At 70.3% G+C, this 56645-nt stretch carries 55 protein-coding genes, 4 tRNA genes and 1 pseudogene (1 of these 60 running past the window's edge); 16 read left to right on the top strand and 44 right to left on the bottom strand.

Translation table 11 applies throughout. The features are described 5' to 3' along the window. The 29 genes from rplX to ACIP64_RS38870 all read right to left on the bottom strand — a co-directional run. A protein-coding gene (rplX, locus tag ACIP64_RS39010; protein WP_360902495.1) for a 50S ribosomal protein L24 crosses the window boundary here: on the bottom strand, positions 1 to 146 show its 5' portion. 178 nt of this gene lie to the left of the window's left edge; 146 of the gene's 324 nt are visible here — the first part of the coding sequence; the start codon lies at positions 144 to 146; its stop codon lies beyond the left edge, outside the window. Between the two features lie 3 nt (positions 147 to 149). Beyond that, positions 150 to 518 carry a 50S ribosomal protein L14 gene (rplN, locus tag ACIP64_RS39005; RefSeq protein ID WP_360902498.1) on the bottom strand — a complete coding sequence of 123 codons (369 nt, stop codon included), beginning with the start codon at positions 516 to 518 and terminating at the stop codon, positions 150 to 152. A gap of 157 nt (positions 519 to 675) precedes the next feature. Continuing rightward, positions 676 to 960, bottom strand: coding sequence for a 30S ribosomal protein S17 (gene rpsQ / locus ACIP64_RS39000; RefSeq protein WP_401596917.1), 285 nt, complete (start codon positions 958 to 960; stop codon positions 676 to 678). Beyond that, the gene (rpmC, locus tag ACIP64_RS38995; protein ID WP_319658486.1) at positions 960 to 1184 is read right to left on the bottom strand and encodes a 50S ribosomal protein L29; all 225 of its coding nucleotides are present in this window, start codon (positions 1182 to 1184) and stop codon (positions 960 to 962) included. The genes rpsQ and rpmC overlap by 1 nt, the downstream gene beginning before the upstream one ends. Then, entirely contained in the window at positions 1184 to 1603 is a 420-nt protein-coding gene (rplP, locus tag ACIP64_RS38990; RefSeq protein WP_360902502.1) for a 50S ribosomal protein L16, read from the bottom strand. The genes rpmC and rplP overlap by 1 nt, the downstream gene beginning before the upstream one ends. 5 nt (positions 1604 to 1608) lie before the next feature. Next, entirely contained in the window at positions 1609 to 2448 is an 840-nt protein-coding gene (gene rpsC, locus ACIP64_RS38985) for a 30S ribosomal protein S3 (protein ID WP_401596912.1), read from the bottom strand. After that, the gene (gene rplV, locus ACIP64_RS38980) at positions 2448 to 2795 is read right to left on the bottom strand and encodes a 50S ribosomal protein L22 (RefSeq protein ID WP_018558874.1); all 348 of its coding nucleotides are present in this window, start codon (positions 2793 to 2795) and stop codon (positions 2448 to 2450) included. Before rplV ends, rpsC begins: the two co-directional genes overlap by 1 nt. Positions 2796 to 2844: 49 nt before the next feature. Then, the gene (gene rpsS / locus ACIP64_RS38975; RefSeq protein WP_018558873.1) at positions 2845 to 3126 is read right to left on the bottom strand and encodes a 30S ribosomal protein S19; all 282 of its coding nucleotides are present in this window, start codon (positions 3124 to 3126) and stop codon (positions 2845 to 2847) included. A gap of 12 nt (positions 3127 to 3138) precedes the next feature. Next, positions 3139 to 3975 carry a 50S ribosomal protein L2 gene (gene rplB, locus ACIP64_RS38970; protein WP_360902510.1) on the bottom strand — a complete coding sequence of 279 codons (837 nt, stop codon included), beginning with the start codon at positions 3973 to 3975 and terminating at the stop codon, positions 3139 to 3141. A gap of 47 nt (positions 3976 to 4022) precedes the next feature. Next, positions 4023 to 4349, bottom strand: a complete 327-nt coding sequence (rplW, locus tag ACIP64_RS38965; protein ID WP_319139009.1) for a 50S ribosomal protein L23 — start codon at positions 4347 to 4349, stop codon at positions 4023 to 4025. Further along, entirely contained in the window at positions 4349 to 4999 is a 651-nt protein-coding gene (gene rplD / locus ACIP64_RS38960; protein WP_401596906.1) for a 50S ribosomal protein L4, read from the bottom strand. The genes rplW and rplD overlap by 1 nt, the downstream gene beginning before the upstream one ends. Before the next feature lie 4 nt (positions 5000 to 5003). Then, a complete protein-coding gene (gene rplC, locus ACIP64_RS38955; RefSeq protein WP_401596904.1) occupies positions 5004 to 5648 on the bottom strand; it encodes a 50S ribosomal protein L3 in 645 nt (214 codons plus the stop codon). Positions 5649 to 5662: 14 nt separating this feature from the next. After that, positions 5663 to 5971, bottom strand: coding sequence for a 30S ribosomal protein S10 (rpsJ, locus tag ACIP64_RS38950; protein ID WP_014144312.1), 309 nt, complete (start codon positions 5969 to 5971; stop codon positions 5663 to 5665). 402 nt (positions 5972 to 6373) lie between these two features. Further along, a complete protein-coding gene (locus ACIP64_RS38945; RefSeq protein WP_401596901.1) occupies positions 6374 to 7558 on the bottom strand; it encodes a S8 family peptidase in 1185 nt (394 codons plus the stop codon). A gap of 210 nt (positions 7559 to 7768) precedes the next feature. Then, complete coding sequence (tuf, locus tag ACIP64_RS38940) at positions 7769 to 8962, bottom strand: elongation factor Tu (RefSeq protein WP_319658478.1); 1194 nt, start codon at positions 8960 to 8962, stop codon at positions 7769 to 7771. A 171-nt stretch (positions 8963 to 9133) separates the two neighbouring features. Further along, a complete protein-coding gene (gene fusA, locus ACIP64_RS38935; protein WP_401596898.1) occupies positions 9134 to 11260 on the bottom strand; it encodes an elongation factor G in 2127 nt (708 codons plus the stop codon). 39 nt (positions 11261 to 11299) lie between these two features. Then, the gene (gene rpsG / locus ACIP64_RS38930; protein WP_018558864.1) at positions 11300 to 11770 is read right to left on the bottom strand and encodes a 30S ribosomal protein S7; all 471 of its coding nucleotides are present in this window, start codon (positions 11768 to 11770) and stop codon (positions 11300 to 11302) included. Between the two features lie 2 nt (positions 11771 to 11772). Further along, positions 11773 to 12144, bottom strand: a complete 372-nt coding sequence (gene rpsL, locus ACIP64_RS38925; protein WP_014144289.1) for a 30S ribosomal protein S12 — start codon at positions 12142 to 12144, stop codon at positions 11773 to 11775. Between the two features lie 279 nt (positions 12145 to 12423). Further along, positions 12424 to 12867 (bottom strand): DUF1707 and DUF4190 domain-containing protein, encoded by a 444-nt coding sequence (locus ACIP64_RS38920; RefSeq protein WP_401596896.1) that lies wholly within the window; start codon positions 12865 to 12867, stop codon positions 12424 to 12426. Positions 12868 to 12985: 118 nt separating this feature from the next. Beyond that, entirely contained in the window at positions 12986 to 16885 is a 3900-nt protein-coding gene (locus ACIP64_RS38915; RefSeq protein WP_401596894.1) for a DNA-directed RNA polymerase subunit beta', read from the bottom strand. 98 nt (positions 16886 to 16983) lie between these two features. Continuing rightward, complete coding sequence (rpoB, locus tag ACIP64_RS38910) at positions 16984 to 20472, bottom strand: DNA-directed RNA polymerase subunit beta (protein WP_401596891.1); 3489 nt, start codon at positions 20470 to 20472, stop codon at positions 16984 to 16986. A gap of 575 nt (positions 20473 to 21047) precedes the next feature. Then, a complete protein-coding gene (rplL, locus tag ACIP64_RS38905) occupies positions 21048 to 21431 on the bottom strand; it encodes a 50S ribosomal protein L7/L12 (RefSeq protein ID WP_401596888.1) in 384 nt (127 codons plus the stop codon). Positions 21432 to 21515: 84 nt separating this feature from the next. Continuing rightward, entirely contained in the window at positions 21516 to 22073 is a 558-nt protein-coding gene (gene rplJ, locus ACIP64_RS38900; RefSeq protein ID WP_401596885.1) for a 50S ribosomal protein L10, read from the bottom strand. A 276-nt stretch (positions 22074 to 22349) separates the two neighbouring features. Beyond that, positions 22350 to 23264, bottom strand: coding sequence for a hypothetical protein (locus ACIP64_RS38895; protein WP_401596882.1), 915 nt, complete (start codon positions 23262 to 23264; stop codon positions 22350 to 22352). Positions 23265 to 23413: 149 nt separating this feature from the next. Further along, positions 23414 to 24139: a 50S ribosomal protein L1 gene (rplA, locus tag ACIP64_RS38890; protein WP_401596879.1), complete on the bottom strand. Its 726-nt coding sequence runs from the start codon at positions 24137 to 24139 to the stop codon at positions 23414 to 23416. A 92-nt stretch (positions 24140 to 24231) separates the two neighbouring features. Further along, entirely contained in the window at positions 24232 to 24666 is a 435-nt protein-coding gene (rplK, locus tag ACIP64_RS38885; protein ID WP_360902549.1) for a 50S ribosomal protein L11, read from the bottom strand. A 236-nt stretch (positions 24667 to 24902) separates the two neighbouring features. After that, on the bottom strand, positions 24903 to 25739 hold the full coding sequence (gene nusG, locus ACIP64_RS38880) for a transcription termination/antitermination protein NusG (RefSeq protein WP_401596874.1): 837 nt from the start codon (positions 25737 to 25739) through the stop codon (positions 24903 to 24905). A gap of 69 nt (positions 25740 to 25808) precedes the next feature. After that, positions 25809 to 26108: a preprotein translocase subunit SecE gene (secE, locus tag ACIP64_RS38875; RefSeq protein ID WP_319658468.1), complete on the bottom strand. Its 300-nt coding sequence runs from the start codon at positions 26106 to 26108 to the stop codon at positions 25809 to 25811. Between the two features lie 78 nt (positions 26109 to 26186). After that, positions 26187 to 26259: transfer RNA gene (locus ACIP64_RS38870), tRNA-Trp, on the bottom strand. A 203-nt stretch (positions 26260 to 26462) separates the two neighbouring features. On the opposite strand from ACIP64_RS38870, the gene ACIP64_RS38865 reads away from it, so the two are divergent. From ACIP64_RS38865 to ACIP64_RS38855, 3 genes are all read left to right on the top strand, one after another. Next, on the top strand, positions 26463 to 27680 hold the full coding sequence (locus ACIP64_RS38865) for a pyridoxal phosphate-dependent aminotransferase (protein WP_401596870.1): 1218 nt from the start codon (positions 26463 to 26465) through the stop codon (positions 27678 to 27680). Positions 27681 to 27835: 155 nt separating this feature from the next. Continuing rightward, positions 27836 to 28849 carry an adenosine deaminase gene (locus ACIP64_RS38860; protein ID WP_401596867.1) on the top strand — a complete coding sequence of 338 codons (1014 nt, stop codon included), beginning with the start codon at positions 27836 to 27838 and terminating at the stop codon, positions 28847 to 28849. A gap of 135 nt (positions 28850 to 28984) precedes the next feature. After that, positions 28985 to 29458: a GNAT family N-acetyltransferase gene (locus tag ACIP64_RS38855; protein WP_401596864.1), complete on the top strand. Its 474-nt coding sequence runs from the start codon at positions 28985 to 28987 to the stop codon at positions 29456 to 29458. A 21-nt stretch (positions 29459 to 29479) separates the two neighbouring features. Here the strand turns inward: ACIP64_RS38855 and ACIP64_RS38850 are convergent, their stop codons facing one another. Then, positions 29480 to 30535, bottom strand: coding sequence for a UDP-N-acetylmuramate dehydrogenase (locus ACIP64_RS38850; protein WP_401596861.1), 1056 nt, complete (start codon positions 30533 to 30535; stop codon positions 29480 to 29482). 68 nt (positions 30536 to 30603) lie between these two features. After that, positions 30604 to 31773 carry a thiolase family protein gene (locus ACIP64_RS38845; RefSeq protein ID WP_401596858.1) on the bottom strand — a complete coding sequence of 390 codons (1170 nt, stop codon included), beginning with the start codon at positions 31771 to 31773 and terminating at the stop codon, positions 30604 to 30606. Between the two features lie 122 nt (positions 31774 to 31895). Between ACIP64_RS38845 and ACIP64_RS38840 the strand changes: the two genes are divergently transcribed. After that, complete coding sequence (locus ACIP64_RS38840; RefSeq protein WP_401596855.1) at positions 31896 to 32369, top strand: winged helix-turn-helix transcriptional regulator; 474 nt, start codon at positions 31896 to 31898, stop codon at positions 32367 to 32369. A gap of 73 nt (positions 32370 to 32442) precedes the next feature. On the opposite strand, the gene ACIP64_RS38835 is transcribed toward ACIP64_RS38840, so the two are convergent. The 7 genes from ACIP64_RS38835 to ACIP64_RS38805 all read right to left on the bottom strand — a co-directional run bounded on the left by ACIP64_RS38835 (position 32443) and on the right by ACIP64_RS38805 (position 36119). Continuing rightward, positions 32443 to 33912 carry a DHA2 family efflux MFS transporter permease subunit gene (locus ACIP64_RS38835; protein ID WP_401596852.1) on the bottom strand — a complete coding sequence of 490 codons (1470 nt, stop codon included), beginning with the start codon at positions 33910 to 33912 and terminating at the stop codon, positions 32443 to 32445. A gap of 102 nt (positions 33913 to 34014) precedes the next feature. After that, on the bottom strand, positions 34015 to 34593 hold the full coding sequence (locus ACIP64_RS38830; protein ID WP_401596849.1) for a TetR/AcrR family transcriptional regulator: 579 nt from the start codon (positions 34591 to 34593) through the stop codon (positions 34015 to 34017). Between the two features lie 90 nt (positions 34594 to 34683). Next, positions 34684 to 35118 (bottom strand): MaoC family dehydratase, encoded by a 435-nt coding sequence (locus ACIP64_RS38825; RefSeq protein WP_401596846.1) that lies wholly within the window; start codon positions 35116 to 35118, stop codon positions 34684 to 34686. 4 nt (positions 35119 to 35122) lie between these two features. Next, on the bottom strand, positions 35123 to 35575 hold the full coding sequence (locus tag ACIP64_RS38820; protein WP_360902584.1) for a MaoC family dehydratase N-terminal domain-containing protein: 453 nt from the start codon (positions 35573 to 35575) through the stop codon (positions 35123 to 35125). A gap of 98 nt (positions 35576 to 35673) precedes the next feature. Further along, complete coding sequence (gene rpmG / locus ACIP64_RS38815; RefSeq protein WP_004571794.1) at positions 35674 to 35838, bottom strand: 50S ribosomal protein L33; 165 nt, start codon at positions 35836 to 35838, stop codon at positions 35674 to 35676. A gap of 89 nt (positions 35839 to 35927) precedes the next feature. After that, positions 35928 to 36000, bottom strand: a tRNA-Met gene (locus tag ACIP64_RS38810). 46 nt (positions 36001 to 36046) lie between these two features. Then, a tRNA-Thr gene (locus ACIP64_RS38805) sits at positions 36047 to 36119 on the bottom strand. A gap of 215 nt (positions 36120 to 36334) precedes the next feature. Between ACIP64_RS38805 and ACIP64_RS38800 the strand changes: the two genes are divergently transcribed. The 5 genes and pseudogenes from ACIP64_RS38800 to ACIP64_RS38780 all read left to right on the top strand — a co-directional run. Continuing rightward, the gene (locus ACIP64_RS38800) at positions 36335 to 37588 is read left to right on the top strand and encodes an amidohydrolase family protein (protein WP_401596842.1); all 1254 of its coding nucleotides are present in this window, start codon (positions 36335 to 36337) and stop codon (positions 37586 to 37588) included. Between the two features lie 28 nt (positions 37589 to 37616). Then, entirely contained in the window at positions 37617 to 38279 is a 663-nt protein-coding gene (locus tag ACIP64_RS38795) for an NAD(P)H-binding protein (RefSeq protein WP_401596839.1), read from the top strand. A gap of 122 nt (positions 38280 to 38401) precedes the next feature. After that, positions 38402 to 39610 carry a Kelch repeat-containing protein gene (locus tag ACIP64_RS38790; RefSeq protein WP_401596836.1) on the top strand — a complete coding sequence of 403 codons (1209 nt, stop codon included), beginning with the start codon at positions 38402 to 38404 and terminating at the stop codon, positions 39608 to 39610. A gap of 115 nt (positions 39611 to 39725) precedes the next feature. Next, positions 39726 to 41120, top strand: coding sequence for a Kelch repeat-containing protein (locus ACIP64_RS38785; protein ID WP_401596833.1), 1395 nt, complete (start codon positions 39726 to 39728; stop codon positions 41118 to 41120). Positions 41121 to 41242: 122 nt separating this feature from the next. Next, a pseudogene (locus tag ACIP64_RS38780) lies at positions 41243 to 41668 on the top strand (MarR family winged helix-turn-helix transcriptional regulator); the annotation flags it as partial. Positions 41669 to 42135: 467 nt separating this feature from the next. Here ACIP64_RS38780 and ACIP64_RS38775 read toward each other — a convergent pair. Next, complete coding sequence (locus ACIP64_RS38775) at positions 42136 to 43044, bottom strand: aldo/keto reductase (protein ID WP_401596830.1); 909 nt, start codon at positions 43042 to 43044, stop codon at positions 42136 to 42138. Positions 43045 to 43190: 146 nt separating this feature from the next. On the opposite strand from ACIP64_RS38775, the gene ACIP64_RS38770 reads away from it, so the two are divergent. The 6 genes from ACIP64_RS38770 to ACIP64_RS38745 all read left to right on the top strand — a co-directional run bounded on the left by ACIP64_RS38770 (position 43191) and on the right by ACIP64_RS38745 (position 48552). Then, complete coding sequence (locus tag ACIP64_RS38770; RefSeq protein WP_401596827.1) at positions 43191 to 44087, top strand: helix-turn-helix transcriptional regulator; 897 nt, start codon at positions 43191 to 43193, stop codon at positions 44085 to 44087. Between the two features lie 151 nt (positions 44088 to 44238). Beyond that, complete coding sequence (locus ACIP64_RS38765; RefSeq protein ID WP_401596824.1) at positions 44239 to 45228, top strand: ABC transporter permease; 990 nt, start codon at positions 44239 to 44241, stop codon at positions 45226 to 45228. A gap of 438 nt (positions 45229 to 45666) precedes the next feature. Beyond that, positions 45667 to 46212, top strand: a complete 546-nt coding sequence (locus ACIP64_RS38760) for a hypothetical protein (RefSeq protein WP_401596821.1) — start codon at positions 45667 to 45669, stop codon at positions 46210 to 46212. 271 nt (positions 46213 to 46483) lie between these two features. Continuing rightward, the gene (locus tag ACIP64_RS38755) at positions 46484 to 47170 is read left to right on the top strand and encodes a hypothetical protein (RefSeq protein WP_401596818.1); all 687 of its coding nucleotides are present in this window, start codon (positions 46484 to 46486) and stop codon (positions 47168 to 47170) included. A 33-nt stretch (positions 47171 to 47203) separates the two neighbouring features. Next, positions 47204 to 47767 (top strand): SigE family RNA polymerase sigma factor, encoded by a 564-nt coding sequence (locus ACIP64_RS38750; protein WP_401596816.1) that lies wholly within the window; start codon positions 47204 to 47206, stop codon positions 47765 to 47767. Next, positions 47764 to 48552 carry a hypothetical protein gene (locus ACIP64_RS38745; protein WP_401596813.1) on the top strand — a complete coding sequence of 263 codons (789 nt, stop codon included), beginning with the start codon at positions 47764 to 47766 and terminating at the stop codon, positions 48550 to 48552. The genes ACIP64_RS38750 and ACIP64_RS38745 overlap by 4 nt, the downstream gene beginning before the upstream one ends. A gap of 33 nt (positions 48553 to 48585) precedes the next feature. Here ACIP64_RS38745 and ACIP64_RS38740 read toward each other — a convergent pair whose 3' ends face one another. The 5 genes from ACIP64_RS38740 to ACIP64_RS38720 form a co-directional block, all read right to left on the bottom strand. Beyond that, entirely contained in the window at positions 48586 to 50559 is a 1974-nt protein-coding gene (locus tag ACIP64_RS38740) for a S9 family peptidase (protein ID WP_401596811.1), read from the bottom strand. Positions 50560 to 50629: 70 nt separating this feature from the next. Then, on the bottom strand, positions 50630 to 51556 hold the full coding sequence (locus ACIP64_RS38735) for a hypothetical protein (RefSeq protein WP_401596808.1): 927 nt from the start codon (positions 51554 to 51556) through the stop codon (positions 50630 to 50632). Between the two features lie 178 nt (positions 51557 to 51734). Further along, on the bottom strand, positions 51735 to 52289 hold the full coding sequence (locus tag ACIP64_RS38730; RefSeq protein WP_401596806.1) for a hypothetical protein: 555 nt from the start codon (positions 52287 to 52289) through the stop codon (positions 51735 to 51737). Between the two features lie 212 nt (positions 52290 to 52501). Next, a tRNA-OTHER gene (locus ACIP64_RS38725) sits at positions 52502 to 52598 on the bottom strand. A gap of 77 nt (positions 52599 to 52675) precedes the next feature. Next, a complete protein-coding gene (locus tag ACIP64_RS38720) occupies positions 52676 to 53914 on the bottom strand; it encodes an IS256 family transposase (RefSeq protein WP_401596803.1) in 1239 nt (412 codons plus the stop codon). A 533-nt stretch (positions 53915 to 54447) separates the two neighbouring features. On the opposite strand from ACIP64_RS38720, the gene ACIP64_RS38715 reads away from it, so the two are divergent. Further along, on the top strand, positions 54448 to 56490 hold the full coding sequence (locus tag ACIP64_RS38715; RefSeq protein WP_401596939.1) for a PA14 domain-containing protein: 2043 nt from the start codon (positions 54448 to 54450) through the stop codon (positions 56488 to 56490). Positions 56491 to 56645: the final 155 nt, after the last annotated feature.

Below are 56645 nucleotides of genomic sequence, written 5' to 3'. Positions count from 1 at the left end.
TGGCCGGCCTTCGTGTGCTTCTTGACCCGGTTGACACCTTCGACCAGGACACGGTCCTCAGTGGGGTAGGCCGCGATGACCTTGCCCTGCTTGCCCTTGTCCTTGCCGGTGATGACCTGGACCAGGTCGCCCTTCTTGATCTTCATCGGTTACAGCACCTCCGGCGCGAGCGAGATGATCTTCATGAACTTCTTCTCGCGCAGCTCCCGGCCCACGGGGCCGAAGATGCGGGTGCCGCGGGGGTCACCGTCGTTCTTGAGGATGACGGCCGCGTTCTCGTCGAAGCGGATGTACGAGCCGTCGGCACGGCGGCGCTCCTTGACGGTGCGCACGACGACCGCCTTGACGACGTCGCCCTTCTTCACGTTGCCACCGGGGATCGCGTCCTTGACGGTGGCGACGATGACATCACCGATTCCCGCGTAGCGGCGACCTGAGCCGCCGAGCACACGGATGCAAAGGATTTCCTTCGCACCAGTGTTGTCGGCGATGCGGAGTCGCGACTCCTGCTGGATCACGTCTATCTCCTGATCGTCTGCCGGTTCCCGCAGGATCCTTGCGGATCACTCTGCGAGCCTGGCGGAACCGTCCTGCGGGATGTTCCCCGCAGGAATTGCTGACCGGCTCCGGACCGGCCGCGTGCGAACACGCGGCCGATCCGGCTGCCGGCGGGTGTTACTTGGCCTTCTCGAGGATCTCGACGACGCGCCAGCGCTTGCTCGCGGACAGCGGCCGGGTCTCCATGAGGAGGACACGGTCGCCGATGCCCGCGGCGTTCTGCTCGTCGTGCGCCTTGAGCTTGTTGGTGCGGCGGATGACCTTGCCGTAGAGGGCGTGCTTCACACGGTCCTCGACGGCGACCACGACGGTCTTGTCCATCTTGTCGCTCACCACGAGACCCTCACGGGTCTTGCGGTCGCCGCGCTGCTCGCTGCTCTCAGTCACATTCTTCTCGCTCATCAGGCGTTCTCCACCGTCTCGATGCCGAGCTCACGCTCACGCATGAGGGTGTAGATCCGGGCGATGTCCTTGCGGACGATCTTCAGCCGGGAGTTGTTCTCGAGCTGTCCGGTGGCCGCCTGGAAGCGGAGGTTGAACAGCTCCTCCTTGGCCTCACGCAGCTTGCCGACGAGTTCCTCGTCGCCCAGCTGACGCAGCTCGGTCGCCTTGGTACCGGCCGCCATCACAGCTCACCTGCCTCGCGCCGGACGATCCGGCACTTCATCGGAAGCTTGTGGGCAGCTCGGGTGAGCGCCTCACGCGCAACCTTCTCGTTCGGGAAGGACAGCTCGAACATCACCCGACCGGGCTTGACGTTCGCGATCCACCACTCAGGGGAGCCCTTACCGGAACCCATGCGGGTTTCGGCCGGCTTCTTCGTGAGGGGACGGTCCGGGTAGATGTTGATCCAGACCTTGCCGCCACGGCGGATGTGACGGGTGATGGCGATACGAGCGGACTCGATCTGCCGGTTCGTCACGTAGGCCGGGGTCAGGGCCTGGATGCCGTACTCACCGAACGCCAGCTCGGTGCCACCCTTGGCCATGCCATCGCGGTTGGGGTGGTGCTGCTTACGGTGCTTGACCCGACGGGGGATCAGCATGGGGGTCAGGCCTCCGTTCCAGTGGTCTCCGCGGCCGGAGCCTCAGCGGTGGTCGCCTCGGCCTTGGGGGCCTGGGCGTCACCCTGAGGACGACGGCCGCGGCCGCCGCGCTCGCCACCGCGGCGCTGCGGGCGCTCGTTGCCGCCACCGCCGCCGGCGCCGCCGCGGGCCGGGCGGTTGCCGGCACGGGCAGCGGCGTTGTCCGCGCGGACCTCGGCGATGTTCTTGACATTGCCCTTGTAGATCCAGACCTTCACGCCGATACGGCCGAAGGTCGTCTTGGCCTCGAAGAAGCCGTAGTCGACGTTGGCGCGCAGCGTGTGCAGCGGAACGCGACCCTCGCGGTAGAACTCCGAGCGGGACATCTCGGCGCCGCCGAGACGGCCACCGCACTGGATCTTGATGCCCTTGGCGCCGGCCTTCATCGTGCTCTGCATGCTCTTGCGCATGGCACGACGGAAGGAGACGCGGGAGGACAGCTGCTCGGCGACGGCCTGGGCCACCAGCTGAGCGTCCGTCTCCGGGTTCTTGACCTCGAGGATGTTCAGCTGGACCTGCTTGCCGGTCAGCTTCTCCAGGTCGCCGCGGATGCGGTCGGCCTCCGCGCCGCGACGGCCGATGACGATGCCCGGCCGGGCGGTGTGGATGTCGACGCGGACGCGGTCACGGGTGCGCTCGATCTCCACCTTGGAGATGCCGGCCCGCTCCATGCCCTGCGTCATCATCCGGCGGATGGCGACGTCTTCCTTGACGTAGTCCTTGTACAGCTTGTCGGCGTACCACCGGGACTTGAAGTCCGTGGTGATGCCGAGGCGGAACCCGTACGGGTTAACCTTCTGGCCCATTACCGGGTTCCTTCCTTGCTGCTGACGACCACGGTGATGTGGCTGGTCCGCTTACGGATCCGGTAGGCACGACCCTGCGCACGCGGACGGAACCGCTTCAGGGTCGGGCCCTCGTCCACGAACGCCTCGCTGATGTACAGCGACTGGGCGTCGGTGTGGTCGTAGTTGTGCGCGGCGTTGGCAATGGCGCTGTCGAGCACCTTGCCCACCGGCACGCTCGCGGCCTGCGGGGCGAAACGCAGGACCGCCTGAGCCTCCGTGGCACTCATGCCACGGATGAGGTCCACCACGCGGCGGGCCTTCATGGGCGTGACGCGGATGTACCGCGCCTGGGCCCTGGCTTCCATGGTTGTCCCTTCGGTGTCTGTCTTTGTCGTCACTTTTCCGCTCCGCAGGTCAGCGACGACGCGACTTGCGGTCGTCCTTCTCGTGGCCGCGGAAGGTGCGGGTCGGCGCGAACTCGCCGAGCTTGTGGCCGACCATCGACTCGGTGACAAACACCGGGACGTGCTTACGGCCGTCGTGCACCGCGATCGTGTGGCCCAGCATCGCCGGGATGATCATCGAGCGGCGGGACCAGGTCTTGATGACGTTGTGGGTACCGGCCTCGTTCTGAACGTCCACCTTCTTGATCAGGTGGTCGTCGACGAAGGGCCCCTTCTTGAGACTGCGCGGCATCTAAACCCGCTCCTAGCGCTTCTTGTTCGTCTTGCGGCGGCGGACGATGTACTTGCTGCTGGCCTTCTTCGGCGAGCGAGTACGACCTTCCTTCTGACCCCACGGGCTGACCGGGTGGCGACCACCGGAGGTCTTGCCCTCACCACCACCGTGCGGGTGGTCGACGGGGTTCATGGCCACACCGCGGACGGTCGGGCGGACGCCCTTCCAGCGCATACGGCCGGCCTTGCCCCAGTTGATGTTCGACTGCTCGGCGTTGCCGACCTCACCGATGGTGGCGCGGCAGCGGACGTCGACCAGGCGGACTTCACCGGACGGCATGCGAAGGGTGGCCATGGAGCCCTCCTTCGCCAGCAGCTGCACCGAAGAGCCCGCGGAACGGGAGATCTTCGCGCCGCCGCCGGGACGCAGCTCGATGGCGTGCACCGTCGTACCGACCGGGATGTAGCGCAGCGGCAGGTTGTTGCCCGGCTTGATGTCGGCCCCGGGGCCGTTCTCGATCCGGTCACCCTGGCTCAGCTTGGCCGGGGCCAGGATGTAGCGCTTCTCGCCGTCCGCGTAGTGCAGGAGCGCGATGCGCGCGGTGCGGTTGGGGTCGTACTCGATGTGCGCGACCTTGGCCGGCACGCCGTCCTTGTCGTGACGACGGAAGTCGATCACGCGGTAGGCGCGCTTGTGGCCACCACCCTGGTGGCGAACGGTCACACGACCGGCGTTGTTACGGCCGCCCTTGCTGTGCAGGGGGCGGACCAGCGACTTCTCCGGCGTGGACCGCGTGACCTCGACAAAGTCGGCGACGCTGGAGCCACGACGGCCCGGGGTCGTCGGCTTGTACTTGCGGATACCCATTTCTCAGTCCTCGGAATATTCCGGACTTCGACACGTACCGGTCCCCGTTAGGAGACCGGGCCGCCGAAGATGTCGATGCGGTCGCCCTCGGCGAGGGTCACGATGGCGCGCTTGGTGTCCTTGCGCTTGCCGAAACCGGTCTTGGTGCGCTTGCGCTTGCCCTGACGGTTGATCGTGTTGACCCCGGTGACCTTGACCGAGAAGACCGCCTCGACGGCCTGCTTGATCTGGGTCTTGTTCGCGCGCGGGTCGACGACGAACGTGTACTTGTTCTCGTCCAGCAGCGCGTAGCTCTTCTCGGAGACCACCGGCTTGACCAGGATGTCACGGTGGTCCGTGAAGGTCCGGCTGGTGATCGCGGTCTGCTCGGCCATCAGGCGTCGCTCCCTTCGGTCTCGGCGGCGCCGTTACCGATGAAGCGGTCGAAGGCGGCCTTGGTGAAGACCACGTCGTCGGAGACGAGCACGTCGTACGTGTTCAGCTGGCCGGCCTCCAGGATGTGCACCTGGGGCAGGTTGCGCGCGGACAGCCACGCGGCCTCTTCGGCGCGGTCGGCGACGAGCAGCACGTTCTTGCGGTCGCTGATCTTGCCCAGCAGCACCTTGGCGGCCTTCGTCGACGGGGACTCGCCCTCGATGACGCCGGTCACGACGTGGATGCGGTTGTGACGCGCCCGGTCGGTGAGGGCACCGCGCAGGGCGGCGGCCTTCATCTTCTTCGGGGTCCGCTGCGAGTAGTCACGCGGCACGGGACCGTGCACGACGCCACCACCGGCGAACTGCGGGGCGCGGGTCGAACCCTGACGGGCGCGGCCGGTGCCCTTCTGGCGGTACGGCTTCTTGCCGCCACCGCGGACCTCGCCACGCGTCTTGACCTTGTGCGTGCCCTGACGGGCGGCGGCCAGCTGCGCCACGACGACCTGGTGGATCAGCGGGATGCTGACCTTCGCGTCGAAGATCTCGCCCGGGAGCTCAAGGGTCCCGGTCTTGTCGCCGGCGGGCGACAGAATGTCAATGGTGCTCATGTCCTCAGGCCCCCTTGGCCGCGGTGCGGACCAGGACGAGGCCGCCGTTCGGGCCGGGAACCGCGCCCTTGATGAGCAGCAGGCCCTTCTCCGCGTCAACGGCGTGAATGGTCAGGTTCTGGGTGGTGACCCGCTCGTTGCCCATGCGGCCCGCCATGCGCATCCCCTTGAACACACGGCCCGGGGTGGCGCAGCCACCGATGGAACCGGGAGAGCGGTGCTTGCGCTGGGTGCCGTGACCGGCGCCGAGGCCCTTGAAGTTGTGACGCTTCATGACACCGGCGAAGCCCTTGCCCTTGCTCTTGCCGGTGACGTCCACCTTCACGCCGGCCTCGAAGAGCTCGGCGGTGATCTCCTGGCCGAGGCTGTACTCGGCGGCGTCGGAGGTGCGGAGCTCCACCAGGTGGCGGCGGGGGGTCACGTCGGCCTTGGCGAAGTGGCCCTTGAGGGGCTTGTTCACCTTGCGCGGGTCGATCTCGCCGAAGGCGATCTGGACCGACTCGTAACCGTCGACCTCGTTCGTACGGACCTGGGTCACGACGTTCGGACCGGCCTTGACCACGGTCACCGGGACGACACGGTTGTTCTCGTCCCAGACCTGGGTCATGCCGAGCTTCTCGCCCAGGATGCCCTTGATCTGCTTAGCCATCTGTTCCGCGCCTCTCAGAGCTTGATCTCGATGTCAACGCCGGCCGGAAGGTCCAGGCGCATCAGCGAGTCAACGGTCTTGGGCGTCGGGTCGAGGATGTCGATCAGGCGCTTGTGCGTGCGCATCTCGAAGTGCTCGCGCGAGTCCTTGTACTTGTGCGGCGACTTGATGACGCAGTACACGTTCTTCTCAGTGGGCAGCGGCACCGGGCCCGCGACCTGCGCACCAGTACGCGTCACCGTCTCGACGATCTTCTTCGCCGAAGAGTCGATGACCTCGTGGTCGTAGGCCTTGAGCCGGATGCGGATCTTCTGTCCCGCCATGGCTACTTCGTAGTCCTGTCTAGTAGTAACGCTCTGGAACTCGGTGGTTCGACCGTCTTCTCCGACCCACGCGGTCGGGCGTGTCGCGCCCCTTCTTGTAAATCTCCGCATGGCGGAGACCCTCAGGGAGGGGATACGTGGGAGAAGACACCCACCGAGCGCCTGGTGAGCACCCCGCTGACACTTCCCGGAAGATTCCCGTACGTCCGCCACCCCGCCTGGGGCGGAGAGTGACGACGAGTACTGTGGGACTCGCTTCCGGTCCTCCCGACGGGAGGCGCGCAACATCGGCGCTCGACCGAGCAACCCGGCTAGTCTGCCATACCGGACGTGCCGGACGCCAATCGGGCCGGGTAGCTTACCCCGCCCGCGCCGGACTCCAAACCCGCCCCCGGGCCCGGGTCACAGGCCCCCGGTGTACAGCAGCAGCCGCGGTGTCCCGGCGGGCAGCTGCGCGGGCACGTCCGGCGTGGCGTTCGCGGTCAGCCAGGCTGCCAGGGCGGCCGTCGGCACGTCGCCGTGGGTGTCCTTGTAGAGCGCGGCGACGCCGGTGACATGGGGCGCCGCCATGGACGTGCCGCTCATCCTCGTGAAACCGTCGCCCCGGGCGGCCGAGGTGATGTTCGTGCCCGGCGCGTTGATGTCCACGCACGGGCCCCAGTTGCTGAACTCCGCCTTGCGGTCGGACTCGTCGACGGCGGCGACGGTGTACGCGTCCGGGGCCCCCGCCGGCGAGGTACCGCAGGCGTCGGTGTCGCCGTTGCCCGCCGCGACGACCGGGAAGACCCCGGCCGCGGCCAGCCCCTCGACCGCCCGCTCCGAGGCCTCCGTGTGCGGCCCGCCGACGGACAGGTTGGCGACGGCCGGCTTCACGGCGTGCTCCGCCACCCAGTTGACGCCCGCCACGACCGAGGCGATCGAACCGCTCCCGTCGCAGCCCAGCACCCGCACCGACACCAGGCGGGTGCCGCGGGCCACGCCCGAGTGCGCGCCGCCGACCGTCCCGGCGACATGGGTGCCGTGGCCGTTGCAGTCCACGCCGTCCCGGCCGTCCCCCACGACGTCGTAGCCGGACACCGCCCGCCCGCCGAACTCCTCGTGCCCGAAGTCGATACCGGTGTCGATGATGTACGAGGTGACCTTGGCGCCGGTCGCGCGCACCGAGAAGCCGGTCGCGCCCGCCTCCCGGTGGTTGATCCGGGCCAGGCCCCACGAGACGTCGTCGGCGAAGGTCGTCACCGCCCGCGGCCGGGGCACCGTCACCACCGCGTCCTGCTCCACCGCCCGCACACCGGGCACCGTGCGCAGCTCCGTGACCTGCCGGTCGGTCAGCCTGGCCGCGAAGCCCAACAGGGCGCTGGTGTACGTGAACATGGGCGCCGCGCCCACCTCCCGCACAACCGACCGCGGGTCCGTGCCGGCCGCCAGGGTCACCAGGTACTGCCCCGCGATACCGCCCTCCGCGGCCATCCTGAGCGGCGCCGGGGCCGGGGGCGGCGCCACCGCCCCGGAGGTGCCTGCCGGGACGGCGAGAGAGGCCGTGAGGGCTGCGGCGACGGCCGCGAGCCGGCGCGGGGATATGCGCATGCGGGGGGCTCCAGGACTCGTACGGGTGTGCACCGAACGCAATCATTCGTAACACCCGGTCACCGGACCCCGCCCGCCCGGAGCGCCATTGGTGGTACCCGGCCGCCGCCTGCCGCCGGCACAACACCGAGGGCCCCGGCCCACCGCTCACGCGGTGGGCCGGGGCCCTCGTACAGCTCGCCTACGGCAAGCGGCAGATCGCCGGGATCCTTACTTCAGGATCTTGGTGACCTGGCCGGCGCCGACGGTCCGGCCACCCTCGCGGATGGCGAACTTCAGGCCCTCCTCCATGGCGATCGGCTGGATCAGCGCGACCGTCATGGCGGTGTTGTCGCCCGGCATGACCATCTCGGTGCCCTCGGGGAGGGTCACGACGCCGGTCACGTCCGTGGTACGGAAGTAGAACTGCGGGCGGTAGTTGTTGAAGAACGGGGTGTGACGGCCACCCTCGTCCTTCGACAGGATGTAGGCCTGGGCCTCGAAGTCGGTGTGCGGCGTGACCGAACCCGGCTTGATGATGACCTGGCCGCGCTCGACGTCCTCGCGCTTGATGCCGCGGAGCAGCAGACCGACGTTCTCACCGGCCTGGCCCTCGTCGAGCAGCTTGCGGAACATCTCGATGCCGGTGACCGTGGTGGTGGTCTTCTCGGTCTTGATGCCGATGATGTCGACGGTCTCGTTGACCTTGAGCACACCACGCTCGATGCGGCCGGTGACGACGGTGCCACGACCGGTGATCGTGAAGACGTCCTCGATCGGCATCAGGAACGGCTTGTCGACGTCGCGCTCGGGGGTGGGGATGGCCTCGTCCACGGCGGACATGAGGCCGAGGAGCTTCTCGCCCCACTCCTTGTCGCCCTCGAGGGCCTTGAGCGCGGAGACGCGCACGACCGGCAGGTCGTCGCCCGGGAACTCGTACTCGGAGAGCAGCTCGCGGACCTCGAGCTCGACGAGCTCCAGGATCTCCTCGTCGTCCACCATGTCGGCCTTGTTCAGGGCGACGACGATGTAGGGAACGCCGACCTGGCGGGCCAGGAGCACGTGCTCCTTGGTCTGCGGCATCGGGCCGTCGGTGGCGGCGACCACGAGGATGGCGCCGTCCATCTGCGCGGCACCGGTGATCATGTTCTTGATGTAGTCCGCGTGACCCGGGCAGTCGACGTGGGCGTAGTGACGCGCCTCGGTCTGGTACTCGACGTGCGCGATGGAGATGGTGATACCGCGCTGGCGCTCCTCGGGAGCCTTGTCGATCTGGTCGAAGGCCGAGGCCTCGTTCAGGTCCGGGTACGCGTCGTGCAGCACCTTGGTAATGGCGGCCGTGAGGGTCGTCTTACCGTGGTCGATGTGACCGATGGTGCCGATGTTGACGTGCGGCTTAGTCCGCTCGAACTTCGCCTTCGCCACTGGGGTCCTCCTGTGAAGTGGTTCTGGTACGCCTTACTTCATCGGCGCCAGGTGATCTTTGCTGGGTTGCGGGCGGCCGGGGTACCCGACGCTCCCCTTGCGGTTTGCGGCGGAATACCCCGAAGCCTCCCGGTCAAGCCTACGGCGTGTGCGCAGCGTGAAGAACTGCGGTTACTCGCCCTTGGCCTTCGCGATGATCTCCTCGGCGACGTTCTTGGGAACCTCGGCGTAGGAGTCGAACTGCATCGAGTAGCTTGCGCGACCCGACGTCTTGCTGCGGAGGTCGCCGACGTAGCCGAACATCTCCGACAGCGGGACCAGGGCCTTGACGACGCGGGCGCCGGCGCGCTCCTCCATGGCCTGGATCTGGCCACGGCGGGAGTTGATGTCGCCGATGACGTCGCCCATGGACTCCTCGGGCGTGGTGACCTCGACGGCCATCATCGGCTCGAGCAGCACGGGGCTCGCCTTGCGCGCGCCCTCCTTGAAGGCCTGCGAACCGGCGATCTTGAACGCCAGCTCGGAGGAGTCGACCTCGTGGTAGGCACCGTCGAGAAGGATGATGCGGACGCCCACCATTTCGTAGCCGGCCAGGATGCCGAACTTCATGGCCTCCTGCGCACCCGCGTCCACCGACGGGATGTACTCGCGGGGGATGCGGCCACCGGTGACCTGGTTGACGAACTCGTAGTTGGCGTCGCCACCCTCGAGAGGCTCGATGGCGATCTGGACCTTCGCGAACTGGCCCGTACCACCGGTCTGCTTCTTGTGGGTGTAGTCGATCCGCTCGACCTTCTTGCGAATGGTCTCGCGGTACGCCACCTGCGGCTTGCCGACGTTGGCCTCGACCTTGAACTCACGGCGCATGCGGTCGACCAGCACCTCGAGGTGCAGTTCGCCCATACCGCCGATGATGGTCTGGCCGGTCTCCTCGTCCGAGTGGACCTGGAAGGAGGGGTCCTCCTCCGCGAGACGCTGGATGGCGACACCCAGCTTCTCCTGGTCGCCCTTGGACTTGGGCTCGATCGCGACCTGGATGACCGGCGCCGGGAAGTCCATGGACTCCAGGATCACCGGGTGCTTCTCGTCGCTCAGCGTCTCACCGGTGGTGGTCTGCTTCAGGCCCATGACGGCGACGATGTCGCCGGCGCCCACCGACTCGATCTCCTCACGCTTGTTCGCGTGCATGCGGTAGATCTTGCCGATGCGCTCCTTGCGGCCCTTCACGGAGTTCAGCACGGCGGTGCCGGACTCCAGACGGCCGGAGTACACGCGGACGAAGGTGAGCTTGCCGAGGTGCGGGTCGCTCATGATCTTGAACGCCAGCGCCGACAGCGGCTCCTCGTCGGACGGCTTGCGCTTGACGACCTCCTCCGCGTTGCCGACCGCGTGGCCCTCGATGGCCTCGACGTCCAGCGGGGAGGGGAGGTAGCGCACGACCGCGTCGAGCAGGGGCTGCACGCCCTTGTTCTTGAAGGCGGTGCCGCAGAAGACCGGGGTGACGGTGACGCCGTCGCCCTTGCCGGAGTTGATGGTGACGCGGCGGATGGCCGCGTACAGCTGCTCCTCGGTGGGCTCAGTGCCCTCCAGGTACAGCTCCATCATCTCTTCGTCGTTCTCGGCGACGGCCTCGAGCATCTTGCCGCGCCACTCGTCGGCCGCCTCGGTGTGCGTGGCCGGGATGTCGACGACGTCGTACATCTCGCCCTTGGTCGCTTCCGCGGACCAGACCAGGGCCTTCATGCGGACCAGGTCCACAACGCCCTTGAAGTCGGCCTCGGCACCGATCGGCAGCTGCATGACGATCGCCGTCGCGCCCAGCCGGTCCTTGATCATGTCGACGCAGCGGTGGAACTCCGCGCCGGTACGGTCAAGCTTGTTGACGAAGCAGATACGCGGCACGCCGTAGCGGTCCGCCTGACGCCACACGGTCTCGGACTGCGGCTCGACACCGGCGACACCGTCGAACACCGTCACGGCACCGTCGAGCACGCGCAGCGAACGCTCCACCTCGACGGTGAAGTCGACGTGGCCCGGCGTGTCGATGATGTTGATCGTGTGGTCGACGTTGTCCATCGGCCAGTGACAGGTGGTCGCGGCAGACGTGATCGTGATGCCGCGCTCCTGCTCCTGCTCCATCCAGTCCATCGTGGCAGCGCCGTCGTGGACCTCACCGATCTTGTACGAGACACCGGTGTAGAACAGGATCCGCTCGGTGGTCGTCGTCTTGCCCGCGTCGATGTGGGCCATGATCCCGATATTGCGGACCCTGGCCAGGTCAAGTGAAGTGGTAGCCATAAGGCTTCAGTCTTCTCTCGGTTCTCGATGGGGTAGCGACTACCAGCGGTAGTGCGCGAAGGCCTTGTTGGACTCGGCCATCTTGTGGGTGTCCTCGCGGCGCTTGACCGCGGCACCCAGACCGTTGCTGGCGTCCATCAGCTCGTTCATCAGACGCTCGGTCATGGTCTTCTCGCGGCGCGCGCGGGAGTAACCCACGAGCCAGCGCAGCGCCAGGGTGTTGGCACGACCGGGGCGGACCTCGATCGGGACCTGGTAGGTCGCACCACCGACACGGCGGGACTTGACCTCCAGGGAGGGCTTGACGTTCTCCAGGGCGCGCTTGAGCGTGATGACCGGGTCCTGGCCGGTCTTCTCGCGCAGGCCCTCGAGGGCGCCGTACACGATGCGCTCGGCGGTGGAGCGCTTCCCGTGCAGGAGGATCTTGTTGACGAGCGACGTCACCAGAGGAGAACCGTAGACCGGGTCGATGATGACCGGGCGCTTCGGGGCGGGGCCCTTACGAGGCATTCTTACTTCTCCTTCTTGGCGCCGTAGCGGCTGCGGGCCTGCTTGCGGTTCTTGACACCCTGGGTGTCAAGAGAACCGCGGATGATCTTGTAGCGAACACCCGGCAGGTCCTTCACACGGCCACCACGCACGAGCACGATGGAGTGCTCCTGCAGGTTGTGACCCTCACCCGGGATGTAAGCGGTGACCTCGATGCCGCTGGTCAGTCGCACACGGGCGACCTTGCGCAGGGCAGAGTTCGGCTTCTTCGGGGTGGTCGTGTAGACGCGCGTGCAGACGCCGCGGCGCTGCGGGGAACCCTTCAGCGCGGGCGTCTTGTTCTTCTCGACCTTGTCCTGCCGGCCCTTTCGGACCAGCTGCTGGATCGTAGGCACCGTTTCTCCGGTTTCTGTGTGCCGATCTCGATACTTCTAACCTGGGGTTTCCCCGACCCACGCGGTCGGGTGTGTCGCGAGCCCCATACGCTTCCCACCGAAACGGAAAGTGCGTATTGTCGGCGTGTCGCGGCGTTCGGCCTCGGAATCCCGCACGGACAAGTGCACGCGCAGGAACCCGGGCACACCCCAGGCACAAGGTCAGAGCGTACCCAGCGCACCCGCTCCGGTCAAAACAAATGGGATTTCGCTCCGTCGCGCCCGGTATGTCCCCATCTGTCAAGGGCCGCTGGGTGACGTGACCTCGTTGGCCACCACGGACACGAGCACCACCACGAGCACCGTCACGAGCAGCAGCAGCGCCGTCACGACATAGCCCAGCACCAGGCCGCCCAGCGCCAGCCCGTCTCCCTGCTCACCCGTACGGCGGATCTCCCGGCGCGCCAGGTGACCCAGCACGATCGCCGGCAGCGCGGTGAGCCCCAGGAACACTCCGCCTATGCCGCAGATCAGCGCGGCGAGGGCCTTGGCGTTGACGCCGGGCGGCGGCACCGGCCGCGGCCGCGGGATGTCCAGCACCAGGACGTCCAGTTCACCGTAAGTACGCGACTCGTACGCGCGCCCGATGCGCTCCTCGTACTCCTGGAGCGTCAGCCGTCCCTCGGTGTACGCGTCCTTGAGCACTTCCACCGTCCGCTCGCGAGCGGCATCACCGGCAAGCACCGTCGCACCACCTCCCCGATCCGCTCCGTCCTCCCATAGTGCCCGAAGACGGGCGCGGACGGCCGAAGGGCGGCCACCCCCGTGAGGGTGACCGCCCTTCGGCGTGATGACGTGGACGTCAGCCGTTGTACGGGCCGTAGTCGTAGTCCTCCAGCGGAACGGCCTGGCCGGAGCCGGTGCCGAACGGGCTGTAGTCGATGTCGTCGTAGCCGACGGCCGAGTACATCGCGGCCTTGGCCTCCTCGGTCGGCTCGACCCGGATGTTGCGGTAACGGGACAGACCCGTACCGGCCGGGATGAGCTTACCGATGATGACGTTCTCCTTCAGGCCGAGCAGGGAGTCGGACTTGGCGTGGATCGCCGCGTCCGTCAGAACCCTGGTCGTCTCCTGGAAGGAGGCGGCCGACAGCCAGGACTCGGTCGCCAGCGAGGCCTTGGTGATACCCATCAGCTGCGGACGGCCGGAGGCCGGGTGGCCACCCTCCGCCACGACCCGACGGTTCTCGGTCTCGAAGCGGCCGCGCTCGACCAGCTCGCCCGGCAGCAGCTCCGCGTCGCCGGACTCGATGATCGTCACCCGGCGGAGCATCTGCCGGATGATGATCTCGATGTGCTTGTCGTGGATCGACACGCCCTGCGAGTTGTAGACCTTCTGGACTTCCCCGACCAGGTGGACCTGCACGGCCCGCTGACCCAGGATGCGCAGCACGTCGTGCGGGTTGGTGGCACCCACGGTCAGCTTCTCGCCGACCTCGACGTGGTCGCCCTCGCCGACCATCAGACGGGCACGCTTGGAGATCGGGTAGGCGATCTCCTCGGAGCCGTCGTCCGGGGTGATGACGATCTTCTTGGTCTTCTCGGTCTCCTCGATGCGGATGCGGCCGGCCGCCTCCGAGATCGGGGCGACACCCTTGGGCGTACGGGCCTCGAAGAGCTCGACGACACGCGGCAGACCCTGGGTGATGTCGTCACCGGCCACACCACCGGTGTGGAAGGTACGCATCGTCAGCTGGGTGCCGGGCTCACCGATGGACTGGGCGGCGATGATGCCGACCGCCTCGCCGATGTCCACCAGCTTGCCGGTCGCGAGCGAACGGCCGTAGCACATCGCGCAGGTGCCCACCGCGGACTCGCAGGTCAGGACCGAGCGGGTCTTGACCTCGGAGACACCGTTGTGGATGAGCTGCTCGATGAGCACATCGCCCAGGTCGGTGCCGGCGGTGGCCAGGACACGCCCGTCCACCACGACGTCCTCGGCGAGGCAGCGCGCGTACACGCTGGTCTCGACGTCGTCCGTCTTGCGCAGCGAGCCGTCCTCGGAGCGCTCGGCGATCGCCAGCTTGAGGCCGCGGTCGGTGCCGCAGTCCTCCTCGCGGATGATGACGTCCTGGGAGACGTCCACCAGACGACGGGTCAGGTAACCCGAGTCGGCGGTGCGCAGAGCGGTGTCGGCCAGACCCTTACGGGCACCGTGGGTGGAGATGAAGTACTCCAGCACGGTCAGGCCCTCACGGAACGAGGCCTTGATGGGACGCGGGATGGTCTCGTTCTTGGCGTTGGACACCAGGCCACGCATACCCGCGATCTGACGCATCTGCATCATGTTTCCACGGGCACCCGAGTCGACCATCATGAAGATCGGGTTGGTCTTCGGGAAGTTCTCGCGCATGGCCTCGGCGACGTCGTTGGTCGCCTTCGTCCAGATCGCGATGAGCTCCTGCGTGCGCTCGTCCTTGGTGATCAGACCACGCTCGTACTGCTTCTGGACCTTCTCGTCCTGAGCCTCGAAGCCGGCGATGATCCCCTTCTTCGCCTCGGGAACGACGATGTCGGAGATGGCCACGGTGACGCCGGAACGGGTCGCCCAGTGGAAGCCCGCCGCCTTCAGGTTGTCGAGCGTCGCCGCCACGATGACCTTCGGGTAGCGCTCGGCGAGATCGTTGACGATCTCGGAGAGCTGCTTCTTGCCCACCGGGTAGTCCACGAACGGGTAGTCCTCGGGCAGCAGCTCGTTGAAGAGCGCACGCCCCAGGGTCGTGTTCAGCCGGAAGGAGTCGCCGATCTGCCAGGGCTCCTCGCCCTCCACGTCCGCCGGCGGGGTCCAGCCACGCGGCGGGACGGTGCCGATCGGGAAGCGGATGTCGATCCGCGACTGCAGCGACAGCTCGCGGGCGTCGAAGGCCATGATCGCCTCGGCGGACGAGCCGAACGCCCGGCCCTCACCCTTGAGCTCGCGCTCCTCCGCGTCCGTGGTGAGGAAGAACAGACCCAGGACCATGTCCTGCGTCGGCATCGTCACCGGACGGCCGTCGGCGGGCTTGAGGATGTTGTTCGAGGACAGCATCAGGATGCGGGCCTCGGCCTGCGCCTCCGCGGACAGCGGCAGGTGCACGGCCATCTGGTCGCCGTCGAAGTCCGCGTTGAACGCGGTGCAGACGAGCGGGTGGATCTGGATGGCCTTGCCCTCGACCAGCTGCGGCTCGAAGGCCTGGATGCCCAGGCGGTGCAGGGTCGGCGCACGGTTCAGCAGCACCGGGTGCTCGGCGATGACCTCTTCGAGCACGTCGTACACGACCGTGCGGCCGCGCTCGACCATGCGCTTGGCCGACTTGATGTTCTGCGCGTGGTTGAGGTCCACCAGGCGCTTCATCACGAACGGCTTGAAGAGCTCCAGCGCCATGGCCTTCGGCAGACCGCACTGGTGCAGCTTGAGCTGCGGGCCGACGACGATGACCGAACGGGCCGAGTAGTCGACGCGCTTGCCGAGCAGGTTCTGACGGAACCGGCCCTGCTTGCCCTTGAGCATGTCGGACAGCGACTTCAGCGGACGGTTGCCGGGGCCCGTGACCGGGCGGCCGCGGCGGCCGTTGTCGAAGAGCGCGTCGACGGCCTCCTGGAGCATGCGCTTCTCGTTGTTCACGATGATCTCGGGGGCACCGAGGTCGAGGAGGCGCTTGAGGCGGTTGTTGCGGTTGATGACGCGGCGGTACAGGTCGTTCAGGTCGGAGGTCGCGAAGCGGCCACCGTCCAGCTGCACCATCGGACGCAGGTCCGGCGGGATCACCGGGACGCAGTCCAGCACCATGCCCTGCGGCTTGTTGGTGGTCTGCAGGAAGGCGGAGACGACCTTGAGGCGCTTGAGCGCACGGGTCTTCTTCTGGCCCTTGCCGGTACGGATGATCTCGCGGAGCTTGGCGGCCTCCTCGTCCAGGTCGAAGGACTCCAGGCGCTTCTGCAGCGCCGCGGCACCCATCGAACCCTGGAAGTAGGTGCCGAAGCGCTCCCGCAGCTCGCGGTAGAGCAGCTCGTCACCCTCCAGGTCCTGGACCTTGAGGTTCTTGAAGCGGGACCACACCTCGTCGAGCCGGTCCAGCTCGCGCTGGGCGCGGTCGCGCAGCTGCTTCATCTCACGCTCGGCGCCCTCGCGCACCTTGCGGCGCACGTCGGACTTGGCGCCCTCGGCCTCCAGCTCGCCGAGGTCGGCCTCGAGCTTCTTCTGCCGGGACTCGATGTCCGCGTCACGGCGCTGCTCGACCTGCTGGCGCTCGACGGAGACCTGGGCCTCCAGCGAGGGCAGGTCGCGGGTGCGCCGCTCCTCGTCCACCCACGTGATCATGTAGGCGGCGAAGTAGATGACCTTCTCCAGGTCCTTCGGGGCGAGGTCGAGCAGGTAACCCAGCCGCGACGGAACGCCCTTGAAGTACCAGATGTGGGTCACGGGAGCGGCCAGCTCGATGTGGCCCATCCGCTCACGACGCACCTTGGCGCGAGTGACCTCGACGCCGCAGCGCTCGCAGATGATGCCCTTGAAGCGGACACGCTTGTACTTGCCGCAGTAGCACTCCCAGTCCCGGGTGGGGCCGAAGATCTTCTCGCAGAAGAGCCCGTCCTTTTCCGGCTTCAGGGTGCGGTAGTTGATGGTCTCCGGCTTCTTGACCTCGCCGTGAGACCACTGCCTGATGTCGTCCGCGGTCGCAAGGCCGATCCGCAGCTCGTCGAAGAAGTTGACGTCGAGCACTTTGTCGTCAATCCCTCTTTCGGGGTCGAAAGTCAAACATGTCTGAACGGTCCGGGGGAGGTGGGGAGCCGCCTCGGGGCGGCTCCCCTACCGGCCCGTCAGACCTCTTCGACGCTGCTCGGCTCGCGCCGGGACAGGTCGATTCCGAGCTCCTCCGCAGCGCGGAAGACGTCCTCGTCGGTGTCGCGCATCTCGATCGACATGCCGTCCGAGGACAGCACCTCCACGTTGAGGCAGAGCGACTGCATTTCCTTGATGAGCACCTTGAAGGACTCGGGAATGCCCGGCTCGGGGATGTTCTCGCCCTTGACGATGGCCTCGTAGACCTTCACGCGGCCGAGGACGTCGTCGGACTTGATGGTGAGGAGCTCCTGCAGCGCGTAGGCCGCACCGTATGCCTCAAGGGCCCACACCTCCATCTCACCGAAGCGCTGACCACCGAACTGCGCCTTACCACCCAGCGGCTGCTGGGTGATCATCGAGTACGGGCCGGTGGAGCGGGCGTGCAGCTTGTCGTCCACCAGGTGGTGCAGCTTGAGGATGTACATGTAGCCGATCGAGATCGGGTCCGGGAACGGCTCGCCGGAGCGGCCGTCGAAGAGCCGGGCCTTACCCGAGGGCAGCACCAGGCGCTGGCCGTCGCGGTTCGGGATCGTGGCCTCGAAGAGGCCGGTGATCTCGTCCTCGCGGGCACCGTCGAACACCGGGGTGGCGACGTTGGTGCCGGCGGCGACCTGGTCGGCGCCGATCGCCGTGAGGCGGCGCGCCCATTCGTCGCTGAGGCCGGAGACGTCCCAACCCTGTGCTGCGAGCCAGCCCAGGTGGATCTCCAGGACCTGTCCCGGGTTCATTCGGGACGGGACACCCAGCGGGTTGAGGATGATGTCGACCGGGGAGCCGTCCTCCAGGAACGGCATGTCCTCGATCGGCAGGATCTTGGAGATGACGCCCTTGTTGCCGTGGCGGCCGGCGAGCTTGTCACCGTCGGTGATCTTGCGCTTCTGCGCGACGTAGACGCGCACCAGCTGGTTCACACCGGGGGGAAGCTCGTCGCCCTCCTCGCGGTCGAAGACGCGCACGCCGATGACCTTGCCGGTCTCGCCGTGCGGCACCTTCAGCGAGGTGTCGCGGACCTCACGGGCCTTCTCGCCGAAGATCGCGCGCAGCAGGCGCTCCTCCGGGGTCAGCTCGGTCTCGCCCTTCGGGGTGACCTTGCCGACCAGGATGTCGCCGGCGACGACCTCGGCACCGATGCGGATGATGCCGCGCTCGTCCAGGTCCGCCAGGACCTCCTCGGAGACGTTCGGGATGTCCCGGGTGATCTCCTCGGGGCCGAGCTTGGTGTCACGGGCGTCGACCTCGTGCTCCTCGATGTGGATCGAGGACAGGACGTCGTCCTGCACGAGGCGCTGCGACAGGATGATCGCGTCCTCGTAGTTGTGGCCCTCCCACGGCATGAACGCGACCAGCAGGTTCTTGCCGAGCGCCATCTCGCCCTGCTCGGTGGACGGACCGTCCGCGAGCACCTGGCCGGCGATCACGCGGGCGCCCTCGTCGACGACGACCTTCTGGTTGAAGGACGTGCCCTGGTTCGAGCGGGAGAACTTGGCGACACGGTAGGTGTTGTACGTGCCGTCGTCGTTGGCGACGGTGACGTAGTCCGCGGAGACCTCCTGGACCACGCCGTCCTTGTCGGCCTTGATGACGTCACCGGCGTCGACCGCGCAGCGGTACTCCATGCCGGTGCCGACCAGCGGGGCCTGCGCCTTCAGCAGCGGCACGGCCTGGCGCATCATGTTGGAGCCCATGAGCGCGCGGTTGGCGTCGTCGTGCTCGAGGAACGGGATCATGGCGGTCGCGACCGACACCATCTGGCGCGGCGAGACGTCCATGTAGTCCACGTCCTCACCGGGGACGTAGTCGATCTCGCCGCCGCGGCGGCGCACCAGGACGCGGGACTCCGCGAAGCGGTTGTCCTCCGTCAGCGGCGCGTTCGCCTGGGCGATGACGAAGCGGTCCTCCTCGTCGGCGGTGAGGAAGTTGACCTCGTCGGTCACGACACCGGTCTCGTCGACCTTGCGGTACGGGGTCTCGACGAAGCCGAAGGCGTTGACCCGGCCGTAGGAGGCCAGCGAGCCGATCAGACCGATGTTCGGGCCTTCGGGGGTCTCGATCGGGCACATGCGTCCGTAGTGGGACGGGTGCACGTCACGGACCTCGAAGCCGGCCCGCTCACGGGACAGACCACCGGGGCCCAGCGCGGACAGACGGCGCTTGTGGGTCAGGCCCGACAGCGGGTTCGTCTGGTCCATGAACTGGGACAGCTGGCTGGTGCCGAAGAACTCCTTGATGGAGGCGACGACCGGCCGGATGTTGATCAGGGTCTGCGGCGTGATCGCCTCGACGTCCTGGGTGGTCATCCGCTCGCGGACGACGCGCTCCATACGGGCCAGACCCGTGCGGACCTGGTTCTGGATGAGCTCGCCGACGTTGCGCAGACGACGGTTGCCGAAGTGGTCGATGTCGTCGACCTCGACGACCACGGAGGAACCGTTGTCGCCGGTGGTCTCGGTCTCGCCCGCGTGCAGCTTGACCAGGTACTTGATCGCCGAGATGACGTCCTCGACGGTCAGCACGCCGGCGTCCAGCGGCGCGTCGGCACCCAGCTTCTTGTTGATCTTGTAGCGGCCGACCTTGGCCAGGTCGTAGCGCTTGGGGTTGAAGTAGAGGTTCTCCAGCAGCGTCTGCGCGGCCTCACGGGTCGGCGGCTCGCCCGGGCGCAGCTTGCGGTAGATGTCGAGCAGCGCGTCGTCCTGGCCCTGTGTGTGGTCCTTCTCCAGGGTGGCGCGCATGGACTCGTACTCGCCGAACTCCTCGAGGATCTGCTCGGTGGTCCAGCCGAGCGCCTTCAGGAGGACGGTGACGGACTGCTTGCGCTTGCGGTCGATGCGGACACCGACCATGTCGCGCTTGTCGATCTCCATCTCCAGCCAGGCACCGCGGGAGGGGATGACCTTGGCGGAGTAGATGTCCTTGTCGGACGTCTTGTCGATCTGGCTGTCGAAGTAGACACCCGGCGAGCGGACCAGCTGGGACACCACGACACGCTCGGTGCCGTTGATGACGAAGGTGCCCTTGTTCGTCATGAGCGGGAAGTCGCCCATGAAGACGGTCTGGGACTTGATCTCACCGGTCTCGTTGTTGGTGAACTCGGCCGTGACGAAGAGCGGGGCCGCGTACGTGAAGTCGCGCTCCTTGCACTCGTCGATCGAGTTCTTCGGCGGTTCGAAACGGTGGTCGCGGAAGGTCAGCGACATCGACCCGGAGAAGTCCTCGATCGGCGAGATCTCCTCGAAGATCTCCTCCAGACCGGACTTGGTGGGGACGTCCTGACCACTGTCCAGGGCCGCCTCGACGCGAGACTTCCACGCGGCGTTGCCGAGGAGCCAGTCAAAGCTCTCGGTCTGCAGCGCGAGGAGGTTCGGGACCTCGAGGGGCTCCTTGATCTTCGCGAAAGAAATGCGCAGCGGGGCGGTGCTTGCGCCGTTGTTCGAATTGGCAGTCGAGGCGTTGCGCGAGGCGGCCAAGAGGGGGTCCTTCCGAGGGCTCGGACTCACTACGCGCGTACCGGCTTCCGCCCCCGGGCGCAGACAAGGATGTCCTGGTCAGGACGGTTCCTCATGTGTGCTCAGGCTTGGGCTGGTCCCTGGTGACGGGCCAGGCGACAGCTAACAGGCAGCGCAAAGGGTCAGTGTAGCCACTTGGCACACTGATGTCCAGTGCAGAGTTTCGGAGACCGGTGCTGCACCAATCTCGTCCTCCGTAGGGGTCGGTAGGAGCCCCTTGTTGTGAGCCGTCATGCCCCTCGTTCACGCTTGCCACGCTAGGCATTCCCGCATCGCCCTCGATCCATGCCTCGGTACATGGCCGATGTGGCGACGCGTCCTGAGAATCGCGCGCTGCGTGCGGTTCGTCAAGGCCCCCGCCCCGCGGAGATCGTCACAGGGGGTGGTACGCGACGAGCGGCGACGTCAGCGGAACGACGATGATCACCTTACCCGGGGATGCCGACAGCCCGGGTGAAGGCCCACGCAAACGACCGAGGGCGGCCACCCGAAAGGGTGGCCGCCCTGCGGCTGATCAGCCCCGGTAGGGGCATGGATCACTTGACCTCGACAGACGCGCCCGCGCCCTTGAGGGACTCGGCGGCCTTCTCCGCGGCCTCCTTGTTGACCTTCTCGAGGACCGGCTTCGGAGCGCCGTCCACGAGGTCCTTGGCCTCCTTCAGGCCCAGGGAGGTGAGCTCGCGCACGACCTTGATGACCTGGATCTTCTTGTCGCCGGCACCGGTGAGGATGACGTCGAACTCGTCCTTCTCCTCCTCGGCCTCGGCGGGGACACCCGGGCCCGCGACGCCGGCCACGGCGACCGGGGCGGCGGCGGTGACGTCGAACTTCTCCTCGAAGGCCTTCACGAACTCGGAGAGCTCGATGAGGGTCATCTCCTCGAACTGGGCGAGCAGGTCGTCCTGGCTGAGCTTCGCCATGATGGCGGTCCTTCCACTAATTCGGCTGGTGCCGTGTGTACATTGCGGCGGGCGTACGGGCCCGCTAGAGAACAGCGGGAGTGGTTACTCCGCGTCCTCGGCGGGAGCCGGCTCGCCGGCACCGCCCTGCTCGGCCTGCTTGGCACGGAGCGCGTCCACGGTGCGGACGAGCTTCGAGGGCAGCGCCTGGAAGACCGCGGCAGCCTGGGAGGGCTTGGCCTTCATGGCACCCGCCAGCTTGGCGAGCAGCACCTCGCGGGACTCGAGGTCCGCGAGCTTCTTGATCTCATCGGCGGTCAGCGCCTTGCCGTCAAGGACACCGCCCTTGATGATGAGGTTCGGGTTGTCCTTGGCGAAGTCACGAAGACCCTTCGCCGACTCCACCGGGTCACCGGTGACGAAGGCGACAGCCGTCGGACCCGCGAACAGGTCGTCCAGCTGGCTGATCCCGGCCTCGTTGGCCGCGATCTTGGTCAGCGTGTTCTTCACCACGGCGTACGTGGCGTTCTCACCGAGCGAACGGCGCAGCGTCTTGAGCTGCGCCACGGTGAGACCGCGGTACTCGGTCAGCACAGCGGCGTTGGAGCTGCGGAACTTGTCCGTCAGCTCGGCAACCGCGGCGCCCTTCTCGGGCTTCGCCATAGAGCCTCGGCCTCCTTCCGGGTGATTCGGACCGCACGGGAAGGGGCCGGGAAAAACGAACGCCCCGGCGCAGGCGCACGGGGCGTGACTCGACCGGGAGCGCGAGAGCGTTCCCAGGAGTGCATCCACAGTCACCTGCGCGGGTCGTCCGCAGTAAACGGATCCTTCGGCCGCCGCACCCCGTAGGGGCACGGCAACGACCAGCGGTCTTTGGCTTCCGTGGAAGGGTACGCGAACCGATCGGCGGCAAGCAAATCGGGCGTCAGGGGCCTCGCGTCAGCCGTTCGCGTCGGAGGGCTTCATGCTCCCCAGCATCCCGAACAGGTCCACGGTGTCCTTGGCGGGCGGCGCCTTGACGGTGGCCGCGGCACCGTAGTCGGAGTAGTCGGCGCGCACCTTCACCGTGCCCCCGGCCATCCGCATCCCGACGGTCATCCGCACCGGGTAGTGGTCGGAGTTGACCCAGAACTCGGTGTCGTAGCCCTTGATCCCCATCTTCTTGGTGCTTGCGAGCACGTCCGCGCGCTGCTTCCCGGACAGGGCGGAGGCGGACTTGCCGGCGTCCAGCATCTCCTCGAAGGTGAGCGTGCCCTTGTAGTGCTCGGCCTGGACGCCGCCGATCTTCTCCGAGCCGAGGTGCTTGAGGTTCGGCGACTCCAGCAGCAGGGCCAGCTGCTCGGACGGGTCCTGGTTCATGTTCTCCAGGCCGGCCGCCATCTGCTTCTGCATCTCCGCGTTGCCGCTCGCGGCGGCTGCCTTGAAGTCCAGCTTCATCCAGTGCTTGCCGCCCATGGTGGCGGCCTGCCCGGGGCCCAGGTCCGTGTACAGGGCGCCGTCCACGAGCACCATGTGCACCTGGGAGGGGACCTCGGCGGCATCGCCCGTGAGGGCGGAGCCCTTGGCCACCATGTCCATCACCGCGGGGTCCCAGCCCTGGACGCCGGAGAGCTGCGCGGTGCCGCCGCCCGGCATGCCGGACGGCGTCGTGACCGTCATCCGGACCTTGGCCGACTTGGCCTCGGAGGTCTTGGTGAAGGCGGCACGGATGAACTGGACCGCCTCGCTCCGCGTCTGGAGGGCCCCTGCCTTCCCCCCGGTGCCCGTGTCGCCGCTCTGGCAGCCGGCGAGGCCCACCACGACGGCCGCTGCCGCCAGACCGGCGCTCGCGCGCTTCCCTGCGGACATGCTCATCAGTTCCCACCCCTGTGTCTCGTCGGCCGGCCCCGGAGGCCTCCCCGGCGGCCGGTGGCACGCTAGCGCACCGCGCGGACACCGTCGTACGAAAAAAACCGGCCCCCGCGCCTTGAGGCGCGGGGGCCGGTTCACAGCACACGACCCGGTCAGAGAGCGGCCGGGTCCTCCTCGGTGAGGAGGTTGCGGGTGCGGTTGGAGTCCAGCGGGATGCCGGGGCCCATCGTGGTGCTGATGGCGGCCTTCTTGATGTAGCGGCCCTTGGCGGCGGACGGCTTCAGACGCATGATCTCGTCCAGCGCGGCGCCGTAGTTCTCGACCAGCTGCTGCTCACCGAACGAGGTCTTGCCGATGATGAAGTGCAGGTTCGAGTGCTTGTCGACGCGGAACTCGATCTTGCCGCCCTTGATGTCCGTGACGGCCTTGGCGACGTCGGGGGTGACGGTGCCGGTCTTCGGGTTCGGCATCAGACCACGGGGGCCGAGGACGCGGCCGAGGCGGCCGACCTTGCCCATGAGGTCCGGGGTGGCGACGACGGCGTCGAAGTCCAGACGGCCCTTCGCCACCTCGTCGATCAGTTCGTCGGCGCCGACGATGTCGGCGCCCGCGGCACGCGCGGCCTCGGCACGGTCACCGGTCGCGAAGACCAGGACCCGGGCGGTCTTGCCGGTGCCGTGCGGGAGGTTCACGGTGCCACGGACCATCTGGTCGGCCTTGCGCGGGTCGACGCCCAGACGGAAGGCCACCTCGACGGTGCTGTCGAACTTGGTGGTGGAGGTCTCCTTGGCGAGACGGACCGCCTCGAGGGGGGCGTACACACGCTCCCGGTCGATCTTGCTGTCCGCAGCGCGGAGAGACTTGCTGCGCTTGCTCACTGCTGCTCCTGTGTGTCCTGAGGAGTCGTGGTGCGGGCCGAGCCGGCCCTGCCACGTTCTTGCGGGTGGGGAAGAGGTGCTCGGGGGCTGTGTCAGCCCTCGACCGTGATGCCCATGGAACGCGCGGTGCCGGCGATGATCTTCTCGGCGGCGTCCAGGTCGTTCGCGTTCAGGTCGGGCAGCTTGGTCGTGGCGATCTCGCGGACCTGGTCGCGCGTCAGCTTCGCGACCTTGGTCTTGTGCGGCTCGCCGGAGCCCTTGTCCACACCCGCGGCCTTGAGGATCATGCGGGAGGCCGGCGGCGTCTTGGTGATGAAGGTGAAGGAACGGTCCTCGTAGACCGTGATCTCCACCGGGATCACCCAGCCACGCTGCGACTCGGTCGCCGCGTTGTAGGCCTTGCAGAACTCCATGATGTTGACGCCGTGCTGGCCGAGCGCCGGGCCGACGGGCGGGGCCGGGTTGGCCGCACCTGCGTTGATCTGGAGCTTGATAAGCCCCGTGACCTTCTTCTTCTTGGGAGGCATGTGCTCTCTCCGGGTCCTAGTGAGAGTGTTCCTGCCTGCGAACAGGCATACCGCACGATTTTAGCGGTGGCCTGCCGAAACCCTGAAACCGGCAGGTCAGACCATCCGGCGAGGACGCCTGGCGCGTCGTGGGGGCGACATTGGGCCGACGGCCCCGCGACAACCCCGACACGCGGAAGAGCCCCTGTCCAGCGGGTGAACGCTGGAGGCAGGGGCCCTGTCCGAAGACCGTCCGGTCAGTTCTTCTGGATCTGGTCGAAGCTGAGCTCGACCGGGGTCTCGCGGCCGAAGATCTCCACGAGGCCCTTGACCTTCTTGGAGTCCGGGTTGATCTCGTTGATCGTGGCCTGGAGGGTCGCGAAGGGGCCGTCGGTGACCGTGACCGAGTCGCCGACCTCGAAGTCCAGCACCTGGACCTCGACCTTGCGCTTCGTGGCGCCGCCCTCGCCGCCCTCGGCGGCGGCGGCCTGCTCCTCGACCTCGGGAGCGAGCATCTTGGTGACCTCGTCCAGCGTCAGCGGGTACGGGTCGTAGGCGTTGCCGACGAAGCCGGTGACGCCCGGCGTGTTGCGGACGACGCCCCAGGACTCGTTCGTCAGGTCCATGCGCACCAGCACGTAGCCGGGGAGCTTGTTCTGGCGGACGGTGCGGCGGTCGCCGTTCTTGATCTGGACGACCTCTTCCTGGGGCACTTCGGCCTGGTAGATGTAGTCCTCGACGTTCAGTGAGACGGCGCGCTGCTCCAGGTTGGACTTCACGCGGTTCTCGTAGCCGGCGTAGGTGTGGATGACGTACCACTCGCCGGGCAGGGCCTTCAGCTCGTCACGGAAGGCCGCCACCGGATCCACCGGGGCCTGCTCCTCCGCGCTCTCCTCGTGCTCGCCCTCGCCGGCCGCCGCCTCGTCCACGTCCTCGTCGACGACCTGCACGGCATCCTGCTCGGCCGGCTCGCCGGCGGCCTGGTCAGCAGCCTCGGCCTGGTCGATGTCGCCGTCGGCGGCCTCGACGATGTCGAGCGCGGTGTCGTCGCCCTCGACGGTCTCGTCGGCGTCGTACAGGTTCGGGTCAGACACGGTCGCTGCTTCTTCCTTCAAGATGTGGAACAGGCGGTCGGGCACCACGGGTGCCCTCCGCGAGGGGAATCACCCGAAGATGTACGAGACGCCCTTGTTGAGTCCCCAGTCAATCACGGTCACGAGCGCGATGATGACCACAACGAAGACAATCACCACGCTGGTGTACGTGCTGAGCTCACTGCGCGTCGGCCAGACGACCTTGCGGAGCTCCGCCACGATCTGGCGGTAGAAGAGCGCGAGGCGGGCCAGAGGGCCCTTCTTCCCGCGCTTGCCGCCGCGACGGGCCTTCTTGGAGCCGTCGTCCGCGGAACCGTCGTCAGGACGACCGCTTTCAGGTGTTGCGGTCGAGCCCAGGGCTTCCGTCACTCGTCCTCACCTGAATCCGATTGATTGCCGATACATCGATACATCGAAACACTGAAGAAGCTTTGCGCCTGCGAACAGCAGGGCCGGAGGGACTCGAACCCCCAACCGCTGGTTTTGGAGACCAGTGCTCTACCAATTGAGCTACGACCCTTCGAGTGTCCCCCAACGTACCGCATCCGGCCGAGTGCACGATGTGCACAGGCTTGATCGGCTCGTGGGGGCCATCGACGGATGAGTGTACGTGTTCCTGGCCCGGCCGTCGAATGCGTTGCGTGTTCGGCGCGGTTGGGCTCGGTTCTGCCCGGAACGTGAACTCGTGTGCCCGGGCCCCCCGCGGTCTGCGACGATGCAGACATGACCGCAGCAAATGAACGACGCGTGTCGGCCCGCATCGGGTCGATCTCCGAGTCCGCGACGCTCGCCGTGGACGCCAAGGCCAAAGCGCTCAAGGCCGCCGGGCGACCGGTCATCGGCTTCGGTGCCGGCGAGCCCGACTTCCCCACGCCCGACTACATCGTCGAGGCGGCCGTGGAGGCGTGCCGCAATCCGAAGTTCCACCGCTACACCCCCGCCGGCGGCCTCCCGGAGCTGAAGGCCGCGATCGCCGCCAAGACGCTGCGCGACTCCGGCTACGAGGTCGACGCCTCCCAGGTGCTGGTCACCAACGGCGGCAAGCAGGCCATCTACGAGGCCTTCGCGGCCATCCTCGACCCGGGCGACGAGGTGATCGTCCCGGCCCCGTACTGGACGACCTACCCCGAGTCGATCCGGCTGGCCGGCGGTGTCCCGGTCGCGGTCGTGGCCGACGAGACGACCGGCTACCGGGTCTCCGTGGAGCAGCTGGAGGCCGCGCGCACCGAGAACACCAAGGTCGTGCTCTTCGTGTCGCCGTCCAACCCGACCGGCGCCGTCTACAGCGAGGCCGAGACCGAGGCGATCGGCCGCTGGGCCCACGAGCACGGCCTGTGGGTGCTGACCGACGAGATCTACGAGCACCTGGTCTACGGCGGCGCCTCCTCGGTCTCGCTGCCCGCGCTCCTGCCCGAGCTGCGCGACAAGTGCATCGTGGTCAACGGCGTCGCCAAGACGTACGCCATGACCGGCTGGCGCGTCGGGTGGGTCATCGGGCCGAAGGACGTGGTCAAGGCCGCGACCAACCTCCAGTCGCACGCCACCTCGAATGTGAGCAACGTCGCACAGGCCGCCGCCCTGGCCGCCGTCTCCGGCGACCTGGAGGCCGTGGCGCGGATGCGCGAGGCCTTCGACCGGCGCCGGCAGACCATCGTGCGGATGCTCAACGAGATCCCGGGCGTGGTGTGCCCCGAGCCGGAGGGCGCGTTCTACGTGTACCCGTCGGTCAAGGACGTGCTCGGCAAGGACATCCGCGGCAAGCGGCCGCAGAGCTCCGTGGAGCTCGCCGAGCTCATCCTGGAGGACGCCGAGGTCGCGGTCGTCCCGGGGGAGGCCTTCGGCACCCCGGGCTATCTGCGGCTGTCGTACGCGCTCGGCGACGAGGACCTCGTCGAGGGCGTCTCCCGGATCCAGAAGCTGCTGGGCGAGGCAAAGGCCTGACTGGCCTGACTGCCCTCACTGCCCTGACTGCCCTGACGCATCGGTGCTGTCGCGGGCCCCGGCCGGTTCGGCCGGGGCCCGCGCGCGTGTACGGGCAAGCCCTCGTTCGGGGAAAGCGCTACCGGCAACCCGGGGCGGTGCGGCAGGATCTCTGAATGGCACGTGATGTTTCCCTTCTCCCCAAGGCGCACCTCCACCTGCACTTCACCGGCTCGATGCGGCCGGCGACCCTGCTGGAACTGGCCGACAAGTACGGGGTGCACCTCCCCGAGGCCCTGACCTCCGGCGAGCCGCCGAGGCTCCGCGCGACCGACGAACGCGGCTGGTTCCGCTTCCAGCGCCTGTACGACATCGCGCGTTCGGTGCTCCGCTCCCCCGACGACATCCGGCGGCTGGTGCGGGAAGCCGCGGAGGAGGACGCCAGGGACGGTTCGGGGTGGCTGGAGATACAGGTCGACCCGACCTCGTACGCGCCCCGGCTGGGCGGGCTGATCCCGGCCATGGAGATCATCCTGGACGCGGTGGAGAGCGCCTCCCGCGACACCGGCGTGGGCATGGCGGTGGTCGTCGCCGCCAACCGCACCAAGCACCCCCTCGATGCCCGCACCCTGGCCCGCCTCGCGGTCCGCTACGCCGACCACGGCGTCGTCGGCTTCGGGCTCTCCAACGACGAACGGCGCGGCCTGGCAAGGGACTTCGACCGCGCCTTCGCCATCGCCCGGGAGGGCGGCCTGCTGGCGGCCCCGCACGGGGGCGAGCTCTCGGGGGCGAGCAGCGTCCGCGACTGCCTGGACGACCTGCACGCGAGCCGGATCGGGCACGGCGTGCGGGCCGCGGAGGACCCCCGGCTCATGGCGAAGCTCGCCGAGCGCGGCGTGACCTGCGAGGTCTGCCCCTCCTCCAATGTCGCACTCGGCGTCTACGAGGAGCCCGGACAGGTGCCGCTGCGCACCCTCTACGACGCCGGGGTGCCGATGGCCCTGGGCGCCGACGACCCGCTGCTGTTCGGCTCGCGGCTGGCCGCCCAGTACGAACTGGCACGGGAGGCCCACGGCTTCGGCGACGCCGAACTCGCCGAACTGGCCCGCCAGTCCGTACGCGGCTCGGCGGCGCCGCAGGGGGTCCGCAACAAGCTGCTGGCCGGCGTCGACGACTGGCTCGCTCACTGATCCAGGGCGATCCCGGCCGGCACGGCCCGCACGATGGCGGCGGCCGGCAGCGCGGCGGCCGTGTCCGTGTCGGCGTCGGCGCGGGCCCCCGAAAGTCACTTCCCGCCCGCCGGGCACTGCGGCATCGTTCCCTGCATGACACGCGCACCACGCCTGGAAACGATCACCGCCGGCAACCTCGACGCCGCGCTCGGCCTGCGGGTCCGGCCCGGACAGGAGCACCTGGTCGCGCCGGTCGTGAAGTCCCTCGCCGAGGCGTACGTCCATCAGGACACCGCCTGGCCGCGGCTGATCACCGACGGCGGCCGGGCGGTCGGCTTCGTGATGGCGTTCCTGGACATCGACTGGACCGGCGACGGCACGGGCCGGGACGTGCGGTCCGGCCTGTGGCGGCTGCTCGTGGACGCGGACGAGCAGGGCCGCGGTTACGGCCGCTTCGCCGTCGCGGAGGTCGCCGCCGAGATCCGCCGTCGCGGCGGCACCCGGATGACCAGCACATGGGTGCCGGGCCCGGGCGGCCCCGAGCGGTTCTACGAGGGCCTCGGCTTCCGCCCGACCGGGGAGACCAGCGGGGACCAGGTGGTGGGCGAGCTGGAACTCGGCGTCTGACCGGGCCCCGGCCCGGCCCCGTCAGACGCTGACGCCGACCGTCACCGGCTCGTTGACCAGGGTGACGCCGAAGGCCTCGTGGACGCCGGCGACGACCTCGCGGGCGAGCGCGAGCAGGTCGGCGGTGGTGGCGGAGCCGCGGTTGGTCAGGGCGAGGGTGTGCTTGCTGGAGATGCGGGCGGGGCCCGTGCCGTAGCCCTTGGTGAAGCCCGCCTTGTCGATCAGCCAGGCCGCGGAGGTCTTGATGCGGCCGTCGCCCGAGGGGTAGGCGGGCGGTTCGGCGTCCGGGCCGAGGCGGTCGTGGACGCGGGCGAGGAAGTCCGCGTAGCCGGCCTCGGTGAGAACCGGGTTGGTGAAGAAGGAGCCGGCCGACCAGGTGTCGTGGTCCTCCGGGTCCAGCACCATGCCCTTGCCGGAGCGCAGCTTCAGCACCGTCTCGCGGGCCGTGGCCAGCGCCACCCGGTCACCGGCGCCGACTCCCAGGGCGCGGGCCACTTCGGCGTACTTGACGGGGGCGGACATGCCGCCCGCGTCCTCCAGCTCGAAGCGGACGCGCAGCACGACATAGCGCGCGGGGTCCGCCTTGAAGCGGCTGTGGCGGTACGAGAAGGCGCAGGCGGCGTTGGAGAGGGTGACGGTCTCCCCCGCGACGCGGTCGTAGGCGGTCACCTCGGTGATCGTGCTCGCCACTTCCTGGCCGTACGCGCCCACGTTCTGGATCGGCGTGGCACCGGCGGAGCCCGGGATGCCCGCCAGGCACTCCACGCCCGCCAGGCCCGCTTCGACGGTGCGGGCGACGGCGTCCGTCCAGACCTCGCCCGCGGCCAGCTCCAGCGCGGTGCCGCGCAGTGCGAAGCCCTGGGTGGCGATGCGCAGCGCGGTGCCCGCGAAGCCCTCGTCGCCGATGACCAGGTTGCTGCCGCCGCCGATGACCAGCAGCGGGGTCCCGGACGCGTCCGCCTCCCGGACGGCCTCGACGACCTCGGCGTCGGTGGTCGCGGTCACCAGGCGGGTGGCGGGGCCGCCGAGGCGGAAGGTGGTCAGGGGCGCGAGCGGGGCGTCGTGGAGTACGTGCACGGCATTCAGGGTACGGGGCGGGCCGCGTCGTCCCGGGGCCCGGCCGCCCCGTACTCCCGGGGGGTGGCTTACAGGGCCTCGACGATCGTCGCGTTGGCCAGGCCGCCCGCCTCGCACATGGTCTGCAGTCCGTAGCGCGCGCCGCGCGCCCGCAGGGCGTGGACGAGGGTGGTCATCAGCCGGGTGCCGCTGGCGCCGAGCGGGTGGCCCAGTGCGATGGCGCCGCCGTTGACGTTGACCTTGGCCGGGTCGGCGCCGGTCTCCTGCTGCCAGGCGAGGACGACGCCGGCGAAGGCCTCGTTGACCTCGAACAGGTCGATGTCCGACAGGTTCAGCCCGGCGCGGCGCAGCACGCGCTCGGTGGCCGGGATGACACCGGTCAGCATCAGCAGCGGGTCGGAGCCGGTGACGGCGAAGCTGTGCAGCCGGGCGAGCGGGCGCAGGCCGAGGCGTTCGGCGGTCTCGCTGCTCATGATCAGCACGGCGGAGGCGCCGTCGTTGATCGGGCTGCTGTTGCCGGCGGTGACCGACCAGTCGATCTGCGGGAAGCGCTCGGCGTAGCCGGGGTGGGCGAAGGCGGGGCGCAGCCCGGCAAGGACCTCCGGGGTGGTGGTGGGGCGCACCGACTCGTCGGCGGTCAGTCCGGCGAGCGGGGCGACCTCCGCGTCGAAGGCGCCCGCCGCCCAGGCCGCGGCCGCCTTGCGATGCGACTCGGTGGCGAAGACGTCCATGGCCTCGCGGCTGAGCGAGTGCTTGGCCGCGATCAGTTCGGCGCTGATGCCCTGCGGGACGAGTCCTCCGGGGAAGCGCTCGGCGATACCGGGCCCGAACGGGTCGGAGCCGGGGAGCACGCTCGACCCCATGGGCACCCGGCTCATCGACTCCACTCCGCAGGCCACGACGATGTCGTAGGCGCCCGCGATGACGCCCTGCGCGGCGAAGTGCACGGCCTGCTGCGAGGACCCGCACTGGCGGTCGACGGTGGTGGCCGGGACGGAGTCGGGGAAGCCGGCGGACAGCCACGCCCAGCGGGTGGTGTTCATCGCCTGCTCGCCGACCTGGCCGACGGTGCCGCCGACGACGTCGTCGACGAGCGCGGGGTCGATGCCGCTGCGGGTGACGAGCTCGGCGAGCGTGTGGGCGAGCAGTTCCACCGGGTGCGTGCCGGCGAGCGCCCCGCCGGGCTTGCCCTTGCCGATGGGAGTGCGGACGGCTTCGACGATGACGGCGTCGCGCATGAGGGTCGCCTCCTGGGGTGAGGGTGGGGTTCAGGGGGTTGATTTGAATATCCAACTAACTCCCTACTCCAGAGTAGGACCAGTCGATTTGAATTCACAACCTGCCATGTGAGACTGGACCGGTGAGCCCGACCACACCCCGCCCCGCCCTTCCCGGGCGCCCCTGCTCCGCCGCCGCCGCGCTCCAGGTCGTCGGAGAGAAGTGGGCGCTGCTCGCGATGCGCGAGATCCTCTACGGCAACCACCGCTTCGACGCCATCGCCCGCAACACCGGCGCCCCCCGCGACCGGCTCACGGCACGGCTGCGCGCGCTGGAGGAGGCCGGCGTCATCGAGCGCCGCGCGTACAGCGAGCGCCCGCCGCGCTACGAGTACCACCCCACCGCCGCCGGCCGGGACCTCGCCGAGGTCCTGCGCGCCCTGGTCCGGTGGGGCGACACGTGGATCCTCGACGAGCCGCCGGTCGCCTTCCACCACCACGACCACCCGTTCGACCCCGTCGAGACGTGCCGCACCTGCGGCGAGACGGTGGGCGAGGGCAGCCTCTCGCTCCGCCTCAACACCCCGGACTGGGACCACAGCGGCCCCGTCGGCTGAGCGCCCCCGGGCACGCCCGGAAGCGCCGGTGCGGCCCCACCCGCGACGGGGTGGGGCCGCACCGGCGCCGGTGTCACTGCTCGGCGCCCACCAGGAGCCGCGCGTCCCCGGCCGCAGCGGTCTTCTCCGCGGCCGCCGCGGCGGACCGCCGCCCCGGTACGAGGAGTGCCGCGACCGCGCCGGCGCCGACCGCCGCCGCTCCCACCCAGAGGGCGGGGGTGAGTCCGTCCACGAAGCGGGCGGCGGACTCGTAGCCGCCCTGTGCGGAGAAGACCGCCGCCAACGTGGCCACGCCGAGCGCGCCGCCGACCTCCCGCAGGGCGTTGTTGGCGCCGGAGGCGATGCCCTGCTCCTCCGGGCGGACGCTGCTCATGACGATGTTGGCGCTGGGCGCGAAGTACAGCGCCATGCCGACACCGCTCACGATGAGCGCCGGGAGCTGCGCCGCGTACGACATGCCCGGTTCGACGACCAGGGCGAAGAGCCCGAGGCCGACCGCCTGGAGGGCGAGTCCCGCCGCGACGACCGGGCGGCCGCCGATCCGGTCGGAGAGGATGCCCGCGATCGGCGCCACGATCATCGGCATGCCGGTCCAGGGCAGCATCCGCAGCCCGGCCTCCGTCGGGGAGTAGCCCGCCGCGTTCTGCAGGAACTGGCTGAGCAGGAAGATCGACCCGAACATCCCGAGGAACATCAGCAGGCTGGCCGCGTTGATCGCGGCGAAGGCGCGGCTGCGGAACAGCCGCATCGGCAGGATCGGGTTGCGGGCCCGCATGCCGTGCCGCACGAAGAGGGCGAGCAGGACGCCGCCACCGATCAGGCCGCCGAGCACCGGTCCGCTGGTCCAGCCGTCGGCGTTGCCGCGGACCAGGGCGTAGACGATCCCGAAGAGGCCGGCGCTGGCGAGCAGCGTGCCGGGCAGGTCCAGCCGCGGGTTGGGGCCGCGGCTCTCCGCCAGGCGCAGCCGGGCGAGCGGGATGAGCAGCAGGCCGATCGGGACGTTGACCCAGAAGATCCACTGCCAGGAGATGTGCTCGGTCAGGGACCCGCCGATCAGCGGTCCGGCCGCGACCGCGAGGCCGTTGACCGCGCCCCAGATGCCGAAGACCATGCCGCGCCGCTGCGGCGGCACCGCGGCCGACAGCAGGGTGAGCGTGAGCGGCATGAGGATGGCGGCGCCGACGCCCTGGACCGCGCGGGCCGCGATCAGCTCGCCCATGCCCGGCGCGAGCGCGGCGCCGGCGGAGGCGGTGGAGAAGACGCCGAGGCCGACCAGGAACATACGGCGGCGCCCGAAGCGGTCGCCGAGGGCCGCGCCGAACATCAGGAGGACGGCGAAGGTGAGTGTGTAGGCGCTCACCGTCCACTCCAGTTCCTCCAGGGCGCCGCCCAGGTCCTTGCGGATGGAGGGCAGCGCGGTGGTGACGACGAGGTTGTCCAGCGCGGCCATGAAGCCGGCGACGCTGGTGATGAGCAGGGCCCATCCGAAGCCACCGCGTCCCGCGGCGGCGTCCTTCCGCTGTTCTTGCTGTGCCGGTTCCATGATCTCGTTCCCCCAAGCTGATTAGTAATCGATCAATTACTTTTGCGGGCAGACGTCTGCCCGGGTCCGGCCGGCGCGGTCCGCCGGCCCTCCCCTGCGTGCTCAGTGCGTACCGGCCGGGGGTTTCCCCGGGAACCGGTCGGCGTACAGCTCGTCGATGCCCGTCCAGCAGCGCGCGCTCGGCGGGACACCCAGCGCGACCAGGACGTTCACCAGCATCCCGGTGCCGAAGAACTCGGCGACCTCCTGCTCGCTGACTCCCGTGCGCGCCGCGACGTACTCCCACAGCCCCAGCCAGCCGCCGCGGCAGGCGTCGCGGATCTCCTCGTCGTCGACGGCGGCCACGTACATCTGGAGTTGCATCCGCAGGACGTCGCCGCCCGAGATGAGCTCCTGGTACGAGCCGCACATCGCCTGGAAGGCATCCGCCCCCGCCAGTCCCTGCGCCGCCTTCTCGAAGTGCGCCTCTATGGTGCGGACGCACCGCTCGGCCACGGCCAGGAACAGTGCCTTCTTGTTCGGGAAGAGCCGGAAGAGGTAGGGCTGCGACACTCCCATCCGTGTGGCGATGGCGGCGGTGGACGTGCCGTGGTAGCCGCCCATGCCGAACTCCGTCATCGCGGCGCGCACGGCCGCCTCGCGGCGTTCGTCCGCACTCATCCGCATTCCGTCGCTCGCCATGCTCAGTAAGTTATCAGTCACTAACAAGGCTGCACAAGGGGGAGGCGGCGGGATGTCCCGCCGCCTCCCCCTTGTGCGTCCGCGACCGGGCTACGCCAGCCGGACCACCGCGCGGGACATGCCCAGCACCTTCTGCCCGGCGCTGACGGCGGTCAGATCGACCCGCACCGTGCGGTCGTCGTCGTCGAGCTTGGCCGCGACCTTGGCGCTCACTTCGATGAGCGCGCCCTCGTCGCCGTCGGGCACCACGACCGGCTTGGTGAAGCGCACCCCGTAGTCGACGACCGCTCCCGGGTCGCCCGCCCAGTCCGTCACCACGCGGATCGCCGAGGCCATGGTGAACATGCCATGCGCGATGACGTCCGGCAGGCCCACCTCCTTGGCGAACCGCTCGTTCCAGTGGATCGGGTTGAAGTCACCCGAGGCACCCGCGTACCGCACGAGCGTCGCGCGGTCCACGGGGAAGGACCGCGCCGGCAGTTCGGTGCCGACCTCGACCTCGTCGTAGGAGATCTTCGCCGTCATCAGCTCACTCACCCTCCGGCGCGCGCGCCACCAGCTTGGTCAGCGCCGTCACCACGTGCTCGCCGCTCTCGTCGTACGCCTCGCCGCGGACGTCGATGACATCGTTGCCCGCGAGCGACTTGATCGCGTCGATCGCGACCCGCACCGACAACCGGTCGCCGGCCCGCACCGGGCGGGTGTAGGCGAACCGCTGGTCGCCGTGGACGACCCGGTCGTAGTCCAGTCCCAGCTCCGGGTCGAGGATGACCTGCATCGAAGCCTTGAACGTCATCACGAAGGCGAAGGTCGGCGGGGCGATCACATCGGGGTGCCCGAGCGCCTTGGCCGCCTCGGGATCGATGTAGACCGGGTTCGGGTCGCCGATCGCCTCGGCGAACTCGCGGATCTTCTCCCGGCCGACCTCGTACGGGGCGGTGGGGGGATACGTCCGTCCCACGAACGACTGATCCAGCGCCATCGGCACCTCCTGGAGCTGTGGTGATTCCTGGTCCAACAACGCCGCAAGGCCGCCCCTGAAGTACAGGGACGGCCTCGTCGGACTTACTACGGCCTGTGTCAGCGCGTCTCGCGGTGCGCGGTGTGCGCGTTGCAGCGCGGACAGTGCTTCTTCATCTCAAGACGGTCCGGGTCGTTGCGCCGGTTCTTCTTGGTGATGTAGTTCCGCTCCTTGCACTCCACGCAGGCCAGCGTGATCTTCGGGCGGACGTCGGTGGCGGCCACGTGAGTGCTCCTTGACGAACGGTAATAAGGTTTCGAACATGGAAAGAGTAGCCGATTGAAGGACCGATCCCACAATCGGCTACGCAAGGTAGCGGCGACCGGACTTGAACCGGTGACACAGCGATTATGAGCCGCTTGCTCTACCGACTGAGCTACGCCGCTTCGATGAGGAGATCACCCGCCCGGAGGCGGGTCACCTGATCATCAGAGCCCCAATACGGAATCGAACCGTAGACCTTCTCCTTACCATGGAGACGCTCTGCCGACTGAGCTATTGGGGCGAGCGAGGAAGACATTACACGGTCCGCCGCCGAAGGTGAAATCCGTATCCAGTGGGCGCCGGCGCGGGTCACCCAGGAGGTGGCCGCGCGCCACCCACCCGGTCCCGTACGACACTTGACGGCACCAGTACGACTATTCGCTCTTCCCGGACGGATCGGGCACCGGCCCCTAGGCTCGGATCCGCGTGATCTTGCCTCCGGCCCCGAGGAGCGCGATGACCGACAGCCAGCCGCAACCGCCCGCCGACCCGCTCCGCGGCGAATCCGCCCCGGCGCCCGCCCTCCTGCTCTGCGGGGGCCGCCTCGCCGACGGCCGGACGGTCGACGTGCGCCTGGCCGGGCCGCGGATCGAGGCCGTCGGCACCGCGGGCAGCCTCGCCGGCGACGGGCAGACACCCCGGGTCGACCTCGCCGGCTACCTGCTGCTGCCCGCCCCCGCCGAGCCGCACGCCCACCTCGACACCGCCCTGACCGCCGACTGCGCCGGTCCGCCCTCGTACGACGGCGAGGAGGTCCAGCGCCGGGTCACCGAGGCCGCCCTGCTCCAGCTCGGCCACGGCGCGACCGCGGTGCGGGCCCACGCGCGCATCGGCGACGTGCAGGGGCTGCGCGCCGTCGAGGCCGTGCTGCAGGCCCGGCGCGCCCTGCGCGGGCTGATCGAGGTGCAGGCCGTCGCCGTACCGCGGGTGCTCACCGGCGCGGCGGGCGCGGACAGCCTCGCGATGCTCCACGACGCGCTGAAGATGGGGGCAGGCGTCGTGGGCGGCTGCCCCGACCTGGACCCCGACCCCTCCGGGTACGCGGAGGCGGTGCTCGGCGTCGCCGCGGAGTACGGCCTCCCCGTCGACCTTCACACCGACGCGGCCGACCCCGCCCGGCTCTCCCGGCTCGCCGCCATGGCCGGCGGCCTGCGCCCCGGGGTCACCCTGGGGCCGTGCGGGGGCCTGGCCCTGCAGGGCGCCGACACCGTCACCCGGCTCGCCGGGCAGCTCGCGGCCGCCGGGGTCTCGCTGACCGCCCTGCCGCAGGGCGGCTGCGGCGCCATGGAGTCCGTGCGCCGGGGCGCCACCGCCCCGGTGCGGACACTGCGCGCGGCCGGGGTGCGCGTCGCCGCGGGCAGCGGGGCGCTGCGCGACCTGACCAATCCGGTGGGCCGGGGCGACCCCCTGGAGGCCGCGTTCCTGCTCGCGTCGCACGGCGAGTGCTCCCCCGCGGAGGCCTACGACGCGATCAGCCGCGAGGCCCGGGCCGTCATGGGGCTGCCCGAAGTGCGGGTCGAGGCGGGCTTCCCCGCGGAGCTGCTGGCGGTGCGGGCCGAGCGCCTGGAGAACGCGTTGTCGCTCGCGTACAGCCGGGTCGTGATCCACCGGGGCAGGGTGGTCTCGCGCACCAGTGCTGTCCGCGAGTTCACCGACACGCTCGCCCTCGACCTGCCGCGTCAGTCCCGGAGCCGCCGTGATCCGGCATGAGGCGTCCGGCGGGCGTACGGTCGGTGGCATGCGCACTGTGATCGCTGGTGGACATGGACAGATCGCGCTGCGGCTGGAGCGGCTGCTCGCCGGGCGCGGTGACGAGGTGGCGGGCATCATCCGCAAGCCCGAACAGGCCGCGGCGCTGAGAGAGGCCGGCGCGGAGCCGGTCGTCCTGGACCTGGAGTCGGCCTCGGTCGCCGAGGTCGCGGACGTCCTGCGGGACGCCGGCGCGGTGGTCTTCGCCGCGGGCGCGGGACCCGGCAGCGGCGTCGCACGCAAGGAGACGGTCGACCGGGACGCCGCCGTGCTGCTCGCCGACGCGGCCGAACGCGCGGGCGTACGCCGCTATCTGATGGTCTCGTCGATGGGCGCCGACTCCGATCCCCGGCCGGGCACCGACGACACCTTCGCCGCCTACCTGAAGGCCAAGGGCGCCGCCGACGCGTCCCTGCGGCACCGCACCGCCCTCGACTGGACCGTCCTGCGGCCCGGCCAGCTCACCAACGACCCCGGCACCGGCCGGGTGCGGCTCGCCGCGTCCACCGGGTACGGCTCGGTGACCCGCGACGACGTCGCCGCGGTCCTGGCCGAACTGCTCGACACCCCCTCGACGGCCGGTCTGACGCTGGAACTGATCGGTGGTCACACCCCGGTGCCGGTCGCGGTCAAGGACGTCGCCGGCAACTGACGGTCACTTCATTCATTTGGCCGTCACAGTGAGCGACCATCCGTGACGGCCCCTTGAATGGCCTCATCAGTCTCATTTCGGTCGCAGCGCATCGCTGCGGCATGCCACGAAAGAGGTGTCCGATGAGGCGTATTGAACGATCGGGCCAGGACGACACTCCGCCCGGCATATCCCGCCCCCGCCGCCGCCACCGCTGGCGGCGGCTCGCTGTTCTGGCGCTCGCCCCCCTGCTGGCCCTGTCCGCCACCGGCGCGACCGCCCAGGGCGTGTGGCTGACCCTCCCCTCCATCCCCACCGCCCGTTCGGGCCACGCGGCGGCGACGGCACCGTGCCCGGGCGGGCTGCAGCAGGCGTGCGTGTACGTGTTCGGTGGGCAGCAGCCTCCTGGCGGCGGCCCCTTCCGTTCCGAGCTCGAGGCCTACAGCCCGGCGACCAATGCCTGGGCGACCCTGACTCCGCTGCCCACGCCGCGCGAAGGACTCGCGGGACGCGGAGCACCCTGCCCCGGTCGGCCCCAGGACGGATGCGTTTACGCGATCGGCGGCCGGAACGCGAGCGGCCTGGTCTCCACGGTGGAGGCGTACAGCCCGGCCACCGGCGCCTGGGCCACCCTCACCCCGCTGCCCACCCCGCGCGCCGACCTCGCCGCGGCAAAGGCACCCTGCCCCACCGGGCTCGGCCTGCGCGGCACCTGCGTGTACGCGATCGGCGGCCAGGGCGCGACCGGCCCCGTCGCGACGGTGGAGGCGTACAGCCCGGCCACCGAGACCTGGGCCACGCTGACGCCGCTGCCCGGCCTCCGCACCGACATCGGCGCCGTGGGCGCCCCCTGTCCCCCCGGAATGGGCCTGCGCGGCGGCTGCGTGTACGCCGTCGACAGCACCGGTTCGCTGCTGCTCTACAGCCCGGTCACGAACGCGTGGATGACGCTCCGCTCGCTTCCTCTCGCGCACGCCGACCGGCCGGCCGTGGTCGCGGCGCCCTGCCCGGGCGGACTGCCCGGCGGCTGCGTGTACGTCGTCGGCGGCGCGGGTACCGCAGCGCGGGCCGTCCACGCCTACAGCCCCGTCACCGGTGGCTGGATCACCCTGCCCGTGACGCCCACCGGCCACCGGCGCACGGCCGGCACGGTGGCGCCCTGCCCCAAGGAATCCACGAGCCCCTGCGTGTACGTCGTCGGCGGGTCGTCCGACGGAGGCATTCCGATCGCGGTCCCGGACGGCACGGCTGCCGAGGCCTTCGCCGTCGAACGCGACCCGCAGCGTCCGGGCGGGCCCGGCGGGCCCGGGGGGCCCGGTGGTCCTGGCGGTCCCGGCGGACCTCGCGGATGAGCGGGCCGACCGCCCCCGTCCCGTCGTCCTTTGACTCCCTCTCTTTGAGCACGCTCCCCACAACTCCCCTTGGGGGCAAGGCAGTAGCCGCGCCCCGCCATGGAAGAGGTAATCGATGAGGCGCATCCGACGGTCCGGGTCCGGGTCGGGACCCCGGTTCACGACCGCCCCGGCCGGCCATTCCAGGCGCCGCCGGCGGCTCGCCGGGCTCGCCGGCCTTGTACTGGCTCCGCTCCTCGCGCTGGCGCCCACGGGCGCCACCGCGGACGGCGTGTGGCTCGACACTCCCCCGCTGCAGACCCCGCGCGCGGGTCTTGCCGCCGCACCCGCTCCCTGCCCGCCGGGCCTGCGGCAGACCTGCGTGTACGCCTTCGGAGGCGTCACCCCGGACGGGCTGACCCACACCGTCGAGGCGTACAGCCCCGCCACCAACGCCTGGGTCTCCCTCGCCCCGCTGCCCACCGCACGCACCGGGCTGGCGGGCAAGGCGGCTCCGTGCCCGGAGTCCGTGAAGAAGAAGACCTGCGTGTACGCCATCGGTGGCTCCGTCGATCGCGTTGCCCAAGCCACCGTGGAGGCCTACAACCCGGCCGCCAACACCTGGATCACCGTCCGCCCGATGCCCACCCCCCGCAGGGATCTGGGCGCGGCCCCGGCGCAGTGCCCCAAGGGGTACGGTCTGCGCGGCGCCTGCGTGTACGCCGTCGGCGGAAGCACGGACGCGGACCCGGCAGTGGACACGGTGGAGGCCTACAGTCCGGCAACCGGCACCTGGGCAAGACTGCCCCACCTGCGCACGGCGCGCACCCGGCTCGCCGTCGCCTCCGCGCCGTGTCCTGAAGCGCCGGGGCTGCGCGGACTGTGCGTGTACGCGTTCGGCGGGCGGAACGCCGCCGGGTTCAGCCTGCCGACGGTCGAGGTCTACAGCCCCGTCACCAATGCCTGGATCAGCCTGCGGCCGATGTCCGTCGCCCGCGACAGCTTCGCCGTCGCGCCGGCGCCCTGCTCGGACGGACTGCGTGGACGGTGCCTCTACGTCTTCGGCGGCGAACGAAGGGACACGGCGGTGACCCTCCTCAACTCCGTCGAGGAGTACAGCCCCAATGCCGACACCTGGTCGATCCTGCCTCCGCTGCGGACCGCTCGCGATCTCCTCGCGGTCGCGTCCGCGGCGTGCCCCAAGACGTCGAAGGGCGTCTGCCTCTATCCCCTCGGCGGGTTCACCACCGCCGGTCCTCCCTTTCTCCTCACGGACTCTGCGGAGGCACTCGACATCAAGCACGAACTCGCGCCGGCCCGACCGGCCTTGGGCGAGCGTCCGTACGGCGGTGGCGGCGGGAAGCCCGGCGCCGCGCAGGGCGGATGGGAGCAGGGCGGCCGCCCGGGCGGTCCCCAGCAGGGCTCGCGTGACCAGCGGTCGGACAGCCGCCCGGACAACGGCCGTGCGGACGCGGGCGTGAACGATCTGGACGACGCCGGCACCGGCCGCTCCGGGCCGCTCGCGGGCTGACGGGAACGGGAAGAGACATCCTTCGGGCCGGCACCCTCCCTCGGTGCCGGCCCGAAGTCCGTGCGGTCACGGCCTCCGCGAATTAGTAGCCATGGAAACAATGTCCGTGTACAGTATTTGCCATGAAGCCCGACTACACGCCCGGCTACCTGGTCTGGCGCCTGTCCATGAAGTGGCGTGCCGCCGTCGACCGCGCGGTCGGCCCGCTCGGCCTCACCCACGCGCAGTACTCGCTGCTCGCGTCGCTGTACGGCATGACCCGCGGCGGACTGCGGCCCAGTCAGCGCGAGCTCGCCGACCACACCGGGCTGGAGCCGATCTTCGTGTCGAAGCTCGTCCGCACCCTGGAGGCCGCCGGCCTCGTACGCCGCGAACCCCACCCCGACGACGCGCGCGCGGTCCGGCTCGCCCTCACCGACGAGGGCGCCGACGCGGCCGTCCGGGCCGTCGACGTCGTCCGCGAGCTCCACGAGGAGCTCACCGCACCCCTCGGCGGACTGGGCTCCGCGTCCACCGCCGAACTCACGGACGCCCTGCACGCCCTTCTCGGCACCGACGACCGGAACAGGAGCACTCCCATGACCCGTACCCCCTCCCCGCTGACCGGCCAGGACATCGGCAGCGCCCACTACTCCACCCGCGCCGTGCTCGACGTCCTCCTCCAGCGGAACGGGCTCGACTTCGGCCAGTGGGTCGCGCTGCGCACCCTCGTCACCCGCGGCGAGCCCCTCGGCCGCCCCGAGCTGGAACGGGTGCTGGCCGACAGCCTCGCCTTCGCCCCCGACGCCCTGGGCACCCTCGCCAACCGCCTCACCGGCGCCGGGCTCGCCACCGCCGACGCCTCCGGCACCCTCGCCCCCACCCCCGAGGGCGAGTCCCTCCACACCGCGATCACCGAGGCACTCGCCGACATCACCGACCGCATCTACGGCGACCTGGACCCCGTCGACCTGGCCACCACCCAGCGCACCCTCGCCCGGATCTCGACCCGGGCCCGCGAGCTCCACGACGCGCTCTAACCCGCCGCGGCCTCGGGAACCAGGGCGGTGACGGCCCGGATCTCCTCGGGCGTCAGCACGAGGTCCCGCGCGGCCAGGTTCTCCCGCAGGTGGCCGATGCTCGTGGTGGCGGGAATCGGCAGCATCGCCGGCGAGCGGGCGAGCAGCCAGGCGAGGGCGACCTGCGGGACGGTCGCCCCGTGCCGGGCCGCGACGGGCCCGAGCACCGCGCGCAGCGCCTGCGGGCCGCCGGTGTCGGTGGCCGCGCCGGGCGGCGTGAGCGAGACCGGCTGCCACGGCACGAACACCGCGCCGGCGGCCTCGGTCGCCTCCAGCAGGGCGGCCTCGCCGCGGGCGGCCACGTTGAAGTGCGCCGTGACAGCGGCGATCGGGGCGATCGCACGCGCCGCGGCCAGCTGGGCGGGGGTCACGTTCGACAGCCCGATGTGGCGGATCAGGCCCTCCTGGCGCAGCGCGGCGAGGGTGCCGACCTGCTCCTCGAAGGACGCGTCCCGCGCCCAGCCGCTGTGCAGGTAGTACAGGTCGATCCGCTCCACCCCGAGCCGCCGGGCGCTGGTGTGCACGCACTGCCGCAGATAACTGGCGTTGCCGACCGCGCCGATCGTCGACAGGTCGGGTCCGCCGCGGACGAAGCCGCCCTTGGTGGCGATCGCCGGCCCGTCGCGGTACGGGTGCAGCGCCTCGCGGATCAGCTCCTCGTTGGTGTGGGGTCCGTAGACGTCGGCCGTGTCGATCAGGGTCACGCCCGCCTCGACGGCCTGCCGCAGCAGCGCGACCCCGCCCTCGTGGTCGGGGTACGGCCCCCACAGCTCAGGGCCGGTCAGCCGCATCGCGCCGTAGCCGATCCGGCCGACGGGCAGGTCGCCGCCGAGCAGGAGCGTCGATCGCTGTGCCGTGGTGCTCATGGTGTCCGCCTTCCGCCGGGCCCCGCGCCGGTCGCGGGGCCTCCGGGAACCCACCGTCGTGCCGCCGGCGGCGCGGTGCCAGGGAGGACCGTGCCTGTGCAGACCGGTACCAGGCACGCGGCCGGGCGGAGCCGGACACTGGATCCATGGAGCACCGTGGTGACACCTCCGGCGGGAACGAACTGGGCGACTTCCTGCGCGCCCGGCGCGCCGCCCTCGACCCGCGCCGGGCGGGACTGCCGGACGACGGACGGCTGCGCCGCGTGCCGGGACTGCGCCGGGAGGAGCTGGCCCAGCTCGCGCACGTGAGCATCGACTACGTCGTACGGCTGGAGCAGGGCCGCACCCGGCGGGTGTCCCGCCCCGTCCTCGACGCGCTCGCGGACGCCCTCCGGCTCGCCCCCGACGAGCGCGCGTACCTGTTCGCCGTCGCCGACGTCGCGCCGGCCGCCGCGGCACGGCAGCCCGCCGCGCAGACGGTCGACCCGCAACTGCTCCAGGTGCTCGACGGCATGCGCGACGTGCCCGCGCTGGTCCTCGGGCGCCGCCAGGACGTACTGGCCTGGAACGCCGCCGCGACCGCCCTGCTCACCGACTTCGCCGCGATCCCGGCGGGCGAGCGCAACCTGATCCGGATGACCTTCCTCGACGAGGCCTACCGCGCCCTGTACACCGACTGGCCGGCCGCGGCCCGGGACTGCGTCGCGGTCCTGCGCATGGAGGCCGGCCGGCACCCCGACGACCCGGCCCTGGCCGCGCTGGTGGGCGAACTCACCGCCCGCGACCCGGACTTCCGCACCTGGTGGGACACGCACCGCGTGCGCGGGCCCCGGCAGCTCACCAAGACCTACCGCCACCCGGTGGTCGGCCCGCTCACCCTGGACGTCCAGCAGCTGTCCGTCGCGACCGCCCCGGACCAGCTCCTGGTGGCCTACACCGCCCAGCCCGACTCGCCGTCGTACGAGGCGCTGCGCTTCCTCCTCCAGTGGTCCGGGCGCGCCGGGGAACGGTCCCCGCAGGGCGGCCCCAGACGCCAGGCATAGGGATTCGGGGGCCCGCGGCCGCGGTGGCGACCGCGGAACCCGGGCAGTAATTTGACTCACGACAGCCTTTCGCACCCTTTTCACGGGAAGGGCATCCCGGACCGGGCGGCGTAAAAGGAGCGGCCGGAATCGCGGAGGGTGCGATGCGCGTATGAACGCGGAACGCGAGCCGGCCCGTTCGCGTTTTCTGCCGGCGTTCGTCCTCATCCCGATCCTGGCCGCCATGGCCGGGCTCTTCGCCGGCTCGTACAGCTTCGCCATGGCGCATCCGACACCGCACCGCGTGCCGATCGGCGTCGTCGACGAGGCGGCCGCCGTGGACACCTTCCTGACCCGCCTGGACGCCGGGCTCAGCACCCAACTGGAGGAGCACCGCTTCGCCACGCGCGACGCGGCCGTCGCGGCCGTGGAGCGGCAGCACATCTTCGCCGTGCTGCAGGCGGGGCCCGGTGGCAGGGGCGTCACGCTCGAACTCGTACCGGCCGCCGGTGCCTCGGTGGCCCGGGTCCTGGCGGCCGCGGCACCCGGCGCCGCCGCACAGGCCGGCGTACCGCTCACCGTCACCAGCCTCAAGCCGCTGCAGCCCGGCGACCCGCAGGGCCTCGCGATCTTCTACATCACGCTGGCCGCCATCATCATCGGCTTCGTCGGGTCCGGCCAACTCAGCCTGCACGCACCGGCGCTGAGGCCGCTGGAGCGTATCGCCGCGATCGTGGCCTTCTCGGTGCTCGGCGGGTTCGCGATCTGCGCCGTCGTGGACTGGGGCCTGCACGTGCTGCGCCTGCCCTTCTGGGAGTCCTGGGGCATCCTGACGCTGACGATGGTGACCTCGGCCCTGGTCTTCACGATGTTCCACATCCTCTGCGGCCGCTGGGCGATCCTGCCGACCTGGGCGCTGATGGTCCTGCTGGGCAATCCCTCCTCCGGCGGCGCGGTGTCCTGGCCGCTGCTGCCGCAGCCGCTGGGGGCCATCGGGCGCTGGCTGCCGCCGGGGGCGTCGGTCAACGCCCAGCACAACGCGATCTACTTCTACGGCCACCAGTACGCCTTCCCGTTCCTGGTGCTCATCGGCTGGGCGCTGCTGGCCGTGGTGGTCTTCTGGACCTGGCGCTACCGCAGCCGCCCGAGGACGTCGTCCTGAGGCCGAGGCCGCGTCCCGGAATTCCGGGACCTGCCTTCGGCGCATTTCCTCCCCACCGGGAAATCCCCTCCCGCGCATTCGCCGAGGCGCCTTTCCACGTCCTGCCCCGCGGAATTCCGGCACCGTTCCGGGGCAGTGGGGCCGTGCGCGCGGACGTGCCGCCACGGTGACCTTCGCCACGCCACGCACGCCCCGGGACGCGGTTCCCGTACGGGCGACATGCCCGGAATGCCGCACCGGCAGGGGAATGCGGGGTCCGGGCCCGGCCGCCCCGCCCGCGCGAGGCGAGGAGCGGCTGTGAGCCACGTCCTGTCGGCACCTCCGGGACCGCCCTACGCTGGCCTGCCAGGCGCGCCCCCCGTGGGCGCGCCAGTGCTCGCGACCGCAATGACGCGCCGGCAGAGGACCACGGCGGGCACCTGTGAAGGACGGTTCACGATGCCCGCTGATCTCTCGCCATTCATCACCGCCGCCACGCGCTGGCTGCTCTCGGCGTTCCCGCCGGCGGCCGGCGCGCTCAACCACGCCCTGGCCGAGGCGCAGGCGTGGCAGGCGGCCACCATCGCGGCCGCGCTCCGCTACCCCACCTCGCTCGACGCCGAACTGCTGGCCGTGCTCGGTCCCGGCGGCTCCGGCCGGCTGGACGCCGTCACCGGAGCCGACGTCCACCCGCCGGCGGACGACGACCAGGTCTGGCGCACCTGGGTGGACGAGACGATCGTCAGCTGGGCCGCCTGCCTGCTCGCCGACGTCGAGCTCGCCGCGACCGCGGCGGCCTGCCTGGCCGCGACCCACCACGGCGCGGGCGGCTCCGGCGACGTGGGCGACGCCCGCCGCCTGACGATCCCCAGCCCCCGCGACCACAGCGCGGCCCCGCTGCTCCGCCACCCCGATCTCCTCGGCCCCATCGCCGGCCTGCACCGCGAGAGCCTGCTCGGCCTCCTCCACGCCGACCCGACGGGCGACCCCTCGCTGCGGGCGTAGGCCGTACGCCGTCGGCCGGCCTTTTCCGCGTCAGCTCCCCCCGCGTCCGGCGGACTTCGCACGGGCCGGGCTTCCGCGTGCCCGGGCGCAGAACTTTTCTGTCGTACGGGGCATGCAACCCTCCGCGCAGTTTTGGGAGTACCTAAGGACGGACGTCCCCGCGGCGGCCACCACCCGGTGGCCGCCGCAGGCCGGCGCGCGGGCCCAGCGCGCCGGCCGTCGAGGACCGCCCGGCGCGGTGCCGGGCACCGGTTGCAAGGAGAAACTGCCCATGGCTCTCAGTACTGCAAGGAAGGCAGGCGTGGCGGCCGTCATGGCCGCCGCGATCGGCGCGGTCTCGTTCGGCGCCTCCGCGATCGCGGCGCCGTCGGGCCCGGCCGCCCCGGTGCCGGCCACCCACCGGGCCGCCGCCCCCGCCACCGCCCAGAAGGCAGCCACCGCCCACCGGCAGGCGCCGCGGGTCGTCACCCAGCTGATCGGCAAGGGGCGCGTGGACGGCCAACGCTGGTCCGTGACCCTGGAGTTCCACCCCACCCTGCCCAAGGGCTACACCCTGCCGACCCGTCCCGACGGCAGCACGGTCCCCGGCGACGCGCTGCTGTGCCAGCGCATGTACATCGGCGGTGTGCGCATCGACCACCAGGGCGGCCCCTGGAGCGACTGCCAGGCCGTCACCGGGGCCAACGACCCCCAGGGCAGCGGCAGCACGGGCCTGTGGGGCCTGCACGACAAGGGCACCACCGGCACCCGCCTGATGGTCGCCAACCCCGAGGCCGAGGTCGCCTACGGAGTGCTCCACTTCTCCGACGGCACGCGGGTGCGGGCGAACACCGTCGCCGTTCCCGGCACCGGCTACCGCGCCTGGGCCGCTCCCATAGCCGACGGGAAGACCATCGAGGCGGTCGACCAGTTCGACGCCCACGGCAAGCGGCTCAGCCACGACACCTACTGGCGCTGACACCCCCGAGGCGAAGGACGGACAGCTCCTGCTGTGCAGCCACGTGACACCAGGGCCACCGACAGCGGACCCGACGCGGAGTTCTCCCGCTTCGTCGCCGCCCGCTGGCGATCCCTGACCCACACCGCGTACCTGCTCACCGGCGACTTCCACGAGGCGGAGGACCTGGTGCAGACGACGCTTGCCCGGGTGTACCCGCACTGGCACCGGCTGCGGCCCGAGTCCGCCGAGCAGTACGTACGGCGTGCGCTGGTCAACACCAACCGCAGCCGGCACCGCCGCCGCAGGATCGCCCATCTGCTTTTCGCCTCCGTGCCCGACACCCGCCCCGTCCCCGACGACGGGGCGGGCGTCGGCGGCGTGGAGGGGAACGACGCCCTGACCCGCATGCTGTCCGTGCTGCCCGAGCGCCAGCGGGCGGTCGTGGTGCTGCGCTACTGCGAGGACCTGTCCGCCGAGGAAGTCGCGGACGTCCTCGGCTGCTCGGTCGGCACCGTGAAGAGCCAGGCGTCCCGGGCCCTCGCCAAACTGCGCACCGACGCCGGTCCCGTCCAACCCCACCCCCGTCCTCCCGGCCGCCCCGTGGAGGCGCGATGACTCCCGACCCCGAGCAGGAGGACCGGCTGCGTGCCGCCTTCGCCCGCTCACGCGACGCCCACCCCTCCTCACCGCCACCCGTCGAGCGCATCCTGACGGTCGCGCGCACCCGCAGGCGCCGTGTGCGCGCCGTGACCGCCGCCGCGGTGGCCGGTGCCGCGTGCGTCCTCACCGCGGCCCTGACGCTGCCGTTCCTCGGTCCGCACCCCTCGACCGGGCCGGCGCACACCGCTTCCCCCGCCGCGAGCCCCACCGTCACCGCCACCGGGACGCCCCGTACACCGGACACGGTCACCGTCCGCGTCGCCGAAGGCGTGACAGACAGTCAGCGATGGTCCGTGGCCCTGGAGTTCCATCGCGCCATGCCGAAGGGCTACACCCGGCTCGTCCTCCCCGACGGCACGACGGCGCCCGGCGACGCACTGCTGTGCCAGCGCATGTACATCGGCGGCGTGCGCATCGACCACCAGGGCGGCCCCTGGACCGACTGCCAGCCCGTCACCGGCACGCACGACCCCCAGGGCAACGGGAACACGGGCCTGTGGGGCCTGCACGACAAGGGCACCGCCGGCACCCGCCTGGTCGTCGCCAACCCCGAGCGGGAGGTCGCCTACGGAGTGGTCCACCTCTCCGACGGCAGCCGGGTCAAGGCCCCCGTGGCCACTGTTCCCGGCACCGGGTACGGCGCCTGGGCCGCCGCCGTCCCCGACGGGCGGACGATCACCTCGGTCGACGAGTACGACGCCCTCGACCACCGGCTCGGCCACTCCACCGAGTGGCGCTGAGCCGGCTGGCGAGGACGCCTCCGGCGCAACGGGTCAGGCCGGTCCGCCGCTTCCGCCCGCAGGACGCCCCTCCGGGCCGGGGCCGCCCAGCAGGCGGTCGAACCACGCGCGCGTGCGCCGGAGCAGATCGAGCTGGTGTGCGCGTTCGGCGATCATGTGGCCTTCGCGCGGGTAGGTGACGAACTCGTGCTCCACACCGAAGTGCCGCAGCGCCCGGTGGAAGAGGACGGCCTGGCCGATGGGCACGTTGGTGTCCTCCTCCCCGTGCAGGATCAGCACCGGGGTGCGGATCCTGGACGCGTACGAGATCGGGCTGACCCGGTCGTGCGGGTGCGGGCCGGGTCCCTCCCAGCCGACGCTGCCGCTGACGCCGGACTCGTTGGCCGGGCCCCACTCGCCGGTCGCGGCGAGCATGCCCCAGTCGCTGACCCCGGCACCCATCACCGCGGCCTTGAAGCGGTCGGTCTGCCCCACCGCCCAGGCCGCCATGTACCCGCCGTGGCTCCAGCCGCCGATGCCGAGCCGGTCCGGGTCCGCGACGCCCTCCGCGATCAGCAGGTCGACGCCCTCGGTGATGTCGGTCCACTCGCCGCCGCCGGCCGCCCCCGCCGCCATGGCCGCGAAGGTGTGGCCACGGCCCTCGCCGCCGCGGGGGTTGGGCAGGAAGACGGCGTAGCCGGCGGTCGCGAGCCACTGCCCCGGAGGCAGGTCGATGTGGAACTGGAACCCGTCGGCGTACCGCCCGTACGGGCCGCCGTGCACGAGGGTGACGAGCGGGAACGGGCCGTCCTCGCGGCTCCGGCCCGGCGGCAGGAGCAGCAGTCCGTCCAGGGCGAGGCCGTCGGACGCCTTGTACGACAGCCGTTCCTGACTCCCCCACGCGACCTCCCGCAGGTGCGGTCTGGTGTCGCTGACCCGGGTCAACGGGCCCACGGGAGGCCCGGCGTGGACGTCCTTCGGCTCGTGGGCCGTGCCCGCCAGCACGGCGATCGTCCCACCGGACCGGCTCACGCTGAGCGCGTGGACGATGCCCTGCCTGCCGAACAGCCGCCGGAACCGCAGGTCCCGCGGGTCGAGCCGGAACAGCGCGGTGTCCAGGCCGTCGGCGAACAGCGCCCAGGGCGGGCCGTCGGCGGCCTGCACCAGTTCGGTCGGGCAGACGGCCGTGTCCGCCGTCAGATTGCGGTGCTCCGCGGCGGGTCCGGCCTCCGGAACGGCGACGTCCAGGACCGCGCGGCCGCCCACGGGGCCGGGAGGGGTGGTGGTCAGGTAGGCCAGGTGCCAGCCGTCGTCGGCGGCCCACCAGGTCGGCGAGCAGGCATCGAGCCCCGCGGGGCCCAGGTCGTGCACGGCCCCCGTCGCGGGGTCCACGACGTGCAGCTCGGCGGTGAGCACACCGGGATCGATGTCCGGGTTCGACCAGCTGACCACCGCCAGCGGGCCGCCGTCCGGGCGCTGCGCCATGTGCACGACGTGCCGGTCGTCCAGCCCGTCCACCAGGCGCAGTTCACCACTGGCGAGATCGAGCAGCCGCAGGCGCGCGCAGGGCATCCGTTCGCCCCACACCACGGCGTCGTCCCCCTCGGCCTCGCGGCGTTCGTCCTCCGCGTCCGGCGCGTCCCCCGCGATCACGGCGACGGTCCGGCCGTCGGCCAGCGGCACCTGGCTCGCGATGCCGCCCGGCCAGGACGTCAGGATCTCCACCTCCCCGCCGTCGACGGACACGCGGTGCAACTGTCCGCCCGACGTGAAGAACACCGACCCCGCATCCGGCGCCCACCGGGGACTGCCGTACCAGCCCGCGCCTTCGGTCAGCCGCCGCGGCGCCGCGCTCCCGTCGGCGGCCGACAGCCACAAGGTGGTGAACGGGCGCTCCCGGAGGCCGACCGTGCTCGCCAGGAAGGCGACCGCGCCACCGTCCGGCGAGACCACCGGAAACCGCGGCGCGACACTGTCCACGATCAACTCGGCCGACGGCGCCGATGCCGTCCCGGGTATTTCGCTCAACTCGCCCACTCCGTCCGTCCGTAACAGCCCGACTGCACGCGACCTTCCTAGCGTTCGGGCGGTGCCGCCGTCAGCGACCCGGCCGAATGCGTGTTTTGCGGCGGCGCGCGGGCGCCAGGGGTGACGGTTCCCAGGACAGGCGCGACCCGCTGGCACGGGCGATCGCGCGCAGATGGGGGCCCGTGTTGCCGACGTACCAGGTGCTCCGTTCCGTACGCGGCCAGACATAGGCCGGAACACCGTCGTCCAGCAGGGCGGTCAGCCGCGGCTGTTCCAGCGACTCGGCCGAGAACGCGTAGAGCGCGGGCAGCCGCGGGACGATCAGCCCGTAGTCGAGCATGCGGGCGAGGGCGTGCTCGTCGAGGACGGTCGCGTCGACGGGCGTGGTCACCGGGTAGTCGGGCGGGAAGGACCGGCCGAGGTCGAGGAACATCCGCACCGCCCGGTGACGCGGGTCGGCCAGCAGGGGCCCGAACGCGGCCGCCCGGCCGAGCGCGAGTCGCGGCCGCACCAGCATGGCGTGCGTGAACAGGACGCGGAGCAGCGCGACGTTCATCATGAACCGCTCCACCCGCGACTCGGCGGCGGCCAGGTCCTCGTGGCGCAGATAACCGGCAACGATGCTCGCGTTGTGCGCCCGGTACCAGCGGCCGGGGCCGGGCGCGCGGATGAAGTCCACCCAGAACTCGACACTGCGGGAGCCGGCGGCCGTGCCCGGGGCCGCCGCCCCGCTGGTCAGCAGATGGGCCTCGGTCTTGTCGCGCAGCAGGCCTTCGTTCACGGCCCGCCACCAGGGACTGCCGGGCCGCTCGGACGTCTCGGGCGCGAGCACGCCGCGGGCGAGCGACCAGCGCATGAAACCCAGTTCGGCACAGCCGTACCGGCGCCGGGGCCCCGTCGCGAGCCGGTAGAACTCCTCCGCCAGCGCGTACCGCGCGGCCGGATCGTCCCGTACGCGCGCGACCCGCTCCTCCGCGCGTGAGGCCGCGTCAGCCACGGCTGCTCGATCGGATCTGCGTCATGCGGAGACCTCGGTGCTCGCTGCGGGACCGGAACGTCACCGTACCGCGAAGGGGGCTCCGCCCTCTCGGTCCGACAAGTCCGGGCGACCTCCGTTGCGGGGGCTCCCTTGGTCGCTCACGTTGCCGACTTCGTCGCATCCGCGGAGCGGACCATCACCACACGATCAGGTCTGCCAAGGTTCGCCCAGAAGCCGCCCGGGCCCTTACCCTCGTCGTCGCCCGGAGGGGAGCCGGCCTGCGATCGCGTCCGCGCACAAGTGGTTCTCCGGTGTCCCAGAACCTCCACTCCGTCGCGTAGACCTGCCCCGCGTGTACCCACTCGCACCGAGCCACCGGCCTGCGCAACACGGTTTCGAACCATGAGGCTGCCCGCTCAGCCAGTTCGTCGGGAGTGCCCACCGCCTCAATCGCAAGATCCGTAGGCTCGTCCGGCAGAAAGTGCAGCTGATTGTGAAGCCGGTCGCCCTTCATGGACCCGTCAGTCACATGGACGCCGACCTGGAGCAGCGACATCGCCCGCTCGTCATCCGACAGTCCGACGCAGGCGAGAAGCGATTCCTCCTCGGACCGTTCGGCCCAACTGTGCTCATACGGAACGGCCCAGGATTGGGCCAGTTCCTGCAACCTGACGATGAACGCAAGCTCCGCGTCGTCCAGCTCCAGGTCATCAGCGGGGTCATCCAGCATGAACCACGGCGTCCCGGACATGCGCACACCGTAGATCAAACCGCTCACAGACCGGGACCCGGTCGGCGTCAAGGGGCCCCGCGGTCCCAGGTCAGGTGCGGGATTCCCGTCCGCAGGCGCTGGTGGAGAGCGTTCCGCAACGGCACAGAGCAAGACGACGGCCCGCGCCCGCCCGGGCAGACAAAACAGCCCCAGCGCCGCGTCTCCGCAGCTCAGGGGCTGTGTTTCCACTGTGGCGGCGCCAGGATTCGAACCTGGCAGGCAAAGCCGACGGATGTACAGACCGCGCGGCTCATAGCGTCTGAGCCGGCACTTTCCACTGACGCCGCCCCGCCGTCCCGCACCGGCCCCGGTCACGTCCGCTGGAGTGGTGTATCGACGGCCACTCGGTGATCTCTTCTTTGAGGCTATGCGGTGAGTTCGGTCGGCAGGGCGGTGTCGTCGGTTCCTGACTCGATCGGGTGGAGGCGGGCCTTGGCCAGCAGCTCGCGGCCCATGTAGCGGCGGGCCTCGGTCCACTCGTCGTTCTGCTCGGCCAGGACCGCGCCGACCAGGCGGATCACGGCGGTGCGGTCGGGGAAGATGCCGACCACGTCGGTGCGGCGGCGGATCTCCTTGTTCAGTCGTTCCTGGGGGTTGTTGGACCAGATCTGCCGCCAGATCTCGCGCGGGAAGGCGGTGAAGGCCAGCAGGTCGTGCCGGGCGGCGTCCAGGTGTCCGGAGGCTTTGGGGAACTTCGCCTCCAAAGCCTCCTGGACGTGTCGCATCTGAGCCTGGACGGCGTCTGCGTCGGGCTGTTCGAAGACGGTCCGCAGCAGTGTGGCCACCCACGGCTGGGCCGATTTCGGGACCTGGGAGAGCAGGTTGCGGGCGTAGTGGGTGCGGCAGCGCTGCCACGAGGCGCCGGGCAGGGTCGCGCCGATCGAGTCGACCAGGCCGGTGTGGGCGTCGGAGACGACGAGCTGGACGCCGCTGAGGCCGCGGGCGATGAGCGAGCGCAGGAAGGCCAGCCAGCCGGCACCGTCCTCGGCGGTGGCGACGTCCAGGCCGAGGATCTCGCGGTGCCCGTCGGCGTTGACACCGACCGCGACCAGCGCGTGGACGTTGATGATCCGGCCGCCCTCGCGGACCTTCTGGGTCAGCGCGTCGACCCAGACGAACGTATACGGTCCGGCGTCCAGCGGCCGGTTGCGGAACGCGGCCACCTGCTCGTCGAGGTGCTTGGACATGGCGCTGACCTGGGACTTGGACAGTTGGGTGACGCCGAGGGACTCGGCGAGTTTCTCGACCCGGCGGGTGGACACGCCGAGCAGGTAGGCGGTGGCGACCACGCTGATGAGGGCTTGTTCGGCCCGGCGTCGGCGTTCGAGGAGCCAGTGCGGGAAGTAACTGCCGCTGCGGAGCTTGGGGATGGCCAGCTCGACGGTGCCGGCCCTGGTGTCCCACTCGCGCGGGCGATAGCCGTTGCGGTGGTTGACGCGTTCGTCGCTGACCTGCCCGTATTCGGCGTTGCAGAGGGCATCGGCCTCCGCGGACATGAGCGCGTCGGCGAACGTCTTGACCATCGCGCGCAACAGATCGGGACTCGCCGCAGCGAGGTTCTCCTCGGTCAGGGCGTGCAGGGGCAGACTGTCTGGTGCGGTCATCGTGCTGATCTCCTTCGAGCCTTAGACATCTCGAAGATCAGCCGGTGGCCGTCTCTATATCCGGACCCTCACCCCGACGCCAGGACAAACACCCGAATCAGGTGGGAACCCGTACACCACTTCCAAGGACGCAACCCCGGCCCCACGCGTGCGGCCGGGTCTCCGTCGTCGTCCAACCATGTTGATGCCAGAGATAGTTGTCAGGCACCTTCCGATCCGTAGCTCTACGGAGATGGGTCGGCGAAGGCCATACCGGTCGTGCTTCGGCCCTGGAAGACGCCACCCGACAGGGCCGGTTGGTGTGGTTGCTGTACTTCGCTGCTGTACAGCAGCGGCTCCGCAGGCCCGTTGCCTTTCCGGGATCTCGGCAGGTCAGCGCTTTCCATTGACGTCCACCGGTACGGCCGACGTGTGTCGAACGTCCGTCAAAAAATGATGAGCGGGCGGGGCAACCCTGCCTCCGCCTCATGAGTCACACAGGCGTCGCCCGTTTCACATGCTTCCCTTGGTCCAGAAGGGGCCCACTCTCTGTGATGACTCGTACCCGGCTGTCCGCGCTGGCCGCGACGGCGGCGCTCGCCACCACCGGCGGCCTGATCATCGCCGCCCCCGCCTCCGCGGCGGTCACCTGCACCTCTCCCGTCTGGAGGGCGCAGTACTTCGGCAACTCCACCTTCAGCGGCACGCCGAAGCTCACCGCCTGCGACACCGCCATCAGCGAGAACTACGGGTCCGGCGACCCGGCCGGCGTCACGCTGCCCAAGGACAACTTCTCCGTCCGTTGGTCCCTCACCCGTGACTTCGGCTCCGGCGGCCCCTTCCGGCTCTCCGCCGCCACGCAGGACGGCATGCGCGTCTACGTCGACGGTGTGCGGAAGATCGACCTGTGGAAGAACGTCTCCACCACCGCCCGCAAGACCGTCGACCTGACCATCCCGGCCGGCAAGCACACGATCCGCGTGGACTACGTCGCCTGGACCGGCGTCGCCAACGCCGCCTTCACGTACACCCCGCGCACCGAGGCCGCCGTCGACAAGGTCAAGCCGCTCGCCCCGACCGGCCTCACCGCCGCGTACGACTTGAGGACGGCCAAGACCACCCTGCGCTGGACCGCCAACAAGGAGATGGACCTCGCCGGGTACCGCGTGTACCGCCGGCTGAGCGCCACCAACTGGGCCAAGGTCAGCGGGACGTCCCTGCTGACCACCCGGTCCTTCGTCGACGCCCCGCCCGCCACCGGTCAGACCTTCCTGTACGAGGTCCGCGCCGTCGACAAGGCCGGGCACGAGTCCACCGGCAGCCCGGACGTGACGGCGAAGACCGTCGACCGCACCGGGCCGGCCGCCCCCACCGGACTCACGGTCGCCACCGGCGACGGGTGGTGGGACACCCTGAACTGGCAGGGGGTCGCCGAGGCGGCGAAGTACGAGGTGTATGCCTCGTCCGCGGCTGCCGGACCGTTCGAGCTGCGCGGTACGACGACCACGACGTCGTACCGGACCAGCGGCGCCGTGAACACGAACACGTACTATCGGGTCCGGGCCCTCGACGCAGCCGGCAACCCGGGGGCGTACGCGGCGGTCACCAGCGACGGCGTCGACAGGATGCCACCGAAGTCCCCGACGAGCGTCACCGCCATCGCCCGTCCCGGCTACACCAACGTGTACTGGAACCAACCCGACGGCTTCTCCGAGGACTGGGACAACGGCGGGCACTACCGCGTGTACCGCTCGCCCGGCAAGACGTTCGACCCGACCGCGCGCACCCAGGTGACCTGCGTCGCGGAGGAGAGCGACGAGGCGAGCAACGGCGGCAACTGCCACGACGTGGACATGCCCGCAAACACGTACGTGACGTACGCCGTCACGGCGGTGGACCCGTACGGCAACGAGTCGGCGTACTCCGCGCCGGTCGTCGTCCGCACTGGCGACACCGTGGCGCCCGGCCCGGTCACCGGCGTGAAGGTCACCCCGCGCAACGACGGCATGCTGGTGAGCTGGGCCGCCTCGCTCGAGGACGACATCGACGAGTACGTGGTGTGGAAGGGCGTCCGGCAGGCCGACGGCACGGTCAAGTGGCTCGGCCCCGACACCTGCTTGGATGGCACGAGCAACTGGCTCGCGATCCTCTGCGGCAACCTGCCGGACGGCGAGGCGCACGTGTACGCGGTGATGGCCAAGGACCACTGGGGCAACACGCTGCACCCGAGCGACCCGAAGGTCACCGTGGTCGAAGCCACCGAGCTCGACGTCCGGCCGTCCCTGACCGTCACCCGGGACTGGAGCCTCGGCAGCCTGGGCCACAACCGGACGGCCACTCGTCCGTCCGTCGACTGGCAGTGCACCGACACGGCCCGCTGCGCCACGGTCACCGGCTACCGCGTGAGCCGGTGGAACCCGGTGACCAAGGCGTACGAGCCCCAGCACGACGGACTGCTCCCGGCGGACGCCCGGACATGGGAGGACGCCACGGCGACGAAGGGGAACACATACTTCTACACGCTGGAGGCCCTGACGGCCGACGGCGCCGTGGTGGGGACGTACCCCTGGTACACCGTCTTCCAGGACCGCGTCTAGCTAAAGGTCATTGACCTGACACCTTGCCAATTGGGTCTGCTGCACGTTCGGGTGCCATCTTGACCTGCCCCACCTCTCAGGTTCCAGTTTTGGTGGCTAACTGACAGCCCTTCACGGAAGGCTGGCAGTCATGCCTCGTCCCTATCCTCCGGAGT

Origin of the sequence: Streptomyces sp. NPDC088733 (genome assembly GCF_044751185.1) — a bacterium.
Lineage (GTDB): Bacteria > Actinomycetota > Actinomycetes > Streptomycetales > Streptomycetaceae > Actinacidiphila.
The sequence above is the reverse complement of the archived record's forward strand: the minus strand, read 5'-3'. Positions and strand labels throughout refer to the sequence as shown.

Coding starts and splice junctions, on each gene's coding strand:
- ACIP64_RS38765 (WP_401596824.1), top strand. CDS start 44,239: ATGAACGCGGAACGCGAGCCGGCCCGTTCGCGTTTTCTGCCGGCGTTC.
- rpsJ (WP_014144312.1), bottom strand. CDS start 5,971: ATGGCGGGACAGAAGATCCGCATCCGGCTCAAGGCCTACGACCACGAG.
- rpsG (WP_018558864.1), bottom strand. CDS start 11,770: ATGCCTCGTAAGGGCCCCGCCCCGAAGCGCCCGGTCATCATCGACCCG.
- rplW (WP_319139009.1), bottom strand. CDS start 4,349: ATGGCCGAGCAGACCGCGATCACCAGCCGGACCTTCACGGACCACCGT.
- ACIP64_RS38720 (WP_401596803.1), bottom strand. CDS start 53,914: ATGACCGCACCAGACAGTCTGCCCCTGCACGCCCTGACCGAGGAGAAC.
- ACIP64_RS38945 (WP_401596901.1), bottom strand. CDS start 7,558: ATGCGCATATCCCCGCGCCGGCTCGCGGCCGTCGCCGCAGCCCTCACG.
- rplJ (WP_401596885.1), bottom strand. CDS start 22,073: ATGGCGAAGCCCGAGAAGGGCGCCGCGGTTGCCGAGCTGACGGACAAG.
- ACIP64_RS38775 (WP_401596830.1), bottom strand. CDS start 43,044: ATGAGCACCACGGCACAGCGATCGACGCTCCTGCTCGGCGGCGACCTG.
- fusA (WP_401596898.1), bottom strand. CDS start 11,260: ATGGCTACCACTTCACTTGACCTGGCCAGGGTCCGCAATATCGGGATC.
- ACIP64_RS38770 (WP_401596827.1), top strand. CDS start 43,191: ATGGAGCACCGTGGTGACACCTCCGGCGGGAACGAACTGGGCGACTTC.
- ACIP64_RS38895 (WP_401596882.1), bottom strand. CDS start 23,264: ATGAGCATGTCCGCAGGGAAGCGCGCGAGCGCCGGTCTGGCGGCAGCG.
- rpsC (WP_401596912.1), bottom strand. CDS start 2,448: ATGGGCCAGAAGGTTAACCCGTACGGGTTCCGCCTCGGCATCACCACG.
- ACIP64_RS38790 (WP_401596836.1), top strand. CDS start 38,402: ATGAGGCGTATTGAACGATCGGGCCAGGACGACACTCCGCCCGGCATA.
- ACIP64_RS38855 (WP_401596864.1), top strand. CDS start 28,985: ATGACACGCGCACCACGCCTGGAAACGATCACCGCCGGCAACCTCGAC.
- rpmC (WP_319658486.1), bottom strand. CDS start 1,184: ATGGCGGCCGGTACCAAGGCGACCGAGCTGCGTCAGCTGGGCGACGAG.
- ACIP64_RS38730 (WP_401596806.1), bottom strand. CDS start 52,289: ATGTCCGGGACGCCGTGGTTCATGCTGGATGACCCCGCTGATGACCTG.
- rpsQ (WP_401596917.1), bottom strand. CDS start 960: ATGAGCGAGAAGAATGTGACTGAGAGCAGCGAGCAGCGCGGCGACCGC.
- ACIP64_RS38745 (WP_401596813.1), top strand. CDS start 47,764: ATGACTCCCGACCCCGAGCAGGAGGACCGGCTGCGTGCCGCCTTCGCC.
- ACIP64_RS38865 (WP_401596870.1), top strand. CDS start 26,463: ATGACCGCAGCAAATGAACGACGCGTGTCGGCCCGCATCGGGTCGATC.
- rplD (WP_401596906.1), bottom strand. CDS start 4,999: ATGAGCACCATTGACATTCTGTCGCCCGCCGGCGACAAGACCGGGACC.
- ACIP64_RS38820 (WP_360902584.1), bottom strand. CDS start 35,575: ATGGCGCTGGATCAGTCGTTCGTGGGACGGACGTATCCCCCCACCGCC.
- rplL (WP_401596888.1), bottom strand. CDS start 21,431: ATGGCGAAGCTCAGCCAGGACGACCTGCTCGCCCAGTTCGAGGAGATG.
- rplP (WP_360902502.1), bottom strand. CDS start 1,603: ATGCTGATCCCCCGTCGGGTCAAGCACCGTAAGCAGCACCACCCCAAC.
- ACIP64_RS38755 (WP_401596818.1), top strand. CDS start 46,484: ATGGCTCTCAGTACTGCAAGGAAGGCAGGCGTGGCGGCCGTCATGGCC.
- rplB (WP_360902510.1), bottom strand. CDS start 3,975: ATGGGTATCCGCAAGTACAAGCCGACGACCCCGGGCCGTCGTGGCTCC.
- ACIP64_RS38835 (WP_401596852.1), bottom strand. CDS start 33,912: ATGGAACCGGCACAGCAAGAACAGCGGAAGGACGCCGCCGCGGGACGC.
- ACIP64_RS38785 (WP_401596833.1), top strand. CDS start 39,726: ATGAGGCGCATCCGACGGTCCGGGTCCGGGTCGGGACCCCGGTTCACG.
- rplV (WP_018558874.1), bottom strand. CDS start 2,795: ATGGAAGCCAGGGCCCAGGCGCGGTACATCCGCGTCACGCCCATGAAG.
- ACIP64_RS38795 (WP_401596839.1), top strand. CDS start 37,617: ATGCGCACTGTGATCGCTGGTGGACATGGACAGATCGCGCTGCGGCTG.
- ACIP64_RS38830 (WP_401596849.1), bottom strand. CDS start 34,593: ATGGCGAGCGACGGAATGCGGATGAGTGCGGACGAACGCCGCGAGGCG.
- ACIP64_RS38715 (WP_401596939.1), top strand. CDS start 54,448: ATGACTCGTACCCGGCTGTCCGCGCTGGCCGCGACGGCGGCGCTCGCC.
- ACIP64_RS38825 (WP_401596846.1), bottom strand. CDS start 35,118: ATGACGGCGAAGATCTCCTACGACGAGGTCGAGGTCGGCACCGAACTG.
- rpsS (WP_018558873.1), bottom strand. CDS start 3,126: ATGCCGCGCAGTCTCAAGAAGGGGCCCTTCGTCGACGACCACCTGATC.
- ACIP64_RS38845 (WP_401596858.1), bottom strand. CDS start 31,773: ATGCGCGACGCCGTCATCGTCGAAGCCGTCCGCACTCCCATCGGCAAG.
- rplC (WP_401596904.1), bottom strand. CDS start 5,648: ATGGCTAAGCAGATCAAGGGCATCCTGGGCGAGAAGCTCGGCATGACC.
- ACIP64_RS38760 (WP_401596821.1), top strand. CDS start 45,667: ATGCCCGCTGATCTCTCGCCATTCATCACCGCCGCCACGCGCTGGCTG.
- rplK (WP_360902549.1), bottom strand. CDS start 24,666: ATGCCTCCCAAGAAGAAGAAGGTCACGGGGCTTATCAAGCTCCAGATC.
- ACIP64_RS38860 (WP_401596867.1), top strand. CDS start 27,836: ATGGCACGTGATGTTTCCCTTCTCCCCAAGGCGCACCTCCACCTGCAC.
- ACIP64_RS38800 (WP_401596842.1), top strand. CDS start 36,335: ATGACCGACAGCCAGCCGCAACCGCCCGCCGACCCGCTCCGCGGCGAA.